51 protein-coding genes (2 of these 51 only partly in view) are annotated in these 57151 nt (G+C 71.9%); 32 read left to right on the forward strand and 19 right to left on the reverse strand.

Annotated features, from left to right (window positions below; translation table 11 throughout):
* The 3 genes in view from AC27IY_RS32400 to AC27IY_RS32410 are tightly spaced (at most 22 nt apart) and all read left to right on the forward strand, a layout consistent with a single transcriptional unit that may run on beyond the window.
* Positions 1 to 1101 carry the 3' portion of an acyl-CoA dehydrogenase family protein gene (locus tag AC27IY_RS32400; protein ID WP_487180234.1) on the forward strand. It extends 87 nt beyond the left edge of the window, so 1101 of the gene's 1188 nt are visible here — the last part of the coding sequence; its start codon lies off the left edge, out of view; it ends in the stop codon at positions 1099 to 1101.
* 22 nt (positions 1102 to 1123) lie between these two features.
* A complete protein-coding gene (locus AC27IY_RS32405; RefSeq protein WP_487180235.1) occupies positions 1124 to 2011 on the forward strand; it encodes a VOC family protein in 888 nt (295 codons plus the stop codon).
* 1 nt (position 2012) lies between these two features.
* The gene (locus tag AC27IY_RS32410; protein WP_487180236.1) at positions 2013 to 2795 is read left to right on the forward strand and encodes a 2-keto-4-pentenoate hydratase; all 783 of its coding nucleotides are present in this window, start codon (positions 2013 to 2015) and stop codon (positions 2793 to 2795) included.
* A gap of 51 nt (positions 2796 to 2846) precedes the next feature.
* Here the strand turns inward: AC27IY_RS32410 and AC27IY_RS32415 are convergent, their stop codons facing one another.
* The 6 genes from AC27IY_RS32415 to AC27IY_RS32440 all read right to left on the reverse strand — a co-directional run bounded on the left by AC27IY_RS32415 (position 2847) and on the right by AC27IY_RS32440 (position 9794).
* Positions 2847 to 3875, reverse strand: a complete 1029-nt coding sequence (locus AC27IY_RS32415) for a 2Fe-2S iron-sulfur cluster-binding protein (protein WP_487180237.1) — start codon at positions 3873 to 3875, stop codon at positions 2847 to 2849.
* A gap of 72 nt (positions 3876 to 3947) precedes the next feature.
* A complete protein-coding gene (locus AC27IY_RS32420; protein ID WP_487180238.1) occupies positions 3948 to 5408 on the reverse strand; it encodes an FAD-dependent oxidoreductase in 1461 nt (486 codons plus the stop codon).
* 102 nt (positions 5409 to 5510) lie between these two features.
* Positions 5511 to 6803, reverse strand: a complete 1293-nt coding sequence (locus AC27IY_RS32425) for a glycosyl hydrolase 53 family protein (RefSeq protein WP_487180239.1) — start codon at positions 6801 to 6803, stop codon at positions 5511 to 5513.
* Positions 6804 to 6830: 27 nt separating this feature from the next.
* Complete coding sequence (locus tag AC27IY_RS32430) at positions 6831 to 8105, reverse strand: ABC transporter substrate-binding protein (RefSeq protein WP_449956991.1); 1275 nt, start codon at positions 8103 to 8105, stop codon at positions 6831 to 6833.
* A 31-nt stretch (positions 8106 to 8136) separates the two neighbouring features.
* Entirely contained in the window at positions 8137 to 8958 is an 822-nt protein-coding gene (locus AC27IY_RS32435) for a carbohydrate ABC transporter permease (RefSeq protein ID WP_449956993.1), read from the reverse strand.
* On the reverse strand, positions 8955 to 9794 hold the full coding sequence (locus AC27IY_RS32440; RefSeq protein ID WP_487180240.1) for a carbohydrate ABC transporter permease: 840 nt from the start codon (positions 9792 to 9794) through the stop codon (positions 8955 to 8957). The genes AC27IY_RS32435 and AC27IY_RS32440 overlap by 4 nt, the downstream gene beginning before the upstream one ends.
* Positions 9795 to 10051: 257 nt before the next feature.
* Here AC27IY_RS32440 and AC27IY_RS32445 point away from each other — a divergent pair, with 257 nt between their 5' ends.
* The 5 genes from AC27IY_RS32445 (at position 10052) to AC27IY_RS32465 (ending at position 18340) form a co-directional block, all read left to right on the forward strand.
* Entirely contained in the window at positions 10052 to 10975 is a 924-nt protein-coding gene (locus AC27IY_RS32445; protein ID WP_344220312.1) for a helix-turn-helix domain-containing protein, read from the forward strand.
* Between the two features lie 147 nt (positions 10976 to 11122).
* Positions 11123 to 12397, forward strand: coding sequence for an MFS transporter (locus AC27IY_RS32450; protein WP_487180241.1), 1275 nt, complete (start codon positions 11123 to 11125; stop codon positions 12395 to 12397).
* 38 nt (positions 12398 to 12435) lie between these two features.
* Positions 12436 to 15171, forward strand: a complete 2736-nt coding sequence (locus AC27IY_RS32455) for a family 78 glycoside hydrolase catalytic domain (RefSeq protein WP_487180242.1) — start codon at positions 12436 to 12438, stop codon at positions 15169 to 15171.
* Positions 15172 to 15175: 4 nt separating this feature from the next.
* The gene (locus AC27IY_RS32460) at positions 15176 to 17551 is read left to right on the forward strand and encodes a beta-glucosidase family protein (protein WP_487180243.1); all 2376 of its coding nucleotides are present in this window, start codon (positions 15176 to 15178) and stop codon (positions 17549 to 17551) included.
* 18 nt (positions 17552 to 17569) lie between these two features.
* Positions 17570 to 18340, forward strand: a complete 771-nt coding sequence (locus tag AC27IY_RS32465) for an SDR family NAD(P)-dependent oxidoreductase (protein WP_487180244.1) — start codon at positions 17570 to 17572, stop codon at positions 18338 to 18340.
* Between the two features lie 16 nt (positions 18341 to 18356).
* Here AC27IY_RS32465 and AC27IY_RS32470 read toward each other — a convergent pair whose 3' ends face one another.
* The 5 genes from AC27IY_RS32470 to AC27IY_RS32490 are packed head-to-tail and all read right to left on the reverse strand — an operon-like array spanning position 18357 to position 25185.
* Positions 18357 to 19754, reverse strand: coding sequence for an amidohydrolase family protein (locus tag AC27IY_RS32470; RefSeq protein ID WP_487180245.1), 1398 nt, complete (start codon positions 19752 to 19754; stop codon positions 18357 to 18359).
* Between the two features lie 7 nt (positions 19755 to 19761).
* Positions 19762 to 20961, reverse strand: a complete 1200-nt coding sequence (locus tag AC27IY_RS32475) for a CoA transferase (protein WP_487180246.1) — start codon at positions 20959 to 20961, stop codon at positions 19762 to 19764.
* Positions 20958 to 22010, reverse strand: a complete 1053-nt coding sequence (locus AC27IY_RS32480) for an enoyl-CoA hydratase/isomerase family protein (protein ID WP_487180247.1) — start codon at positions 22008 to 22010, stop codon at positions 20958 to 20960. Before AC27IY_RS32480 ends, AC27IY_RS32475 begins: the two co-directional genes overlap by 4 nt.
* An 18-nt stretch (positions 22011 to 22028) precedes the next feature.
* Entirely contained in the window at positions 22029 to 22928 is a 900-nt protein-coding gene (locus tag AC27IY_RS32485) for an SDR family NAD(P)-dependent oxidoreductase (protein WP_423450148.1), read from the reverse strand.
* Positions 22929 to 22944: 16 nt separating this feature from the next.
* Complete coding sequence (locus AC27IY_RS32490) at positions 22945 to 25185, reverse strand: CaiB/BaiF CoA-transferase family protein (protein WP_487180248.1); 2241 nt, start codon at positions 25183 to 25185, stop codon at positions 22945 to 22947.
* Between the two features lie 190 nt (positions 25186 to 25375).
* On the opposite strand from AC27IY_RS32490, the gene AC27IY_RS32495 reads away from it, so the two are divergent.
* Both AC27IY_RS32495 and AC27IY_RS32500 read left to right on the forward strand, forming a co-directional pair.
* Positions 25376 to 25858 (forward strand): MarR family winged helix-turn-helix transcriptional regulator, encoded by a 483-nt coding sequence (locus AC27IY_RS32495; protein ID WP_487180249.1) that lies wholly within the window; start codon positions 25376 to 25378, stop codon positions 25856 to 25858.
* Between the two features lie 93 nt (positions 25859 to 25951).
* Positions 25952 to 27097, forward strand: a complete 1146-nt coding sequence (locus tag AC27IY_RS32500) for a CaiB/BaiF CoA transferase family protein (RefSeq protein WP_487180250.1) — start codon at positions 25952 to 25954, stop codon at positions 27095 to 27097.
* Between the two features lies 1 nt (position 27098).
* Here the strand turns inward: AC27IY_RS32500 and AC27IY_RS32505 are convergent, their stop codons facing one another.
* Complete coding sequence (locus AC27IY_RS32505) at positions 27099 to 27695, reverse strand: TetR/AcrR family transcriptional regulator (protein ID WP_487180251.1); 597 nt, start codon at positions 27693 to 27695, stop codon at positions 27099 to 27101.
* 123 nt (positions 27696 to 27818) lie between these two features.
* On the opposite strand from AC27IY_RS32505, the gene AC27IY_RS32510 reads away from it, so the two are divergent.
* The 10 genes from AC27IY_RS32510 (at position 27819) to AC27IY_RS32555 (ending at position 36762) form a co-directional block, all read left to right on the forward strand.
* Positions 27819 to 29003: an acyl-CoA dehydrogenase family protein gene (locus AC27IY_RS32510; protein WP_423450157.1), complete on the forward strand. Its 1185-nt coding sequence runs from the start codon at positions 27819 to 27821 to the stop codon at positions 29001 to 29003.
* Positions 29004 to 29027: 24 nt separating this feature from the next.
* Positions 29028 to 30164 carry an acyl-CoA dehydrogenase family protein gene (locus AC27IY_RS32515; protein WP_487180252.1) on the forward strand — a complete coding sequence of 379 codons (1137 nt, stop codon included), beginning with the start codon at positions 29028 to 29030 and terminating at the stop codon, positions 30162 to 30164.
* Between the two features lie 15 nt (positions 30165 to 30179).
* On the forward strand, positions 30180 to 31076 hold the full coding sequence (locus AC27IY_RS32520; RefSeq protein ID WP_423450160.1) for an SMP-30/gluconolactonase/LRE family protein: 897 nt from the start codon (positions 30180 to 30182) through the stop codon (positions 31074 to 31076).
* Entirely contained in the window at positions 31073 to 31297 is a 225-nt protein-coding gene (locus AC27IY_RS32525) for a ferredoxin (RefSeq protein ID WP_423450162.1), read from the forward strand. The genes AC27IY_RS32520 and AC27IY_RS32525 overlap by 4 nt, the downstream gene beginning before the upstream one ends.
* Before the next feature lie 9 nt (positions 31298 to 31306).
* A complete protein-coding gene (locus AC27IY_RS32530; RefSeq protein WP_487180253.1) occupies positions 31307 to 32518 on the forward strand; it encodes a cytochrome P450 in 1212 nt (403 codons plus the stop codon).
* 190 nt (positions 32519 to 32708) lie between these two features.
* Positions 32709 to 33239 carry an NUDIX domain-containing protein gene (locus AC27IY_RS32535; protein WP_487180254.1) on the forward strand — a complete coding sequence of 177 codons (531 nt, stop codon included), beginning with the start codon at positions 32709 to 32711 and terminating at the stop codon, positions 33237 to 33239.
* Positions 33214 to 34341, forward strand: a complete 1128-nt coding sequence (locus AC27IY_RS32540; protein WP_487180255.1) for an FAS1-like dehydratase domain-containing protein — start codon at positions 33214 to 33216, stop codon at positions 34339 to 34341. Before AC27IY_RS32535 ends, AC27IY_RS32540 begins: the two co-directional genes overlap by 26 nt.
* Positions 34342 to 34353: 12 nt before the next feature.
* Positions 34354 to 34656: a hypothetical protein gene (locus AC27IY_RS32545; RefSeq protein ID WP_487180256.1), complete on the forward strand. Its 303-nt coding sequence runs from the start codon at positions 34354 to 34356 to the stop codon at positions 34654 to 34656.
* 4 nt (positions 34657 to 34660) lie between these two features.
* Positions 34661 to 36172, forward strand: a complete 1512-nt coding sequence (locus AC27IY_RS32550) for a class I adenylate-forming enzyme family protein (protein WP_487180257.1) — start codon at positions 34661 to 34663, stop codon at positions 36170 to 36172.
* A complete protein-coding gene (locus AC27IY_RS32555; RefSeq protein WP_449957029.1) occupies positions 36169 to 36762 on the forward strand; it encodes a PaaI family thioesterase in 594 nt (197 codons plus the stop codon). The genes AC27IY_RS32550 and AC27IY_RS32555 overlap by 4 nt, the downstream gene beginning before the upstream one ends.
* Before the next feature lie 357 nt (positions 36763 to 37119).
* Here the strand turns inward: AC27IY_RS32555 and AC27IY_RS32560 are convergent, their stop codons facing one another.
* Positions 37120 to 37950, reverse strand: a complete 831-nt coding sequence (locus AC27IY_RS32560) for an alpha/beta fold hydrolase (RefSeq protein ID WP_487180258.1) — start codon at positions 37948 to 37950, stop codon at positions 37120 to 37122.
* A gap of 129 nt (positions 37951 to 38079) precedes the next feature.
* On the reverse strand, positions 38080 to 39081 hold the full coding sequence (locus AC27IY_RS32565; protein ID WP_487180259.1) for a LacI family DNA-binding transcriptional regulator: 1002 nt from the start codon (positions 39079 to 39081) through the stop codon (positions 38080 to 38082).
* 1069 nt (positions 39082 to 40150) lie between these two features.
* Here AC27IY_RS32565 and AC27IY_RS32570 point away from each other — a divergent pair.
* Complete coding sequence (locus AC27IY_RS32570; RefSeq protein WP_487180260.1) at positions 40151 to 40477, forward strand: hypothetical protein; 327 nt, start codon at positions 40151 to 40153, stop codon at positions 40475 to 40477.
* A gap of 388 nt (positions 40478 to 40865) precedes the next feature.
* On the opposite strand, the gene AC27IY_RS32575 is transcribed toward AC27IY_RS32570, so the two are convergent.
* Positions 40866 to 41408, reverse strand: a complete 543-nt coding sequence (locus AC27IY_RS32575) for a hypothetical protein (RefSeq protein ID WP_487180261.1) — start codon at positions 41406 to 41408, stop codon at positions 40866 to 40868.
* A 484-nt stretch (positions 41409 to 41892) separates the two neighbouring features.
* On the opposite strand from AC27IY_RS32575, the gene AC27IY_RS32580 reads away from it, so the two are divergent.
* Positions 41893 to 42327, forward strand: a complete 435-nt coding sequence (locus tag AC27IY_RS32580; protein WP_487180262.1) for a site-specific integrase — start codon at positions 41893 to 41895, stop codon at positions 42325 to 42327.
* Between the two features lie 84 nt (positions 42328 to 42411).
* Here the strand turns inward: AC27IY_RS32580 and AC27IY_RS32585 are convergent, their stop codons facing one another.
* Positions 42412 to 42966 carry a DinB family protein gene (locus AC27IY_RS32585; protein ID WP_344220245.1) on the reverse strand — a complete coding sequence of 185 codons (555 nt, stop codon included), beginning with the start codon at positions 42964 to 42966 and terminating at the stop codon, positions 42412 to 42414.
* Positions 42967 to 43537: 571 nt separating this feature from the next.
* Between AC27IY_RS32585 and AC27IY_RS32590 the strand changes: the two genes are divergently transcribed.
* The 5 genes from AC27IY_RS32590 to AC27IY_RS32610 all read left to right on the forward strand — a co-directional run bounded on the left by AC27IY_RS32590 (position 43538) and on the right by AC27IY_RS32610 (position 47203).
* Positions 43538 to 43960, forward strand: a complete 423-nt coding sequence (locus tag AC27IY_RS32590) for a hypothetical protein (RefSeq protein ID WP_487180263.1) — start codon at positions 43538 to 43540, stop codon at positions 43958 to 43960.
* A 142-nt stretch (positions 43961 to 44102) separates the two neighbouring features.
* On the forward strand, positions 44103 to 44816 hold the full coding sequence (locus AC27IY_RS32595) for an ABC transporter ATP-binding protein (RefSeq protein ID WP_487180264.1): 714 nt from the start codon (positions 44103 to 44105) through the stop codon (positions 44814 to 44816).
* On the forward strand, positions 44813 to 45502 hold the full coding sequence (locus AC27IY_RS32600; RefSeq protein WP_487180265.1) for an ABC transporter permease: 690 nt from the start codon (positions 44813 to 44815) through the stop codon (positions 45500 to 45502). Before AC27IY_RS32595 ends, AC27IY_RS32600 begins: the two co-directional genes overlap by 4 nt.
* 4 nt (positions 45503 to 45506) lie before the next feature.
* Positions 45507 to 46607 (forward strand): sensor histidine kinase, encoded by a 1101-nt coding sequence (locus tag AC27IY_RS32605; protein ID WP_487180266.1) that lies wholly within the window; start codon positions 45507 to 45509, stop codon positions 46605 to 46607.
* The gene (locus AC27IY_RS32610; RefSeq protein WP_091088621.1) at positions 46607 to 47203 is read left to right on the forward strand and encodes a response regulator; all 597 of its coding nucleotides are present in this window, start codon (positions 46607 to 46609) and stop codon (positions 47201 to 47203) included. The genes AC27IY_RS32605 and AC27IY_RS32610 overlap by 1 nt, the downstream gene beginning before the upstream one ends.
* 34 nt (positions 47204 to 47237) lie before the next feature.
* Here the strand turns inward: AC27IY_RS32610 and AC27IY_RS32615 are convergent, their stop codons facing one another.
* Positions 47238 to 47747: a signal peptidase II gene (locus AC27IY_RS32615; protein WP_487180267.1), complete on the reverse strand. Its 510-nt coding sequence runs from the start codon at positions 47745 to 47747 to the stop codon at positions 47238 to 47240.
* Positions 47748 to 48119: 372 nt separating this feature from the next.
* Between AC27IY_RS32615 and AC27IY_RS32620 the strand changes: the two genes are divergently transcribed.
* The 4 genes from AC27IY_RS32620 to AC27IY_RS32635 all read left to right on the forward strand — a co-directional run bounded on the left by AC27IY_RS32620 (position 48120) and on the right by AC27IY_RS32635 (position 52735).
* Positions 48120 to 49376 carry an MFS transporter gene (locus AC27IY_RS32620; protein ID WP_487180268.1) on the forward strand — a complete coding sequence of 419 codons (1257 nt, stop codon included), beginning with the start codon at positions 48120 to 48122 and terminating at the stop codon, positions 49374 to 49376.
* Positions 49377 to 49875: 499 nt separating this feature from the next.
* Positions 49876 to 50964, forward strand: coding sequence for a FecCD family ABC transporter permease (locus AC27IY_RS32625; RefSeq protein ID WP_487180269.1), 1089 nt, complete (start codon positions 49876 to 49878; stop codon positions 50962 to 50964).
* Positions 50964 to 51761 carry an ABC transporter ATP-binding protein gene (locus AC27IY_RS32630; protein ID WP_487180270.1) on the forward strand — a complete coding sequence of 266 codons (798 nt, stop codon included), beginning with the start codon at positions 50964 to 50966 and terminating at the stop codon, positions 51759 to 51761. Before AC27IY_RS32625 ends, AC27IY_RS32630 begins: the two co-directional genes overlap by 1 nt.
* A complete protein-coding gene (locus AC27IY_RS32635; protein ID WP_487180271.1) occupies positions 51758 to 52735 on the forward strand; it encodes an ABC transporter substrate-binding protein in 978 nt (325 codons plus the stop codon). Before AC27IY_RS32630 ends, AC27IY_RS32635 begins: the two co-directional genes overlap by 4 nt.
* A gap of 174 nt (positions 52736 to 52909) precedes the next feature.
* Here the strand turns inward: AC27IY_RS32635 and AC27IY_RS32640 are convergent, their stop codons facing one another.
* Positions 52910 to 54082, reverse strand: coding sequence for an MFS transporter (locus tag AC27IY_RS32640; protein ID WP_487180272.1), 1173 nt, complete (start codon positions 54080 to 54082; stop codon positions 52910 to 52912).
* Between the two features lie 73 nt (positions 54083 to 54155).
* On the opposite strand from AC27IY_RS32640, the gene AC27IY_RS32645 reads away from it, so the two are divergent.
* Positions 54156 to 55178 carry an ROK family transcriptional regulator gene (locus AC27IY_RS32645; protein WP_487180273.1) on the forward strand — a complete coding sequence of 341 codons (1023 nt, stop codon included), beginning with the start codon at positions 54156 to 54158 and terminating at the stop codon, positions 55176 to 55178.
* Positions 55179 to 55792: 614 nt separating this feature from the next.
* On the opposite strand, the gene AC27IY_RS32650 is transcribed toward AC27IY_RS32645, so the two are convergent.
* A protein-coding gene (locus AC27IY_RS32650) for a hypothetical protein (RefSeq protein ID WP_487180274.1) crosses the window boundary here: on the reverse strand, positions 55793 to 57151 show its 3' portion. It continues 33 nt past the right edge of the window; the window shows 1359 of its 1392 coding nt (coding positions 34–1392); its start codon lies beyond the right edge, outside the window; its stop codon occupies positions 55793 to 55795.

The following is a 57151-nucleotide window of genomic DNA, read 5'->3' on the forward strand; positions in this document are numbered from 1 at the left end:
TCCGACGAGAGCGTCAAGGTCGTCCGCGAAGCCGGCGTGATGCGCCTGCTCCAGCCGGTCGAGTACGGCGGATACGCGGCCCACCCGCGCGACTTCGCCGAGGCGGTCATGGAGGTGGCCCGCAACTGCGGCTCCACCGGCTGGGTGTGCGGCGTCGGCGGCGTGCACCCGTGGGAGATGGCGTTGTGCGACCGCCGCCTGCAGGAGGAGGTCTGGGGAAGCGACCAGGACACCTGGATCGCCTCGCCCTACATGCCGAGCGGCGTCGCGGTGCCCGTCGACGGCGGATATGTGCTCAACGGCCACTGGCAGTTCTCCTCCGGCACCGACCACTGCGACTGGATCTTCCTCGGCGCGATGATCGGCGACGGGACCGGCGCGGTGGCCAGGCCGCCCCGCTCGCTGCACGTCGTCCTGCCACGCCAGGACTACACGATCGTCGAGGACTCCTGGGACGTCGTCGGCCTGTGCGGCACCGGCAGCAAGGACATCGTGGTCGAGAACGCCTTCGTCCCGGGCTACCGCACCGTGGACGCGGCCGAGGTCGCCGAAGGAGAACGGGCCGCCGCCCGCGCGGGCCGTACCGAGACCGTCTACCGGTTGCCGTTCTGGACCATGTTCCCGCTCGGCATCACCTCGGCCGTCATCGGCATCGCCGAAGGCGTGCTCGCCGCCCATCTCGACTACCAGCGCGAACGCATCCTGGCCACCAGCGGCGAGCGCGTCACGAAGGACCCCCACATGCTGTACGCGATCTCCGAGGCCGCCGCCGAGATCGCCGCCTCGCGCACCCAGCTCCTGGACGGCATCAGCAGGCTGTACGACAAGGCCGAGGCGGGTGAGCCCATCAGCTTCGAGGACCGCTCCACCGTCCGCCGCAACCAGGTGCGCTGCGCCTGGCGCGCGGTGGCCGCCGCCGACGAGGTCTTCGACCGCTCCGGCGGCAACGCCCTGCGCAAGGACAACGCCATGCAGCGGCTGTGGCGTGACGCCCACGCGGGCCTGCACCACGCGATCCACGTCACCGGCGGCATCTACCAGTCCAACGCGCTCAGCGCCATGGACGCCGAGGTCCCGCCCGCACTGCGGACGCTGATCTGAACATCACACGAGGGAGGCCAGGATGGGCGACATCAGAGCCCTGGGATACGTCAGGGTCAGGGCGACCGACATGGAGGCGTGGCGCGCGTTCGCCTTCGACACCATCGGCTTCGCCGAAGGGCAGGGCCCCGAAGAAGAGGCACTTTACCTGCGGCTCGACGAGCGGCCCGCACGCATCGTCGTGCTGCCGGGCGAGGAGGACCGGGTGGAGGCCGTCGGCTGGGAGGTCCGCGACCACCTGGCCCTGCGCCGGGTTCAGACCGCCGTCGAGAGCGCGGGGCTGACGCCCAAAGCGCTGACGGCCGAGGAGGCCGACGTGCGCCGCGTGGAGGCCGGCTTCGCCTTCGAAGCCCCCGGCGGCACCCCCACCGAGGTCTTCCACGGGCCGGCACTGGATCACACCCCGCTGGCCACCCGCTATGGGGGCCGCTTCGTCGCCGGCGAACTGGGCCTCGGCCATGTCGTGGTCCCTGTGGCCGACCTCGCCGGCGCGTACGACTTCTACGCCGAGACGCTCGGGTTCCTGCCACGAGGCGGCTTCCGCCTCCCCGCCCCGCCCGAGTACGGCCCCATGCGCATCCGCTTCATGGGCGTCAACCCCCGCCACCACAGCCTGGCCATCATGCCGACCCCCGACCTCAAGGCGCCCGCGCTGGTCCACATCATGGTCGAGTTCGACACCCTGGACCAGGTCGGCCAGGCGCTCGACCGGGTCGGCAAGGCCGGCTACCACCTGTCCTCCACACTGGGGCGGCACACCAACGACAAGATGGTGTCGTTCTACGTGCGCACGCCCGGCGGCTGGGACCTGGAGGTCGGCAGCGACGGCCTGTGCGTGGACGAGGCGCACTACTCGGCGGAGGAGATCACCGCCGACAGCTACTGGGGTCACACCTGGGACTTCAGCTGACATGCCGCTGACCGACGCGGCGGTCAAGGCGCGTGCCCTGTACGCGGCGCGCCGCGACCGCGCACCCATCCCGCCGTTCACCGACGCCGAGCCCTGGCTGACGATGGCCGATGGCTACGCCATCCAGCGCGAGCTGCTGGCGATGATCCTCGCCGACGGTGACGCCGTCATCGGCCACAAGGTCGGCGCGACGTCGAAGGCGATGCAGCGGCTCATCGGCCTCGACTCGCCGGACTACGGCCCGGTGCTCGCCTCGACCGTGTACGCCGACGGCGACACGGTCCCGCTCGGCCGCTTCATCGCCCCGAAGCTGGAGGCGGAGATCGTGTTCGTCCTGGGAGAGGGGCTCAAGGGGCCGGGCGTCACGGTGGAGGAGGCGCGTCGCGCCATCGCGGGCGCGAGAGCCGCCGTGGAGATCGTCGACTCCCGCATCGCCGACTGGCGGATCCGGCTGGCCGACACGGTCGCCGACCTGGCCAGCAACGGCGCGATGGCGGCGTCCTCCGTGACGGTGCCGGTCGCCGGCTTCGATCCCCGCCTGGTCGGCATGGTCCTGTCGCGCAACGGCGAGGTCGTCGACACCGGGGCCGGGGCCGCCGCACTGGGCGATCCCGTGGCCGTCGTCGCCTGGCTGGCCAACGTGCTCGGCGCGGACGGCGTCGCGCTCGAACCCGGTCACGTGATCATGACCGGGGCGCTGCACGCCGCGGTGCCGATGGAGCCGGGCGACGTCTTCACCGCGGAGTTCGACCGGCTCGGCCCGGTCACGGTGCGCGCGGGCTGACCAGCGCCGACGGGGCCCGCCGCGACCTGCGGCGGGCCCCGTCGTCACGTGTCAGTACATGTCGTAGGTGATCTCGACGGTATCGGTCACGGGCACCGCCTGGCAGCCGAGCGCCCACCCCTCCGCCAGGTCCTCCTCTTCCAGCACGTCGTTGCGGAGCAGTTTCACCTCGCCGGTGACGATCTTGCACGAGCACGCGCTGCAGGCGCCCTCCCGGCACGAGTAGGGAGGGTCCAGCCCGCGGGACTTCAGCAGGTCCACCAGCGTCGTCTGGGACGGCCAGGGCAGGCTGGTGCGTTCGCCGTTCAGCGTGACGGTCAGCGTGGCCGTGGCTTCGTCCTCGTCCACGGAGACGGGTGCGGCCAGGAACGGATCGCCCTCCAGGGAGCGGAAACGCTCGATCGTCACCTTGAGGCCGCAGGCCAGCGCGGCGCGCTCCGCGGCGTCCATGAACGGCGCCGGGCCGCAGATGAAGGCGCCCGGGAAGGTCGCGAAGGGCCGGACGAGCTGGACGAGCTGGGCGGTGCTCGGCAGGCCCTGCACCGATTCGAGCAGGTGGATCACCAGCAGCCGCTCCGGATGGCGTTCGGTCAGTTCCCGCAGCTCTCCTGCGAAGATCACCGACTCCTCGCCGCGGTTGGCGTAGATGAGAACGACTCTGCCGGTCGGCCGGGCCAGGACGGCTTTCAGGAGGGACATGACCGGGGTGATGCCGCTGCCGCCCGCGATCAGCAGATGGTCGGCGGCGAGGTCGGAGGAGGTGAACACGCCCGCCGGCGGCAGCACTTCGACCAGGTCGCCCGCCTTCACCTGGTCGCAGAGCCAGTTGGAGCCCACTCCGCCCGCCACGCGCTTGACCGTGACCTTAGGGGCCGGATCCACCTCGGGCGCGCTGGACAGCGAGTAGCACCGGCCCACGGCGCCCTCTTGGGCAGGCACCCGCAGCGTCAGGAACTGTCCCGGCCGGTAGGTGAAACGGTCGCGCAGTTCCTCCGGAACGTCCAGGATCAGCGACCGGGCATCGGGGGTCTCGTCGATGACGGCGCTGACGCGCAGCCTGTGTCCCAGTGTCTCGGACAAGAGTTCCGCCTTTCCTCATGGCGTGCACGACGATAGGAGCGGGCCTCCGGCCCGTTCCATCGGCGATCCCGGTCAACGGGAACGCCGGGCCGCGGACCTTCCGGCGCGCCGCCCGAAGAAGGTGGCATCCCCCAGCGACGTGCCGCTGCAGTAGCCCCAGGCGGGCACGCCACTCGTGGTCCGGCCCGCCGCGAACAGCCCGGGGACCGGTTCGCCGTCGAGGTCGAGAACCTCACCCTGAGGCGTGGTGTGCAGGCCACCGAGGGTGAACACCCCGAACCTCGCCCCGCGCAGGTCCAGCACCCCGTAGGGGGCGGCGACCGGCCGCAGCCAGCGCGCCGACTTGTGCAGCAGGGGGTCCCGCCCCGCCTCGGCGCCCGCGTTGTAGGCCGCGATGGTCTCCGCCAGCACGTCCGGCGCGATCCCCATCGACTCCTCCAACTCGGCCACGTCGTCGGAGACCCAGGTCGCCTCCGGGACGTGTCCGCCGGTCTGCCGCACCTCCTCGGCCACGGCGTCGTCGTAGAGCAGGAAGACCTGGCGGTCCTGCTGGTAGAGGGCCGCCTGGCCGACGCGTCCTGGGTAGGTGTCCTCGTTGACGAAGCGGCGTCCGTGCCGGTCGAGCAGCAGGGAGCGGCACAACAGCGCCGGATCGGCGGGGAAGGACGTCTGGGCGGCCTCCATGTGCCGGACCGCGGCGCCGGCCGCCTGCGCCATGCGGATGCCGCGGCCGTCGTCGCGGTCGGTGCCGATCAGCATGTTGCCGAGCAGCCGGGGCGCGTGCTGGGCCAGCATCGGCCCGTTGGCGGCGAATCCGCCCGCCGACAGGACGACGCCCCGCCGGGCGCGCACGAAGCAGCGTTCCCCGTAGGCCGAGACCTGGGCTCCGACGACGACGCCGTCATCGACCGCCAGCCGCTCGGCCCGCGTGTCGTAGCGGCAGCGCACCCCGGCGCGCTCGGCCGTCGCCACCAGGTGCCTCATCAGCGTCCACCCGGCGGAACGCTCGCCCGGCCGCTTGCCCTCCATGTGCGGGATGTGGCCGCGCGGGGCGGGTGGCACGAGGTCGTCGAACGGATGGGCGTTCTCGCCGCCGGTGTACATCAGGCCGTACCCCGTCGGGGCCTCCCAGGACGGCTGGTCCCACAGTTTCGGCACGAACGGGACGCCGCAGGCGACGAGCCAGTCGAAGTGCTCCAGGCTGCCCTCGCAGTACGCGGCCAGCTTCGCCTCGTCCGGATCCGGCCCGGTGGCCACCTTGAGGAAGGCGTGCATCGCCTCCGGGCTGTCCTCGACGCCGCAGGCCTTCTGCAGGGGTGTGCCGCCGCCCAGGTAGAGCGAGCCGCCCGCCATGGCGGAAGCTCCGCCCCAGCCGCCGGCGGCGTCCAGGACCAGCACCTCCGCGCCCGCCCGCGCCGCCTCGATGGACGCGCTCGCACCGGCGCAGCCGTTGCCGATGACGAGCACGTCCACCTCGGCGGCCCAGGTGGGAACCTCCGAGGCTCGCACCGGCGCCGTCGCTGTCGTCTCCATGGCGGCCCCTTCCGTTCACACGCCCGCTGACGGGCCCTCGCGCACGGACGATAGGAGGGCGGCGCGCCGCGCGCAGGGCCGCATCCCGCTGGGCGGGAGGCCTCACGCCAGAAGCAGGCCCTCGGCGATCGCGTCGATGACCGGCTCGGCCACGCCGGAGGAGCTGAAGTGGCTCATGGGCTGCCAGCCGCCGATGCAGTAGTCGGGCGCCCAAGGGCGGACGCCGGACAGAGGCCCGTCGCCGGCGCCCCAGGCGACCACGTCCCGGACGAAGTCGTGCTCCCCTTGCGGGGAGATCGGGTAGCCGGGCAGCGCGCTGTTCCACGGGTAGGGCGCGGACATGGCGGCCGAGGGATATCCGAGCTCGGCCACGAACACCGGTTTGCCGAACGTGCTGCTCAGGGTGGTGGTGACGTCCTTGAACAGCGCCAGGCGGTCGCCGTAGTCGTTGCTGGTCGGGTAGAACGAGGTGCCGAGCTCGCTCGCCTGGTAGCCCGCCGCCCGCATCGCCTGCCAGAACGCCACCGACAGGTTGGGGCTGGCCGCGCCGATCGTGCTGGTGTGGCTGCTGAAGCGGGCGCCGGGCTGGACCGTGCGGATGCCGGCGGCGGTGGCGGCGAGCATGCGTCCCACGTGCGGCCACAGGTGGGCGCGCAGCCAGGCGATGCGGTCGGCCTCGCTCATGGTGAACAGGGTGGCGAAGTCCATCTGGCCGATCGCCGGATCGACGGCGTCCGGCGGGCTGTAGGTCCAGTCGGCGGTCTGGGTGACCAGGCTGCGGATGGCGACGCCGGCCATGCCGAACTCGATCTCGTTGCCCAGGTCCCAGACCCGCACCGTCGCACCTGTGGCGAGGATCTTCGCGGCGACGGTGACGCCGTAGCGGTAGAGGATCGGCAGCATCTGCTCGATGGTGAGCGAGGTCCACGGCCCGGGCAGGGTGATGCCGGGATAGTCGGAGAAGTCGGGTTCGGGCTGGTAGGCGATGTCTCCGTAGACGGCCCACAGACCGAGCTCGGGATTGAAGGGCAGGCCGAGCCGGCGGGCCAGCCGCGCGCGTTCGAGCCCGCGGTCGAGGCCGTGCTGGGCGTCGTTGTCGGCCGCGACGCGGCGGGTGGCGATGCGGGCGTACACCTCGGTGGCCCCGTGGGCGACGAACAGGCGCTGCACGGCCTCCGCGGTGCGCGCGGTGCGAAGGCCGTCCGTCAGGGACACCTTGGCGAGCACCGCTTCGGTGAAGGGGCTGACCGAGAGCGCGGCGCGGAAGGGCCGGGCCCGGGCCGGCGTCTGCCCGGCGGCGGGCAGGGCGGGTGCGGCCAGAGCGAGGCCCGCGGCGGTGGCGGTGGTGAGGAAGGCTCGGCGGGTGACACGGGCATGGGGGGTGTGGTGCGTCATGTCGATCCTTTTCGGTGGGGGAGTGACTCAGTTGCTCTTGTAGGCCTTGTCCATCTCGGTCAGCACGTCCTGCGGGGTGGCGGCGCCGGAGAAGAGCTCCTGCACGCCGCTCAGGTGAGCCTGCTGGACCTTCGGGTTGGGCCAGAACTGGTCCATGAACGGCACGGTCCTGCCCGACTTCTGGTAGTCCAGGAGCGCGCTGAACGCGGGGTCGGGGGTGAAGGCGTCGTTGGGGATCGCGGGGGCGGCGTTGCTCTTGGCGGCGTAGTCGTTCATGGCCCGCGGCTGGGCGAGGAAGTCGATGAACTTCTCGGCGGCGGCCTGGTTGCGGGCCTTGGCGTTGATCGCGTAGGAGGTGCCGACGGCGCCCGGCATCCGGGTGGCCTCGGCGTCGTCGGTCGCCGGCAGCGGGAACATGCCCAGCTCGGTGCCCTGCGCCGCGGCGTCCCTGATCTGCCCGGCGGTGGCCAGAACCTGGACGGCCGCGACGGCCTCGCCCTTGCCGACCTGCTGGAGCGCGGTCTCGACCGGGGTGCCGAGCGGGTCCTTGGAGAAGCAGCCGCGCTTGTTCAGCTCCAGATACTTGTCCATGGCGCCCTTCCATCCGGCGGAGGCGGCGAAGCTCGTCCTGCCGCCGGCCAGGTCGGCGTCGAAGGTGGAGCCGGGGGTGTGGACGAGGGTGGAGACGAGCGCGTAGTCGATGAGCTGGGTCACCCAGGGCGTCTGGTTGCCCAGGGCGAACGCGCTCTTGCCCGCGGCCCTGGCCTTGTCGCACAGGCCGAGCACGTCCGCCCAGGTGGCGGGTTCGGAGCCGCCGACCTCCCGCATGGCCTTCTTGTTGTAGATCGCGCCGATGCCGGTGAAGGTGACCGGCAGGAGGTACTGCTTCCCGTCGGCCTGGGTGACGGCCTTGACGTCCTGCGGGACCTGCCCGGCCCAGGAACGGGCGGACAGGTCCTGGAGGTAGCCGGACGGCGCCAGCACCTGGACCGCGCCGGCGTTGCCCTTCGCGGGGAAGGCGAAGAAGACGTCAGGAGCGGTGCCCGAGGAGAGCTGCGTGCGCAAGGTGGTCAGGTACGGGTCGGTGTCGGCGTACGTCACCTGCACGTCGATGCCGGGATTGGCCTGCTTGAACGCGGCGATCGCGGCGTCCAGCGCGATCTTCTCGCTGGAGTTGGACGCGATGCGCAGGGCGGCCGAGGCCGTGCCGCTCCCGGGTGGGGTGGCGGTGTTGCTGCAGGCGGCCAGCAGGGCGCCGGTCGCCAGGACGCACAGCGCCGCGGGCAGCCGTCGGTTCGTCATGGTGGTTCTCCTGGGATGTGTTGATCGGTGATCAGCCCTTGAGGCCGCCGGCGAAGCCCCTGATGATCCGCTTCTGCATCAGGAAGTAGATGAGCAGGATCGGGACGACGCTGATCACCAGGCCGGCGAAGACGAGGTGCCAGTCGGCGACGTACTGGCCGACGAACTGGAAGACCGCCACCGGGACCGTCTGCTGCGCACTGCCCGACAGGTACAGCAGAGGTGTGAGGAAGTCGTTCCAGATGAAGATCGCGTTGAGGATGGCCACGGTGCCGGTGACGGGCCGCAGCAGCGGCAGGACGACGGAGAAGAACACGCGCACCGGTGTGCAGCCGTCGATGGCGGCCGCCTCCTCGTACTCGGCGGGCACGGCCCGCAGGAAGCCCGCGTACAGGAAGACGCTGAAGGGGACCTGCAGGCCGCAGTAGAACAGGACCAGCGACCACACCGAGCCGAGCAGGCCGAGGTCGCGCATGCTCTGGTACAGAGGGATCAGCGCGAGCTGGGCGGGCAGCAGCAGGCCGAGGGCGAACAGCAGGAACGTCCATCGCGACCAGCGGCTCGTCACGCGTGCCAGCGGGTAGGCCGCCATCGCCGAGACGACGATGATCACCACCAGGCTCGCCAGCGTGACGATCGCGCTGTTGGCCAGGGCCGCGCCCAGCCCGGCCGCCTGCCAGGCGTCGGCGTAGTTGGCCAGGGTGGGTGACATCGTCAGCGCCACCGGCGAGGCCGGATCGGCCGGGCGGCGTACCGACAGGTTGACCAGGACGTAGAGAGGGAAGGCGAAGACGGCGCCGGCGGCGATCATCACCGTCTCCAGCAGCGCCGTGCGCGCCGTGTAACGCTTCACGAGGAGCCCTTCTGCTGCCGCAGGCCGCGGTACTGGACGGCCGAGACGGCGGCCACCACGGCGGCCAGGAGCACCGCGATCGCGGTGCTGTAGGCGAAGTCGCCGAACTGGAAGGCGTTCTTGTAGATGAGGGTGGACAGGGTCTCGGTGGCGTGGCCGGGGCCGCCGCCGGTGGTGACGTACACCTGGTCGAAGAGCTTGAATCCGCCGATCAGCGCGAGCATCACGTTGATGGTGATGGCGGGGGCCAGCAGCGGGCGGGTGATGTGCCAGAAGCGCTGCACGGCGCCCGCGCCGTCCACGCCGGCGGCCTCGTGCAGCTCGCGTGGCACGCTCTGCAGCCCGGCCAGGAAGATGACCATGGAGTAACCGGAGAACTGCCAGATGACGATCGCCGCCATCGACCACAGCGCGAGGCCGGGGTCGCCCAGCCAGTTCTGCCGCAGGGCGCCGAGGCCCACGGCGTCCAGCGCCGTGTTGAGCGCGCCCTCCGGGGCGTACAGGTAGCGCCACAGGTAGGCCGTGACCACGGGCGTCATCACCGCGGGCGCGAAGAACAGCACGCGCAGCGCGTTGCGGCTCCTGATGCGTGAGTGCACGCCGAGCGCCAGCAGCAGACCGACCACGTTCTGCACGATCGTGATCACGGCCGTGATGGCGACGGTCTGCCAGAGCGCGTCCTGGGCCGCGGAGTCGTCGAAGATCTTGGCGAAGTTCTCCAGCCCGACGAAGGACATCCGCTCGCCCAGGCCACTCCAGTCCGTGAAGGCGTATCCGGCTCCTCTTATGGACGGGACGAGCACGACGTAGAGGTACAGCGCGAGAGCGGGGAGCACGAACCACCCGGGGATCGACCGTCCGCGCCGGCGCCGTCGGGACCTGCGGCCATGATGGGGGATTTTCGGCATCGGCCCTCTTGATAAAACGTTTTAATCGGGGATGTGCGACGCGACGGGGCGCAGGAAGGGGGAAGGGGATGCGCGCGTCGCGTAGTGAGAAGGATGCGCTCGCGGCTCACCGGGCCGGTAGGCCAGCGTTAACCGGAAGTAGCACGAAATTAACGACTCGCCCCCGCGAGAGCTATCGTGCCTGCATGCACGCACCTCCCGTTGAGGACGCCAGCGGGCTCGTCTACTTCACCGACGGGTCGCTCGCCTATGCGGGCAGACATGTCCACGAGAAGTCCTATCCGGCCCACACCCACAGCTTCATGGAGGTGGCGGTCGTCGTCGCGGGCACCGGCACGCACCACTCGCTCGCCGGCCGGCACGCGCTCGCCCGGGGCGATGTCGTCCTGTTGCGGCCCGGCGTCTGGCACGAGTACGAGCGCTGCGCGGACCTGGTGCTGTACAACTGCTGTTTCCGGCCCGGCCTGCTCCGGCGTGAACTCGCCTGGGCCAGGGAGGACCCGCTGCTCGGACACCTGCTCTGGACGGCCCCCTACTCGCTCGGCCGCCGCGGCATGCTGATGGCGCGGCTCGACGAGGCGGCTCTTCAGGAGTGCGTGACGCCGTTGCGGGCGCTCGACGGGCTGGGCTCGGCGGCCGGTCCGCTGCACCGCGGCGATGTCATCGGGCACCTGACGTTGTTCCTCAGCGCTCTGGCCAGGGTCGTCGCCAAGGAGAGGAACAGCAGGCTGAGCCCGCCGGCGCCGCCGCACCCGGCGGTGGCCAAGGCCATGCGCCTGCTGGAGGGCAGCCTGGCTCATCCCTGGACGCTGCGCGAGCTGGCCGAGGAGCTCCCCATGGTGCCCGGCTCGCTCGTGCGGCTGTTCAAGTCGGCCGTGGGGCTGCCGCCCATGGCCTACCTCGCCCAGCAGCGAGCCGAGGCCGCCGCCGCGCTGCTGCTGCAGGACGACCGGCCGATCTCGCAGATCGGCGCGTCGGTGGGCTGGCCGGATCCCAACTATTTCGCGCGTCGTTTCAAGGCTCACTTCGGGCTGAGCGCGCGGGCGTACCGCAGCCGCTTCAGCGACGACTCGGCCTTTCTCAGGACCTGGCTGCACGCGGAGCCCTGAGACCGGGAGCCGTCGTTCTCCCCTTTCGTGACCCCTGCTGCTCTTGCCGCCACGTGGCGGTGATGTTACGTTCCTCGCACCTACTGGCACGTGTTAGTTGCGGCCTTTGGCGGAGGACCCCTTAAAACGATCAAATGGGAGAGTGTGATGTCCGAGCCCGCATCCCCACCTCCGGCGGCAGCCGCGACAGCCGCGCAGCCGGCCAGGGCGAGCAGCGGTTTCATCACCGTCTACGTGCTGGCCTACCTGGGGCTCTACGTGGCGGTCATGACGCCGTTGCTGGCTTCGCTGGCCATCCGGCTGCAGCAGATCGACCCCGAGGGCAAGGAAGCGGCACTCGGCCTGGTCATCGGGATCGGCACGCTGCTCAACATCATCGCCGCCCCGGTCGTGGGCCTCCTGAGCGACAACACCACCTCCCGCCTCGGCCGGCGCAGACCGTGGATGCTGGCGGGCATGCCGGTGCTGGCCGCCGGAGCCGTGCTCGCCGCCGTGATCGAGACGGTCCCGGGCGTGCTGCTGGGTTACGTCGTCGCGCAGGTCGGCATCACGTTCATCATGACCCCGCTGCTGGCGGTCATGCCGGACCAGGTGCCCGAGGAGCAGCGCGGCAAGGTCGGCGGCCTGCTCGGGTTCACCGCCCAGATCGCGGGAGTGGCCGGATTCCAGGTGTCGGGCGCGCTGGCCGGCTCGCCGCTGCTGCTGTTCCTCGTGCCGGCCCTCGTGGCCTGCGCCGCCGTGCTGCTGCTGGTGGTGAGGATGTCCGACCGGCCCCTGCCCCGCGAGCAGCGGAAGGTGCTCGATCTTGCGGGCCTGGCGCGCGACCTCACCTTCGATCCCCGCCGCCATCCCGACTTCGGCTGGACCTGGCTGGGGCGTTTCCTCATCCAGTTCAGCCTCATGTTCCTGTCCACCTACCAGCTGTACTTCCTGACCGATCATCTCGGTTACCGGCTCGAGGAGGTCACGGGCCTGCTGGCGATCACGGGCGGCGTCGGGTTGGTGATGACGTCCGTGGGCGCGGTGGTGAGCGGCTATCTGTCGGACCGGCTGCGGCGGCGCAAGCTGTTCATCTACCTGGCCGCCGCCTGCTTCGTGGTCGGCTTCGTGATCGTCGCGTCCGCGGCCTCGTTCACCTCGGTGCTGGTCGGCTCGCAGTTCATTCTGTTCGGCGCGGGCGTCTTCGGGGCGGTGGACCTGGCCCTGGTCAACGACGTGCTGCCCGACCGCGAGGGGGCGGCGGCCAAGTACATGAGCCTGGCGGGGATCGCCAGCGCCCTGCCGCAGTCCGTCGCGCCGATCGTCGCCCCGGTCATCCTGGGCGTCGGCGAGGGAGGCAACTATCCGCTGCTGTTCCTGGTGGCCGCCGGCGTCGCGGTCCTCGGCGGGTTGACGGTCCGGCTCGTCAAGGGTGTACGTTGACATCAGCTAACACGTGTAAGCAAGGAGAGTCCGTCCGCGTGATCACCATCCGATTCGAGCACCTGCGTGAACCGCTGGGCGTCGGCACGCGCACGCCGCGCCTGTCGTGGTCCGTCGAGACCGGCACGCCGGACTGGCGGCAGAGCGCCTACGAGGTCGAGGCCAGGGGCGAGCGGGTCCGGGTCGGGTCCGCCGAATCCGTGCTGGTGCCCTGGCCGTTCGCGCCGCTGGCGGCGCGCGAGCGAGTGGCGGTGCGGGTGCGCGTCGAAGGCCCCGGCGGATGGTCGGCGTGGAGCGAGCCCGCGCACGTGGAGGCGGGCCTGCTGGAGCGGGAGGACTGGTCGGCCGCGTTCGTCAGCCCGGGGGAGGGCTCGCTGCTGCGCGGCGAGTTCGAGGTCCGCCGGGGCGTGCGCGCAGCCCGGCTCTACACCACCGCGCTGGGCGTGTACGAGGCGGAGCTGAACGGCGAGGTCGTCGGTGACCACGTGCTGGCGCCCGGCTGGACCGCCTATCAGCACCGCCTGCGCTACCAGACCTTCGACGTGACGGATCTGCTGCGCGAGGGGACCAACTGCCTGGGCGCGACGCTGGGCGACGGCTGGTACCGGGGACGGCTGGGTTTCGAGGGCAAGCGGGCCCTGTACGGCGACCGGCTCGCCTGGCTGGCCCAGCTGGAGATCGTCCACGACGACGGCACGATGGAACGGTTCGTGACCGACGGGTCGTGGCGGGCCGCGTCCGGGCCGTTGCTCTCCTCCGACCTCTACGACGGAGAGACCTACGACGCCCGGCTGGAACGCCGGGGCTGGTCGTCGCCCGGCTATGACGACTCCGGCTGGTCGCCCGTCGAGATCGTGGACCGCGACCTGAGCACGCTGGTGGCGCCGGAAGGGCCGCCGGTGCGCCGCACCGAGACCCTTGTCCCGGTCGAGAGGCGCCTCACCCCGAGCGGCGCCACCGTCTACGACTTCGGCCAGAACCTGGTCGGTCGCCTCAGGATCACCGCCACCGGTTCCACGGGCGACCAGGTGACGCTGCGGCACGCCGAGGTCCTGCAGGACGGCGAGCTGTGCGTCACCCCGCTGCGCACCGCCAAGGCCACCGACACCTACATCCTGCGCGGCGACGCGCAAGGGGAGACGTGGGAGCCGCGCTTCACCTTCCACGGCTTCCGCTATGCCGAGACATCAGGACCGGTGGACGACGTGGTCGCCGTCGTGTGCCATTCCGACCTGGAGCGCACCGGCTGGTTCGACTGCTCGGACCCGCTCGTCAACCGGCTGCACGAGAACGTCGTGTGGGGCATGCGCGGCAACTTCCTCGACGTGCCCACCGACTGCCCCCAGCGTGACGAACGCCTGGGCTGGACGGGCGACCTCCAGGTCTTCGCTCCCACGGCCTCCTTCCTGTTCGACAGCGCCGGCCTCCTGTCCTCCTGGCTCGCCGACCTGGCCGTCGAGCAGGGCGAGGACGGCCTGGTGCCGCACATCGTGCCGAACGTCACCAGCGCCTCCAACGCGGCCGCGGCCTGGGGCGACGCCGCTGTGATCGTCCCGTGGGTGCTGTACTGCCGTTACGGCGACACCGGCATCCTGGAACGGCAGTTCGCGAGCATGCGCGCCTGGGTCGAGCACGTCGCCGCTCTGGCCGGGCCGGGCAGGATCTGGGACAGCGGCTTCCAGTTCGGCGACTGGCTCGACCCCACCGCGCCCGCCAACCGACCCGAGCAGGCCCGCACCTACCCCGAGATCGTGGCCACCGCCTACTTCGCCCGCTCGGCCGACCTGCTCGCCCGGGCGGCCGAGGTCATCGGGCAGGACGCCGCTCCCCATCGGGAGCTCGCCGACCAGGTGCGCCGCGCCTTCGCCGCCGAGTACGTCACGGCCTCGGGGCGGCTGCTGAGCGACTCGCCCACCGCCTACGCCCTGGCCCTGGAATTCGCCCTGCTCCCCGAGCCCGGGCAACGCGCCCGAGCCGCCTCCCGCCTGGTGGAGCTGGTCCGCGCGGGCGGCTACAAGATCGCTACCGGTTTCGTCGGCACCCCGCTCATCTGCGACGCCCTCGCCGAGGCGGGGGAGACGGAGGCCGCGTACCGGCTGCTGCTGCAGCGCGAGTGCCCGTCCTGGCTGTATCCGGTCACCCAGGGCGCCACCACGATCTGGGAGCGCTGGGACAGCCTGCTGCCCGACGGCACCGTCAACCCCAGCGGCATGACCTCCTTCAACCACTACGCCTTCGGAGCCGTCGCCGACTGGCTGCACCGCACGGTCGCGGGGCTGAGCCCGGCCGCGCCGGGCTACCGGGAGATCTCCGTACGTCCCCGGCCCGGCGGCGGGCTCACCCGTGCCGCCGCCCGGCTGCGCACCCCCTACGGCCTGGCCGCCGCCTCGTGGCGCCTCGACGACGGCACGCTCGCCGTCGAGGCCGTGGTCCCGCCGAACACCACGGCGCACGTCACGCTGCCCGGCGGTGACCGGCACACGGTCGGCTCCGGCACCCACCGCTGGACCTCTCCCTACGCCGGGGACCAGGCCGCGTCCGCGCCGCTCACCCTTGACAGCACTCTCGCCGAGGTGGCCGACCGACCCGGCGCGTTGCGCGTCGTCACCGACGCCATCGTCCGGCACCTGCCGGAGCTCGCCGGGTACGTGGAGACCGGCCTCGACGCCGTCGCCCAGAACATGACCGTTCGCGACGCCATCGCCATGATCCCGAACGCCGAGCACCTCCCCACCGAGATCGAGGCCGGTTTCGCCGGCCTCCAGAAGGACTGACGCCGTGCCGTTGATCGATGAGCCGGACCTGCTGCGCCGCCTCGCCGCGATGACACTGAAGGAGAAGGTCGCCCTCCTCACCGGGGCCGACGCCTGGACGATGACCCCGGTGACGTCGGCCGGGCTGGCCCCGCTGGCCCTGTCGGACGGCCCCGTCGGGCCGCGCGGCACCTCCTTCGGAGGGGACACCCCGCCCTCGTTGCTGTTCCCCAGCCCGACCTCTCTGGCCGCGGCCTGGGACGAGGAGACGGCGCGCGAGGCCGGGCGGCTGATGGGCGCCCGGGCACGCGAGATGGGCATCCACGTCCTGCTCGCCCCCACGGTCAACCTGCACCGCTCGCCTCTCGGCGGCCGCCACTTCGAGTGCTGCTCCGAGGACCCGCTGCTCACCGCCCGCGTCGCCGTCGGGTTCATCCAGGGCGTGCAGTCGGCGGGGGTCGCGGCGACCGTCAAGCACTTCGTGGGCAACGACTCCGAGACCGACCGGATGACCTACGACGCCCACATCGACGAGCGGACGTTGCGCGAGGTGTACCTGGCGCCGTTCGAGGCGGCGGTGCGCGAGGCCGGCGTGTGGGCGGTGATGGCCGCCTACAACCGGGTCAACGGCGAGACCATGACCGAGCACCGCGACCTGCTGACCGGCGTGCTCAAGGAGGAATGGGGCTTCGACGGCGTCGTGGTCTCCGACTGGACCGCCGCCCGATCGTGCGAGGCCACCGCCCTGGCCGGGCTGGACGTCGTCATGCCGGGCCCGGACGGGCCGTGGGGTGACGCGCTGGTGGCGGCGGTCGAGGACGGGCGCGTCCCCGCCGAGGTGGTGGACGACAAGGTGCTGCGCGTCCTGCGGCTGGCCGCGCGCACCGGCGCTCTCGAAGGCGTCCCCGCGCCCCCTGCCCCGCCCGTTCCCGGCGACGTCCGCGACCGCCTGCGCGAGCTGGCGATCCGCGGCTCGGTACTGCTGCGCAACGACGGCCTGCTGCCCCTGCGGCCGGGCCTGCGCAAGGTCGCGCTCATCGGCCCGAACGCGGTGCGTTTCACCGCCCAGGGCGGCGGCAGCGCCCACGTCACCCCCGAGCACGTGGTCACGCCGCTCGAAGGGCTGCGCCGGGTGCTCGGCGAGGACACCGAGATCACCGTCCACGGCGGCGTCTTCCCCCACGTCAAGCTGGAGCCTCTGCCCCCCGGCCTGGCCGTCGACCCTGAGACCGGCGAGCAGGGCGTACGGCTGGAGCACCGCTCGGCCGACGGCACCGTGCTGACGGCCGAGCATCGCGACCCCGCTCCCTGGTGGTTCCCGATCATCCTCGCCGACGAGGTCGATGAGCTGGCCGTGCGCGCCCGCCTCAGCCTGCCCGCCGCCGGCGTGCACCGGCTGTCGGTCCTGGGCACCGGCCGCCACACCCTGCGCGTCCCCGGCAACGCCGACCAGTCCCGCGAACAGCTCCAGGACGGTGACGACATCGCCGCCCTGCTGCTGAACCCGCCCTCGCACACCTTCACCTTCACCGCCGACGCCGGTCCGATCGACGTCGAACTGCTGATCAGCCCGCAACGCAACCTGCCCTATCCGGTCACTCTGACCGGGCTGGGCTACGAGGCGCCGCGCGGCACCGACGAGGAGGAGCTGCAGGCCGCCCTCTCGGCGGCACGCGCCGCCGACGTGGCGATCGTGGTGGTCGGCAGCGATGCCGACACCGAGACGGAAAGCCTCGACCGGACCGGCCTGACACTGCCCGGACGGCAGGACGAGCTGGTACGCCAGGTCTGCGCGGCCAATCCCCGCACCGTGGTCGTGGTGAACGCCGGAGCGCCGTGGCTGATGCCCTGGGCGTACGAACCGGCGGCGCTGCTGTGGTCCTGGTTCCCCGGACAGGAGGGCGGCGACGCCATCGCCGACATCCTGACCGGCGCCGAACCCGGCGGCCGGCTGCCGACCACCTTTCCCGCCACCGAGGCCGACGTCCCGATCCTGTCCACGCGACCCGTCGAAGGCGTGCTCGACTATGCCGAGGGCGACCGCATCGGCTACCGCGCCTACCGGCCCGAGGGCGTGCTGTTCCCGTTCGGTCACGGCCTGTCCTACACCACCTGGGAGTACCTGCACGCCGCTGTGGCGGACGACGACGCCGTGGAGGTGACGCTCCGCAACGCCGGCGACCGCCCGGGCCGGGAGGTCGTGCAGGCGTATCTGGAGCAGGACGAAGCTCCGCGCCTGGCCGGCTTCGCCGCTGTCGAGGCCGCACCGGGTCAGACGGTCACGGTGCGGATCGACATTGCTCCAAAGGCGCTGTCCCGCCGGCCGCACAGCGGCGGCCCGCACCGGCTGCGCGTCGGCCGCTCCGCCTCCGACCTCCCCCTGACCTGCACCATCAACTGAAACGGAGTGAACCTTCTCATGCAGCGACTCACCGACCGGCGCATCCTCATCACCGGCGCGGCCTCCGGCATCGGCCGGGCCACCGCGCTGCGGCTGCTGACCGAAGGCGCCCGCGTGGTGGCCGCGGACATCGCCGAGGACGGCCTGAAGGAGACGCTCGCCCTGGCGGCCGAGCAGGGCACCGCCGACCGGCTCACCGTCACCCCTGTCGACATCGCCGACGCCGGTTCGGTCGATGAGGTGGTCTCCTCGGCGGTGAGCGGCCTCGGCGGTCTGGACGCCCTGGTCAACACCGCCGCCATCCTGCGCGGCGCGCACACCCATGACTGCTCCTTGGAGCTGTGGAACCGCATCATCACCGTCAACCTGACCGGAACCTTCCTCATGACCAGGGCCGCGCTGCCGGCCCTGCTGGAGTCCGGCCGGGGCGTCGTGGTGAACTTCAGCTCCACCGCCGCCTTCTACGCCCACCCGTTCATGGCCGCCTACTCGGCCAGCAAGGGCGGCATCGCCTCCTTCACCCACAGCCTCGCCCTGGAGTACTCCAAGCAGGGGCTGCGCGCGGTCAACGTCGTGCCCGGCGGCATCAGCAGCGGCATCACCAACAACATCGGCTCCCTCGTGCCCGCCGACACCGACTGGAGCCTCTTCGGCAAGCTGACGTCCGCGATCAGCGACGGCCTGCCCGGCCCCGAGAACGTCGCCGGTGTCGTCGCCATGCTCGTCTCCGACGACGGCGCGTTCATCACCGGCACCGAGATCCGCATCGACGGCGGCGCTCACATGTGACCTGAAACGCTCGCCGTCAGGGTGCCTGATGGACCACGCGTCCGTCGATCATGGTCAGCCGGACCCGCTCGGCGTCCGGCTCGGCCAGCACCTCGCGGAGCCCGCCACGCAACAGGACCAGGTCGGCCGCGATCCCCGGACGCAGGACGGCCGGGCCGGAGAGCGGCAGCTCGCCAGGGGTCAGATAGCCGTTCAAGGTGACGGCCACGCCGACGCGCTCGGCCCGTGCGATCACCCGGCCCGACTCCGTCGTCCGATCACGGGCCGCCGCCATCACGCGCCAGGGGTCGGCCGGGCCGTAAGGGGCATCGCTGGAGGGGAACACCCTCACCCCGGCATCGCGCAGGCCGGCGTACCGGTAGAGGAAGTCCTCCTCGCCGGCGGGGGTGCCGGCCACCATGTCCTCGCCGCGATCGGCCAGGAACGCGGGCTGGGTGACGACCCGCAGGCCATGCCTCCGCAGCGGGCCCAGACACCAGTCCGGCACCACCCCGGCGTGTTCGATGCGGTCGCCGGGGATCGAGCCGGTCTCGTCGAAGGCCGCCAGCGACAGAGCCAGAGCGTCCACCGTGAGGCAGTGGAGCGCGACCGGCCGCGCCCGCGCGTGCGCGGACCCGATCGTGGCCACGAGTTCCGCGAGGCCCGGCAGGGCGTCGTCACGTACGACGATCTTCCACGGCCCCGGGGTGAGCCGAGGGCTTCGCAGGACGGCCCCGCGAGGAGCGCCCAGCAGGCGCACGCGCTGGGGCAGCGTCCGGTGCTCCATCTGCGCGGTGAGGGCGGAGACCGCGGCTTCGCCGAGGTCGGGGCTGGCGTCGGTGACCGCCGTGACGCCCCAGCGGGCCAGCATGCCGGCCACGGCGGTCAGGTCGGGGTACGGCACCGCGGACGATGCCGAAGGGGGACGCAGCAGGTGGTCGGCCCGCCAGACGCGGCCGGTCGGCCGCCCGTCGGCCGCGCGTTCGATCCCCGGGTCGTCGCTTCTCTCCAGGCGTAGCAGGCGGATCGCGGCGGTGTTCAGCATCCACAGCGAGCCGCCCCGATGCTGCAGCCGCACGGGTCGTTCGGCGTGCAGGCGATCCAGCGCGGCGGCGTCGAGCTCGCCCGCGACGGACTCGGTGTAACCCACGCCCCGTACCCATCCCGCGGCGTCCGGTGACGCCGCCGCCAGCGCACGACGCAACGCGTGCGCGTCGCGTACGGCGGGTGGCCCGCAGGCGGCCGAGCGCAGGGCGGCCGCCCAGGCGAACAGGTGCACATGATGGTCGGTCAGCCCGGGAAGCAGGACGCCCCCGGAGCCGTCGACCACCTCCTCACCCGGCTGCCGGGTCAGGTCGCCGAGTTCCTGGACGCGCCCCGCCGCCACCCGCACGTCGGTCCGCCGGCCGGAGATCTCGGCGTCGCGGATCAGCATCCCGTGCTCACCGGATGCCCAGCTCGGCCAGGACGGCCTCGGTGTCGAGGCCGGACTCCGGGGCGGCGGCTCCCGCCGGGCCTGCGGCGACAGAGCGTGCGGCGGGCGGCGGCGCGGCGTCGACGGGGCGGGCCGGGGTGCGCCAGGGGGAGGTGACGGTCGCGGCGGCGACGGCGGCCATCGCCACGTCCAGCAGCGCGCCCTCGCCCCGGCCCAGGCGTTCCAGGACGCGGCAGGCCGCGTACAGACCCGTCAGCGGATCGGCGATGGCGTCACCGCAGAAGACCGGCGCGCCGCTGTCCGCCTCCCAGGCCACCAGCCCGGCGGCGGCGGCCACGTCGTCGCCGAAACCCACGCGGTCGTGCGCGCGGCCGTAGGCGGTGATGGACAGCCAGACCGTGCCGGCCGCCGCTGCCCGGCGCGCGTCCAGCCCCCAGCGGGCCAGCGCGCGCGGCCGGGACGCCTCGATGACCACGTCGGCACGGGCGGCCAGCGCGTGCAACGCGCGCCGGTCGACCGGATCGTCCGGATCCAGCACGACGGAGCGGTGGCCGGCGTGGAGCAGGTCGTAGAACCCCCCATGGCCGAAGCGGGCGCCGTCGGGCCGCTGCGGCGTCTCCACCTTGACGACGCCGGCGCCGGCCAGGCCCAGGAGATGGGCGCAGAGCGGCCCGGCCCACAGCGCGCTGAAGTCCACGACCAGCGTGCCGCGCGCGACGATCGGCAGGCCGATCGGGCGCGGGGCCGGTGCCGGACGGCGCCACTCGCCCACGGCGGCGGCGGCGAGCCCCAGCAGCCGGGCCCGCCCGGCGATCTCCCCGGCGGTGCGGCCACGGCACCAGCGGGCCAGATCGGGCCATGGGGAACCGCTCGGCGTCCGCCCGACGAGTGCTCCGGCGAGGTCGTCGTCGCCGGGCCGGGCGCACGACAGGGCCACCCAGCCGTCGGCTGCCGCGAGCAGCCGGCACGAGCCGCCTGCCGATGTCGCGCCCGCGCGACCGCGGCCGGTCATGGCGGCGCGCTCGGTCAGCAGGGCGGCGCCGTCGAGGTCGACGCGCCCGCCGGTCAGCGAGCTCAGGAGCTCGCCCCAAGCGCGGGCGGCCAGGGCGGTCCGGTGCCGGGGCACCAGCGCGGGCCCATCCGGCCGGCCGGTCAGCGAGGCCAGCCCGGACGACATCCAGGCCGCCTCGCCTGGCGGGGAAGTCATGGCACGACCTCGTCCACCAGCCCCCACGACAGCGCCGTCCTGACGGTGAGGGGAGCCCCGGTGAGGGCGAGCCAGGCCGTACGCCAGCGGCCGATCCGCCGGGTGACGCTGACGGTGCCGCCGGCTCCGGGGACGAGTCCCATGGCCAGTTCCGGCAGGCGGATCAGGGTGTCGTCACGGGCCAGGACCCGGTCCGCGAACGCCGGCAGCTCGATACCCGCGCCGATGCAGTTCCCCTGCAGATATGCCGTGGTGCGAGCGCTGAGGCGGTGCAGGGCGAGCCCCGCGGACCGCGCGGTACGCAGGACGTGGGCACGGGCAGGATCGAGTGCGGTGCCGAACTCGTCGAGATCGCCGCCCGCGCAGAAGTCCGGACCACGTCCGCGCAGCTCCACCCGCAAGGACGGGTCGGCAGCCGCCACTGACAGAGCATCGGTCAGCGCCTCACGCATGGCCGCGCTGTAGGCGTTGCGCCGTGCCGGGCGCGACAGGGTGATCCGCAGGACGCCCGCCTCGGCCGTCACGTCGAGGGGCTCGCCGGTGCCGGCGGGGCGGCGGGGCGGGCGTCCGGCGAGCCAGCGCGCGAACTCCGGGCCCGCGAGCAGGGTGGAGTACACGGCCGACTCGGCGACCAGCCCGTCCGGCACCGTGCTCCGAGCTTGGAGGCGCAGGAGCCGGTGCAGGCTCACCGCCGCAACGGGCGCGTGCTGGATCGACCGCTCCACCGCCGCGAGCTCCGCGTCGACGTCGTCCACCACGACGCAGGCGCGCCGGCCGCGGGCGCCGGGTGCGGACCACTGCCCCGCAGCTTGCCGCAGCGTGAAGGTGCACGCCTGGGCCAGGAGCAGCGCTTGAGGGGACGGGTCGGACGGCAGGACTCCGACCGTCACCTGGGGGAGCATGCCGAGCCCGGCGTCCAACGTCTCGGCCCGCACGCGGTCGTCGGCGGTGGCCAGGTCGACGACCAGCAGCGGATCGACGGGCAGACCCTCGGCGGTGAGCGGCTGGGGTGCGTCCAGAAGGCGGAGCAGACCGGCGACGGTGAGCATGATGCGGTCAGCGGCGCGTCACGAACCCGCCGGATCCGGGACGGTCAGCGCCGCGACCTGGGCGCCGCTGGTGTCGAGGATCTCGTCCAGGCGGTCGGCGACCGTCTCGGGGGTCAGCGCCGGGTCGTGGATGCCCGTCGTGTTCAGCATGACCATGCGGTTGACCAGCCCGCCGGCCGCCGTCAGCACCTCGCCGGTGATGCCGCAGCTCTCGTGGGCGAGGTACGCCGCCACCGGAGCCACCAGCTCCGGCGGCATGTGCTCGCGCATGTACTCGATCGTGCCGGGCGGCAGGCTGTCGCCGGTGAGCTCGACCATACGGGTGGCGGCGCCGGGGGCGACGGCGTTGACCTTGATGCCGTGCGCGGCTCCCGCGACGGCCAGGTTGCGCGTGAGCCCGTACACCGCGCCCTTGGCCGAGCCGTAGTGCACCATGTCGGGGACGCCGAGCAGCGCCGCGGAGACGGTGTTGACGATCCGCCCCCGGCCGCTCGCGGCCAGGTGCGGCCAGGCGGCCCTGGCCAGCATGAGGCTGCCGAAGAAGTGCGTGTCGAGGAACGCCTGGTAGGTGCCCAGCGGCAGCTCGTCGAACGGCGCGATCCGGAAGTTGCCGGCGTTGTTGATCACGGCGTCGACGCGCCCGAACGCCTCGATCGCGGTGGCGACGATCGAGGCGGCGCCGTCCTCGGTGGCCACGGAGGCCGTGCTGACGACCGCGCTGCCGCCCGCCTTCTCGATGTCCGCCACGGTCTGTTCGGCCGGCCCGGCCGAGGGGGAGGAGCCGTCGGTGTCGCCGCCGAGGTCGTTCACCACGACCGACGCGCCCCGCTCGGCCAGCAGCAGGGCGTGGGCGCGGCCGATGCCGCGACCCGCTCCGGTGACGATCGCGACGCGGCCGGTGAAGTCCAGTGTGTTCATGAGGCTCTCCTTCTGGTCAGGGGTGGGTGCCGCAGATGCCGCGGGCGATCAGATCGTCGATCTCGGCCGGGGACAGCCCCGCGACCTCGCTCAGAACCTCGCGGTTGTCGCGGCCGAGCGTGGGCGGGGGCAGGACCGACCAGGACGCCACGCCGTCGTAGGCGAACGGCACGACGGGCAGGCGGATCTTGCCCGCCACGGGGTGACCGACCTCCTCGAACATCCAGCCCAGCTGCGGATGGTCGTGGATGAAGCGGGGGTCGGCCGCCACCGCGGCCGGGACGCCGGCCCGGAGCAGCTCCTCGGCCGCCTGCCCGGCGCGCCGCGTGCTCGCCCAGTCCTGCAGTTCCCGGTCGAGGAGGTCTTCCTGCGCCTTGCGCCCGTCGTAGGTGGCGAGCGAGGCGTCCTCGTGCCAGCGCGGCAGGCCCGTGATCGCGCGCAGGGCCGCCCACTGGGCGTCGGTGGCGACCGAGATCGCCAGCCAGCTCTCGGCGCCCTCGCAGCGGTAGACGCCCTGCGGGGCGAAGCCGGGCGCGTGGTTGCCCGCGCGGCCGGGGACGACGCCCGTGGCGGTGGCCTCAATGACCTGCTCGGCGGCCATCGTGAGGGCCGCCTCGGCGAGCGGCGCCTCCACGAGCATGCCCTGCCCGGTCGCGGCCCGCCGGTGCAGGGCCGCGAGCAACGCTGCGGCGGCGTTCGCGCCGCCCATGGGGTCGGCGGGACCGCTCGGGTTGACCGGCGGGCCGTCCGGGTAGCCGGTGACCCAGCACAGGCCGGAGTACTGCTCCACGGTCTGGGCGTAGCCGACGCGGTCGCGCAGCGGCCCGGTCAGCCCGAAGGCGGGCATGCGCAGCATGACGATGGACGGGTTGAGCGCGCGCACGCCGTCCCAGTCGAGCCCCAGGTTCTCCATGACGCGGGGCGCGAAGTTCTCCAGCAGCACGTCGGCTCCGGCGATCATCGTCTTGAGCACGTCCAGGCCCTCGGGCTGGGTGAGGTCGAGGGTGATGGCCCGCTTGTTGTGGTTGATGCCGAGGAAGAAGTAGCCGCGTTCCCACCACTGTTCGGCCGACGGGTCACCGCCGAGCACGCGGGCGCCGTCGATGCGGCGAGTGGACTCGATCTTGATGACGTCGGCGCCGAGCGAGGCCAGCAGCGTGGCCGTGAACGATCCGGCCCACCAGGTGCCCAGGTCGAGCACGCGCAGCCCGGCCAGAGGCAGCCCCCCGGCCTTACCGGGACGAGGCCGCGGTTCGCTGCCGCCGGGCTCGGCAGGCGCCGTCCTGGGCCTTCGCCCGTCGAACAGGAACGGCACCGCGGGATGCTTGAACGTCCCGGTGGCGTCGTCCACGTAGAAGCCGCGCGCCACGACGTGCGGATCTCGCAGGATGGTCGCGCCGCTGTGCACCGGCGAGGCCGGGATGCGGAACAGCGCCGCCCGCTCCAGGATCTCCGCGGTGGTGTGCCTCGTGGTCCAGGCGTGCACGGCCGCCGTCCACTCCTTCTCCCGGGCGTAGCGGCCCGCGTGCGTGGACAGCTCCTGATCCTCCAGCAGGTCCGGCCGCTCGATGAGGATCATGAAGTCCTGGAGCTGCTGGGCGGAGGCCAGGTTGAAGCCCACCCAGCCGTCCGCGGTCGGCTCCACCGAGGGTGACAGCCGCCTGCGCATCACGACGGGTTCCCTGGAGGCGCCGGTGAGGGTGGAGAGCGCGTCCACGAAGAGGTTCGTGACGTAGGCGTTCACCCCCAGCAACGGGATGTCCGCGCGTGCCGTCCCGCCTCCGCGCACCCCGGCCAGCGCCGCGGTGGCCGCCAGGGCGCCGGCGACCCACTCCGCGGGACGGCCCCCCGCCATGAGCGGGTAGGAGTCCGGCACGCCGCGCAGCCGCAACGACCCGCACTCGGCCTGCAACGTGAAATCGGTCCACGGCCGCCCCTGTCCGGGCCACGGGCCGGCGCTGCCCCAGGGGGAGATGTCCACGGTGACCGGCCCCGCAGGAGCGGGGCCCGGGACGTCGTCCCATTCGCGGATCAGCACGTCCGCGTCCACGTCCACAGGACTCGGGCGTTTGCCCGCGCTGAGGAAGGCGAACAACGGGCCGCGGGCGCGCAGGGGGTGCCCTCCCTCAGGCTCGCGCAGGATCACCTCGGCGCCGCAGTCGGCGAGGATCCTGCCCGCGTAAGCACCCGCGACGCTGCGGGAGGTCTCCACCACCCGCAAGCCCGCGAGCAGGGGTTCTGCGGATTCATCGGCCATTTCGGCTCCTCTTCGCTCATGAAGGAGGGCGACGACACCGGACGCCGCGATCAACGGCGTGAGTATGCTCAGGAAAGAGACTCGCCAGGTTGGACGGCATGGGCGACGGATATACTGTCGCCCGGAAACAATGTCGGAACGACAGCGTAATGCGCGCCGACCGGACAGGGAAGAGCCGAAGCGTATGAGCATGCAGTCCGACGATCCCGGTACGTCGGGTGGCGAAGTGGGGTCTCCGCTGATTCTCAACTCGTTCGGGTTCATCCTGGGCCGCTGGACCGCGGTGGGCATGGTGGATCAGGTGCTGGCCAGAGCCGGCGTCGATCTGGACGCGGCTTCCGCGACCGTGCTGTTCGCGCTCGGGCGCCTCGGGGGAGAGGCCCGTCCCTCCGCGCTCGCCCAGCAGACCGGCACGAGCCCGTCCAACATCAGCAAGGTGCTGTCCCGGCTGCAGGCCGCCGGCATGGTGGAGCGCACCGCCGAGGCGGGCGACCTGCGCGCCGTTCTCATCTCCATGACGGCCGACGGCCGCAAGGCGATGCGCGCGTTCGACGCCGCCTCCGTTGCGATGCTCAACGAGTTGCTCGAGGGCTGGTCCGCCGCCGACGTGGATCAGTTCGGGACGCTGCTCGACCGCTTCGCCCGCGCGCTCAAGGACGCCTTCACCGCCTGAGGCTTTCCCGCTCCCGCTCCTTCCCGGCGGCCCCCTCATGAGTTAATGTGTCGTTACGACATTATTTCCAAGCGACATTAACTTGGAGGGTGCATGGCCGGACCGCTCAGCGGACGCACGGTCGTCGAGCTGGCCGGACAGGGGCCGGTGCCGTTCGCCGGGATGATGCTCGCCGACATGGGCGCGGAGGTGATCCGGGTCGAGCGCATGCCGGGCCGGCGGGCCACCTGGAAGGACCACCAGCGCACCGACACTCTCGCCCGCGGGCGCCGGTCGATCCAGGTGGATCTCAAGCATCCGCGCGGAGCCGAGGTCGTGCTGCGGCTCGTGGACGGGGCGGACGCCCTCGTCGAGGGGTTCCGCCCCGGCGCCGCCGAGCGTCTGGGCGTCGGCCCCGAGCCGTGCCTGTCCCGCCGTCCCGCACTGGTCTACGGCAGGATGACCGGCTGGGGCCAGCACGGCCCGAACGCCCACCGGGCCGGGCACGACCTCAACTACCTGGCGCTGACCGGCGCCTTGCACTCCATCGGCCTGGCGGGCGGCCCGCCCGTGCCACCGCTCAACCTGATCGCCGACTACGGCGGAGGCGGCATGCTGCTCGCCTTCGGCGTGGTCTGCGGCCTGCTGGAGGCGGACCGCTCCGGCCAGGGGCAGGTGATCGACGCCGCGATGATCGACGGGGTGGCCGCGATGATGGCGCCCTTCTACGCGATGTCCGCCGCGGGCCACTGGAGCGAACGGCGCGGCACCAACATCCTCGACTCCGGCGCCCCCTTCTACGCCGTCTACGAGACCTCGGACGGCCGCCACCTGTCCGTGGCCGCCATCGAGCCCAAGTTCTACCGGGCACTGCTCGGGGCGCTCGGCACGGACCCGGCGGACCTGCCGCCGCAGCTGGACAGGGCGTCCTGGCCGGGCACCAAGGAGCGGCTGGCCGCGATCTTCCGCACCCGCACGCTCAAGGAGTGGTGCGCGGTCTTCGAGGAGGTGGACGCCTGCGTCGCGCCCGTGCTCACCCCGCTGGAGGCCGTCACCCATCCCCATGCGGCGGCGCGCGGGGCGTTCACCCAGGTGGCCGGCATCCCGCAGCCCGCCCCCGCCCCGCGCTTCGGCCGCACACCGGGCACGACGCCGACGCCGCCGCCGCTTCCCGGCGCACACACGAGGGACGTGCTGCTGGAGGCGGGATTCGCCGCCGGCGACGTCGAGGAACTGCGCGCGCAGGGGATCGTGGCATGAGTCAGCGCGGCAGCCAGCCGTCGAGCAGGAAATCCAGGAACGTGCCCGCGATCTCCGCCGTCTCGGGGTCGGCCTCGCCGCGCTGCCAGCCCTGCGTGGAGTTGAGCATGCCGACGAAGGCCAGGCCCGCCATCCGCACGTCCATCGCCCTGAACGTGCCCTCATCGACACCTGCCTGCAGGATCTCCCGCAACCCGCGCGTCCAGCGGGCACGGGCCTGCTTGACCCGCTCCAGCCGCTCGTCCTTGAGGTGGCGCCACTCGTGGAAGTAGACCGTGGCCGCGTCCGGATTCTGCGCCACCCAGCGCAGATGCTCCTCGGCGAGCGTGCGCAGCTTCTCCAGGGGAGCGGCCTCGGCCGCGAGCACCGCTTCCATGCGCCGCTCCGTGGACTGCGCGATCTCCCACACGATGGCGTCGAGCAGGTCCTCCTTGGTGCGGATGTGCACGTAGAGGCTGCCGGCGTGCATCCCCGTCTCGGCGCCGATGTCCCGCATCGTGGTGCCGTGGTAGCCGGTGCGGGCGAAGCATCGGGTCGCGGCCTCCAGGATCGCGGGCAGGTAGCGCTTGCCCGCGCCGGAGTTGGTCGTGGTGCTCACGGTCGGACCTTACACCGCGACCTCGTGCAACAAATGTTTGTTGACCCATTGACGCGGCCGGAAGCACGCTCGTACCGTGCGGGCAACCGAGCCGTGCCCACCCTCGACGCGAAGGAACGACTCGTGCGTCTGTCCTACACCCGCGAGCAACTGCAACTCAGGGACGAACTGCGGGCCTACTTCGGCGAGATCATGACCCCGGAGGTCCGCCACGCCCTGCGCGACGGCTACTCCGTCCCCGAAGCCACCGACACCTACCGCGCCATCGTGCGGCGCCTGGGCGAAGACGGCTGGCTGGGCATCGGCTGGCCCGAAGAGATGGGCGGCCAGGGACGATCCATGGTCGAGCAGGCGATCTTCAACGAGGAGGTCGCCTACGCCGACGTACCCACCCCGCTCCTGACCATCAACAGCGTCGGCCCGGCCATCGCCGCCTACGGCAGCGAGGAGCAGAAGAGCACCCTGCTGACCGGCATCCTGGCCGGCCGCGTGCACTTCGCCATCGGCTACTCCGAGCCTGAATCCGGCACCGACCTGGCCTCGCTGCGCTGCCGGGCCGTGCGCGACGGCGACGAGTACGTCATCAACGGCCAGAAGCTGTGGACCGGCATGATGGAGGCCGCCGACTACATCTGGCTCGCCGTGCGCACCGACCCCGACGCGCCCAAGCACAAGGGCATCTCGGTGCTGCTGGTCCCCAGGCACGCGCCCGGCATCTCCTCCACCCGCCTGCGCACCATGGGCAACCACTCGGTCGCCGCGGTCGGCTTCGACGACGTCCGCGTCCCGGTCGCGAACCGGATCGGCCCGGAGAACGGCGGCTGGGCCCTGATGACCGGCCAGCTCAACACCGAGCGCGTCGCCCTGGTCCCCTCCGCCGGCCTGGAACGCACCCTCGCCCGCGTCGTGGAGTGGGCCGCCGCCCAGCGCACCCCGGACGGCGGCCGGCACCTGGATCTGCCATGGGTGCGCGCCAACCTGGCCAGGGTGCGGGCCGAGGTCGAATACCTCAAGCTGCTCAATCGCAAGCTCGCCGCCGCCGTCGACCGAGGAGACCTGCGGCCCGCCGACGCCTCGGCGGCCAAGGTGTACGGCAGCGAGCTGATGGTCCGCGCCAACCGCCTGCTGTCCCAGGTCGCCGGGCAGCACGCCTACCTGCGCCGCGGCGCGCCGGGCGTGGTCCTGGACGGCGGACTCGGCAAGAACGCCGCCTCCTCGCACGTCATGACCTTCATCGGCGGCGCCAACGAGATCCAGCGCGACCTCATCGCCCAGCTCGGCCTCGGCCTGCCCCGCGCCAAGCGCTGACCCGCACACCCTGGAGCGTTCCCCGTGGACTTCACCTTCGACGAACAGCAGCTCGCCGTCCTCGAACTGGCCGAGCAGATCCTCGCCGACCGGGCCACCCCCGACCGGCTGAACGCCCTGGACGCCTCCGGCGACGGGTTCGACGACAAGCTCTGGGCCGACCTGGCCGAAGCCGGGCTCGTCGGCGTGGCCCTGCCCGAGGACCACGGCGGTGGCGGGGCCGGATTCGCCGAGCTGTGCGTGGCCATCGAGGCCGCCGCGGAGCACGCGGCACACGCCCCCCTGTACGAGGCCATCCTGCTCGGCGCCCTGCCCGTCGCCCGCTTCGGCACCGCCGAGCAGCGCGCCCGGCTGCTGCCCGGGGTGGTCACCGGCGAGATCCTGCTGTCGGCGGCACTCGCCGAACCGGGCGGCAACACGCCGTACGCCCCTGCCACCACCGCCGTTCCCTGCGAGGACGGATCGTGGCGGCTGCACGGCGTCAAGACCCTGGTCCCGCTGGCCGACCGGGCCCGGCGCGTCCTCGTCCCGGCGGCCGACGAGCACGGCCGCACCGGCGTCTTCCTGGTGGACCCCGGCGCGCACGGCGTGCGGGCCGGCCGTCAGGACACTCTCACCCGCCGGCCGGTCCATGAGCTGGAGCTGGACGGCGCGTGCGTGACCGCGGACGATGTGCTGCGTCCTCCCGGCGACGGCGGCGAACTGCTCGACTGGTTGTTGCCGCGCGCCACCGCGGGCCTGTGCGTCCAGCAGGTCGGCGTCTGCACCGAGGCCCTGCGCCTGACGGCCGGGCACACCACCTCCCGCGAGCAGTTCGGCCGGCCCATCGGCACCTTCCAGGCCGTCACCCAGCGCATCGCGGACGCCTACATCGACACCGAGGCCATCCGGCTCACCGCATGGCAGGCGATCTGGCTCCTGGACCAGGACGTGCCCGCCGACGAGGAGGTGGCGATCGCCGCCTGGTGGGCCGCCGAGGCCGCGCCCCGCGTCCTGGACGCCACCCAGCACCTGCACGGCGGCATCGGCGCCGACCTCGACTACCCCTTGCACCGCTACTTCCTGCTGGGCCGCTGGAACGAGCTCGCGCTCGGCGGCCCGGCGCGGCACCTGCACCGCCTCGGCACGCTCATGGCCGGGACGGCCACCCCCCAACCCTGACAGGAGAGCACGCCCATGGAGATCTTCCCCGCCGAGCGCCTGACGACCGGCTACAGCTGGACCGAGTGCCCCCGCTGGCACGACGGCGCCTTCTACTTCTCCGACATGTACAACCGCCGCGTCGTCAAGGTCGCCGAGAACGGTACAGCCGAGGTCTTCCTCGACCTGTCACAGCGCGAGCCGCTGGACGGCCAGGACGTCGTCCTCATCGGCACCGGCTTCCTGCCCGACGGCCGGATGCTGGTCAACTCCATGCACGAACGCGTCGTCCTCGTCTATGACGGCGCCGACGTCGGCCTGTACGCGGACCTGCGCGGCCTGGCCACCGGCCCGATCAACGACATGGTGGTGGACGCGAACGGCCGGGCCTACGTCACCCAGCTCGGCTTCGAGCTGTGGCAGGGCGAGGCGCCGAAGGAGTCGTACATCATGATCGTCGAGCCGGACGGCACGGCGCGGGACTTCGTCGAGGCCGGGCCGATGATGGGGGCCAACGGCATCGCGCTGTCGGCCGACGGCCGCACGCTCGTCACCGCGGAGGCGTTCGCCAACCGCATCGCCGCCGTGGACCTGGACGCGGACGGCGGCGTCACCGGCAGGCGGCTGTTCGCCGAAGTGGCTGAGCTGCCCGACGGCATGTGCCTGGACGCCGAGGGCGCGGCCTGGGTGGCCCAGCCCACCGGCGCGGGAGCGATCCGCATCCTCGACGGCGGCGAGGTCGTCGCCAAGGTCACCGTACCCGCCGAGGAGGCGGGCAACTCGGTGGCGTGCGTGCTCGGCGGTCCCGACCGCAGCTCGCTCTACCTGTGCTGCGGCTTCGAGGTGTTCGACGCCGACAAGTCGCGCCGCGAGGGCCAGGGCTCCATCTGGCGCGCGGACGTCCCGGTCGGCGCCGGCGAGGCGCGGCCGTGACCGACACGTGGGCCTTGGAGGTGGACCGGCGGCGCTGCGTCGGCAACGGGATGTGCGTGGCCGTGGCCCCCGAGCACTTCACCCTTGCCGACGGCCGGTCCGCGCCCGTCACCGCGCAGGTCAGCCCTTCTGAGGAGGTGCTGGAGGCGTTCGAGATGTGCCCGATGTCGGCCATCACCGTCCGCGACTCCGGCGGCAACGAGATCGACCCGACCCTCTAGGAGAACCTTGTGACGACAGCCGAATTCCCCTTCCCGCCGACCTCGCCGGACAAGGCGATCGAGCAGATGCGTCGCATCCGTGACGACCGTCCCATGACGCAGGTCCAGTACGCCCACGGCGGCAAGGTGTGGGCCATCCACCGCCACGGCGCCATCCGGCAGATGCTCGAGGACCGCCGCTTCGTCCGCAAGCCCTTCGCCACGGGCGAGATGGAGGTGCCCTACCCCGTCCAGTTCCCGGACTTCCTCAAGACCACCATGCAGTTCGCCGACCCGCCGGAGCACACCCGGCTGCGGCGGCTGGTGGCCAAGGCGTTCACCCTGCGCCGCGTCGAGCTGCTGCGCGGCAGGACGCGCGCCTTCGCCGATGACCTGCTGGACACGATGGAACGCAAGGGCCCGCCGGCCGACCTGGTGCAGGACTACACGCTGCAGGTGCCGATCCAGGTGCTCAGCGAACTGCTCGGCGTGCCCGCGGCCGACCGGGCCAAGTTCACCACCTGGAGCCAGGTCATGCTCTCCACCAACGGCCTGTCGGAGCAGGAGCTGGCCGAGCACGGAGCCGCGCTCTACACCTACCTGGTCGAGCTGATCGCGGCGCGGCGCGCAGAACCGGCCGACGACCTGCTCAGCGCCTTGGCGGCGGCCCAGGAGGCGGACGACTCGCTGACCGACGACGAGATCCTGCCCATCGCGATGCTGCTCCTGGTGGCCGGGTTCGACAACACCGCCAATTTCGCCACCCAAGGCGTGCTGGCGCTGCTGCGCAATCCCGACCAGCTCCAGGTGCTGCTGGCCGACATCGACGGCGCGGCGGCCAAGCTTCCCGACGAGATCCTGCGCCACGGCGGCTTCGCCGTGGGCAGGGACGTGGAGGGCAGCGCCGGGCTGGTGCCCTTCGTCGCCACCGAGGACGTCGAGATCGACGGCCAGCTCGTCCGGGCGGGCGAGTGCGTGATGGCCGACATCAGCACGGCCAACCACGACGAGCACGTCTTCGAGCAGCCCGAACGTTTCGACATCACGCGCTCGCCCAACCCCCATCTGACCCTCAGCCACGGCCTGCACCATTGTCTCGGCGCGCCGCTGGCCCGCATGGAGATGCAGGTCATCATCAGCACCCTGTTCCGCCGCCTGCCCACGCTGAAACTCGCGGGAGAGGAAGGCTACGCCACGGACTTTCTCACCGGCGGTCTGAACAGGCTGCCGGTGACCTGGTAGACCGATGCCGCCCGTCGATCCCGGAACCCGCGTGCAGGGCGGAGGCCGCTCCCGCGTCGCCTTCCGTGCGGGAGCAGCCCATGCCTGACCTCGCCGAGGCCGCCACCTGCGTGCTCGTCCGGGACGGATCGCCCGGACCGGAGGTTCTGCTGCTGCGCCGGTCGCGCCACCAGGACGCCTTCCCCGGCGCGTGGGTGTTCCCGGCGGTCAGATCGATCCGGCCGACCGCGCGGGTCCCGGTGACGCCGCGCGGCGGGCCGCGGTCCGCGAGACCTGCGAGGAGACCGGGATCGTCCTGGAGGAGCGGGATCTCGCGCCGTGGTCGTGCTGGCACCCGCCCGCCGAGGCGCCGCGCCGCTTTCGCACCTGGTTCTTCGCCGCCGTGGCGCCGCCGTCGCAGCACGTGCGCGTCGACGGCCGGGAGAGCGTCGAGCACGCCTGGCTGACTCCTCGGGACGCGTTGGCCCGGTACGCCCGCCGGAGCCTGCTCCTCCTGCCGCCGACACTGATCACCCTTCGCGACGTGGGCCGGTTTCCCACCGCCGGCCACGTTCTGCGGGCCGCCCGCGCCCGCCGCCCCGAGACCTTCCACAGCCGGATCGAGCGCTCTGAACGAGGCCCGTTCCTGCTGGTCACCGCCGAGTCCGGGACCATCCACCGGGTCCCCATCGGACCGGCCCGACACGAGGACGTGCATGCCACCCACGATCACCACCCTTGACGAGTTCGAGGCCGCCTACCGCGAGGGGCTCGGCCGCCCGCTGCACCCCCGTCCCTGGCGGACCGTCACCGAGGAGTGGATCCGCCGCTTCGGTGACGGCGCAGGGGATTACAACCCGCTCTATCGCGACCGCGACCACGTCTCCGGTCGTTACCTCGACCTCGTCGCCTCGCCCGCGTTCGTCTTCTCCGTCGACTTCGGCGCCAACGCCTCCATCTGGGGCCACATCCCGCAGGACCAGGTCTCCACCAAAGACCTCACCATGCTCTACCTGGGCGCGAACCTGGAGTGGTACCGCCCCATCTGGCTCGGCGACCGCATCCGCGCCGTCGAGACCCCCGCCGACATCCGCCGCACCACCACCCGCCAGATCGGCGAGGCCTGCGTGTGCACCGGCGTCACCGAGTACTGGAACGCGCGCGGCGAACTCGTCGCCCGGCTGAGCAACCAGATGCTGCGCTTCCCCAACCCCGGCGCCGGCGTGGAGTCCTCCTCGTCAGCGGCGGCCCGCGCCGGAGGCGTCGCGCCCGACCCGCTCGTGTGGGAGCGCACGAGGCGCGGTGCGCAACCGCGGTACTGGGAGAGCGTCAGGCCAGGGGAGAAGCTGCCCGACCTGCCCAAAGGCACCTTCACCCTGACCGAGCTGTACCTGTTCGCCCACGCCGCGCTCAGCACCGGCCGCTCCCGCCACGTGGACGAGGGCACCATCGACATGGGGGCGGGCGGCCGGGCCGACCCCGACTACGCCCGCAGCAACCGCGCCCAGGCAGCCACGTTCGACTACGGCCCGCAGCGCGTCTGCTGGCTCGTCCAGGCCGTCACCGACTGGATGGGCGACCACGCCGACCTGCTGCGCATGCAGACCAGGCTGCGCCGCCCCAACCTGGTCGGCGACGTCAACACCGTCCAGGGCGCCGTCACCCGCACCTACCGCGACGGCGACGACCTCCTCGCCGACATCGACCTCGTCAACGTCAACCAGGAGGACGTGGTGACCGCGAGCGGCACGGCCACCGTCCGCCTGCCCGCCGAAGGCACGTCACCCGTGCCCGCCGCGCTGTTCGCCGAGGAACGGCCCCGCACCCCCGGCATCTACGGATAGGAAGCCCTCACCATGCAGCTCACCCCCGGCCAGCGCCTGCGGAGCGCCGTCTCCGAGGCCGAGGTCATCGTGATCCGCGCTCCCGCCGGCGACATCGACCTGACCTGTGCCGGAGCATCCATGATCCCCTTCGATCAGGAGCCCGGAGACGCGAGGGCGTCCGCCGACGCGCCGGCGCTGCTCATCGGCAAGCGCTACAGCGACGACGAAGGCACTCTCGAACTCCTGTGCACCCGTGCCGGAGCGGGCCCGCTGGCCACCGGTTCCGGCGAACTGACCGTCAAGGCCGCCAAGCCCCTGCCCGCTTCGGACTGAGCACATGAACATCCTCACGCTCCTGGAAATCGTCGCGGGCGCCGCCGGTGACCGCGTCGCCCTCGGCGACCGCGACACCGGCCTGACCTACGCCGGCCTGCTCGACCTGGCCGCCGGCACCGCCGCGCACCTCGGCGCCGATCCGGGCGAGGCCGTCCTGTACGCCACGACGGCCTCGCCCGCCTTCCCGGTCGCGCTGTTCGCCGCCGCCTGGACCGGCCGGCCGTTCGCGCCGCTCAGCTACCGGCTGGCCGATGAGCCGCTGCACCGCCTCATCGCCGCACAGGCGCCGGCTCTGCTCATCGCCGACCGGTCCGTCCTCGACCTGGCCACCACGACGCCGGGCGTGACCGGTACGACCGCGCCGGACCTGCTGCGCGCGGGCCGTGCGACCCCGGCCACCGGACGAGCCGCGCCGCAGGACCCGGACGCGCCCGCCGTCCTGCTCCACACCAGCGGCACCACCGGCACCCCCAAGGTCGCGGTGCTGCGCCACCGCCACCTCACCTCCTACGTCCTGGAGACCACCGAACTGCTCAGCGCGGGCCCCGACGAGGCGGCGCTGGTCAGCGTTCCGCCGTACCACATCGCCGGGATCGCGGGGCTGCTGACCGGCCTCTACAGCGGACGCCGGATCGTGCAGCTGCCCAACTTCGAGGCCGCGGAGTGGGTGCGGCTGGCTCGTGAGCAACACGTCACGCACGCCATGGTGGTCCCGACCATGCTGGCCCGCATCGTCGAGACGTTGCGGGCCGACGGCGGCGGACTGCCGTCCCTGCGTCACCTGTCCTACGGCGGCGGCCGTATGCCCCGGCCCGTCATCGAGCAGGCTCTCGGCCTCCTGCCGCACGTCGACTTCGTCAACGGCTACGGCCTGACCGAGACGACCTCGTCCATCGCCGTGCTCACCCCGTCCGAACACCGCGAGGCCGTCGCCTCCGGCGATCCGCGGGTCCGCCGCCGCCTCGACTCGGTGGGCCGGCCGCTGCCGGCCGTGGAGATCGTCGTGCACGACGCCGACGGAGCACCGGTCCCCGCCGGGACGCGCGGCGAGCTGTGGGTCCGCGGCCCGCAGGTCTCGGGAGAGTACGCCCATGCCTCCCGCCTGGAGGACGGCGGCTGGTTCCGTACCCGTGACGGCGGCTGGATCGACCAGGACGGCTACATCTACGTGGAGGGCCGGCTCGACGACGTCATCGTGCGCGGCGGCGAGAACCTGTCTCCCGGCGAGATCGAGAACGTCCTGCTCGCCCACCCGGCCGTCGCCGAGGCCGCCGTCTTCGGCGTGCCGGACGAGCAGTGGGGCGAGGTCGTGGCCGCGGCCGTGGTGCTGCACCCGGAGGGCCACGTCGCCGAGCAGGATCTGCGCGACTGGGTCGGGGCGCGCCTCCGCTCCAGCCGGGTCCCCGCTCTGGTCGCCTTCCACGAGGCCCTGCCGCGCAACGACATGGGCAAGCTGCTGCGCCGCGTCCTGCGCGCCGACCTGGAGGCGAGCCGGCCGGGCGCGGGAACATGAAGGCCGACGGCGTCGACGCTCGTGCCCCGATCGCCGACTCCCCGGTCCGGCAGGCCTTCGTCGAAGAGCTGCGCCACATCCTCGACGCCACCGTCCTGACCTCGGTGGACGACGCCCGCCTCACGGCCCTGCTGCGACAACTTGCGCCGATCCGCCAGGCCCTGGAGGACGATCGCCAGGACAGCCCCTGGTTCTGGCGGGTGAGGCCGGACGGCGGCGGCTCCGCCTGGGGCCGCTACAACCCGGCCGCCCCGCCCGTCGCCCTCGGCGTCGCCGGCGACGGCGTACGGGGCACGGTCACGGTGGGCACCGCGTTCGGCGGCCCGCCCGGCCTGGTTCACGGGGGTGTCGTGGCCACCATCCTGGACCAGGCCATGGGCGCCTGCCTGGCGGCGTTCGAGCGTCCCAGCCTCACCGCCACCATCACCGTCGACTACCGCAGGGGCACGCCGTTGCACCAGGAGCTCACGGTCGAGGCCGGGTTCCGCCCCGGCCAGGGCCGGAAGACGACGGCCTGGGCCACCGTCGGGACCGCGGACGGCGTGGTCACAGCCGAGGCCACCGGGGTGTTCATCGCGATCCGCCGCTGAGCGGCGCCTCCCACCCTGACGGGAGCCACACCTCGACGCTCGTCCCCTCTCGGGGACGGGCGTCGATCCGTCCACGATGACGGCCACGATGGACAAGCCCGGCCCGCTTCCGCCCTTGGCCCTGCTGCGGCTCCTGTCCCGCCCGGTAGAAGCGGTCGAACACACGGCCCATGGGCTGTGACCCACAGGAGCACTCCCTCCTCGCCGGTCTCCAGCGTCAGGCGGCAGGGCACGTCCGGCGCGGTGTGCATGCGAACGTTGCCGAGCAGGTTCCCGACCAGCCTGCTGAGCTTCTCCGCGTCTGGGCCGAACACGTGTCCCACCGGGCCTCGCGATGAGCGCGTGCCGCCGGCGCCCCTATCGGGACAGCCACGTGCTGAAGGCGCTGATGGTGCGGCCGAAGGGCGGTCGCCGTGGCCGGTTCAGATGACCGTGGGAGGTGCCCGGCTCTGTGGTCACCTCCACGGGCCGCCCGTGGGCGAGCAGTTCGCCCGCGAAGGCCTCGCCGGACGCGCGCAGGCTGTCCCGCTCGGAGTTCACGATCATCGCCGGCGGGAAGCCCGTGAGGTCACGGCCGCCGGGGAACGCCTCCGGCAGCCGATCCAGGTTCGCGCGTCCGACGTAGTTGCGCGCCATCCACGACACCGCGGTGGGGGAGAAGGTCCCCAGCCGCCGCAGGCCGCGCAGACTGCGGCGCAGTTCCGGGCCCAGCGGTGGGAGGGCCGCGTGCAGGAGCGGGTAGGCCAGGACGACGCCCGCCGGCGGCGGGGCGCAGTTGTCATATAGCCGCAGGGCGAGACTCGCCGCCAGAGCTCCGCCCGCGCTGGCGCCGCCGACGTGCAGACGGCGTGGGTCGACGGCCAGGCCGTCGAGATGGTGCCGCGCCCAGGCCCAGGCGCGTTCGCAGTCGTCGAGAGGGAGCGGGAACCGGACGGCGTCGGGAGCGCGCTGGGCACGACGGTCACCGAAGCCGGGAGCCAGGCGGTAGCCGACGCTCACACAGGTGATCCCGTTCGCGGCCAGCGCGCGGCAGACCGCATCGCTTTCGGGCATGTCCAGCGAGCCGCCGATGAAGGCGCCGCCGTGCATCCAGACGAGGCCGGGGCCGCCGCGGCCCTCGGTCGCCGGATAGACCCGTACGGGGACAGGCGGATGATCGCCCGTCACGGTCACGTCATGCGGGGACACGGGTCCTCAGCCTCCGGTCGGTGTCGGGTCTGCCGGCGCGGGCCGTGCAGTTGTACTTACACGTGATAGTACTGTCGCTCCGCGAGGGCCATCGTCAGCCGCGACGAGCGGGTCGCCCGCCGGAGGACTTCAGGCGGACTCGCGCTCGACCACCCGGATGATCGCCTCCGGCAGCACGTCGAGCTCGGAAGGCTCGCCGTTCAGGGTCTTGAGCAGGGCCGCGGCGATGCGCGCGCCGAGTTCGCCGCTGTCCTGAGCGACCGTGGTGAGCGGGGGGACCGCGAAGCGGGCCGCCGGGATGTCGTCGGCGCCGATCACGGGCAGGCTCGTGCCCAGCTTCCGCATGCCGGCCAGCAACGCCAGGGCCACCTCGTCGTTGTAGGCGCACACGGCGGTCGGCGGCCGGCGCCAGCCCGCCACCGTCTCGGCCGCCGCGGCGGCGTCCAGCGGGATGATCGAAATGATCGGTTCCGGCAGCCCGGCCTCCGCGCACACCTGGGCCGCCCCCTCCGCACGCCCCCGGCCCAGTGCTCTCAGCCGGGGGTCGTCGGGCAGGACGTAGGCGAGTCGGGTATGCCCCTTCCCTATCAGGTACTGAGCTTGCAGCCGGCCCACGCCGTTGAGCCACAGTGTCGCGCCGACGTCGCCGCCGCTCTGTTCCGGGGGCGGCAGCACGGCCGCGATGTTCGCGCGCTTCATGCCGGCCGTCTCCTCGGGGGTGAACGGCCGCATGCCGAACACGGCCGCAGGGGCGAGCGCGGTCCACAGCCGCGCGAGATCGTCGTCCTGGCCGGTGTGGACGTGGGTGATGAGAGTCAGCCCGGCGTCGGCCAGCACCTGGGCGGCCCGGTCGACGAACTCCGCCATGGTGGGCCCCTGCGGCCAGTCAGGCAGGACGAACAGCACCACGTCGCTACGGCCGCTCCGCAGAGCGCGGGCGGGCGCGTAGGGCGTGTAACCCAGGCGGGCCGCCGCCTCCAGCACCCGCTGCCGGGTGGCCTCGGGGATGGTTTGACCCGGCGTGTCGTTCAGGACGAAGCTGACCGTGGCACGCGACAACCCCGCCTCCCGCGCCACATCCACGCTGGTGATGCGCTTGGTCTTCTTCTGGTCCGCCACCCTGTCCCTCATCCCCGTCTGCCCGCCCTGACGATGCTAACGTCCGTACGCTCACCCGGTAACACGTGACAGTTGCGGAGCCCTGGCCGACGGCAGCGGACGGAACCGCGCTGCGCCGTTCAACAACGGCCAACGGAGTCAGGTCCGCACTGGCCGCGGGATCGGCGAAGTGGGGCGGCGGCGACCACATCACCTACGTCTTCGCCCCGCCCGGCGACGCTCGTTCCTCATGGATCTGAGAAGCCTGGAAACGGTATGTCAGCCGCTCCTCCCCATGCGCTTGAGCCCTTCGATCGGCAGGTGGCCGAGGACAGCGTTGCCTACCTCTGCCCTCATGGGCCTGGATTCGACCGATGGCGGCCACACCCGCGTCACCGTCGCGTGTCCCGATCGCCGCGGCCAACTCGTCCATCGCCGCACGGACCGCGGCCCGAGCCGCCGGACCCAGGTTGGCCACTTCGTCCTTGATCGCATCGATCAGGCTCTCTCTCTCCTTCCATGTGCATGTGACCAGCGCGAGGAGACGGCGAGCAGCCCTGCGGCCAGGGCTCGGCCACGGGCGGGGGCGTGCTCGGAGTTACCCGGCCGGATCTGCCGGTCCTGGTGATGCAGCACCACAGCGCCACCGCCTGGTGGCATGCCGCGGGGTGAGCCTCGGCATCGATCGCGCGCGTACCTCTGATTTCTCCGTGAGATCGCGGGCCCCTCCCGCTCCCGCTGGCGTGCGCCTGGCGGCCACCCCGGCGATGCCTTGAAAGGCTGAGACGACGGCGCCGGGCGCGGGGGACTCTTGGCGGGCTGAGGCGTGGCGGCTCAACAGCCGCAGCATGACGGGGCCAAGCCGCAGACCGGCTGCCAGCGCCCACACGAGGTCAGCGTGAGCAGCGTATTCGGGTGAGGTTCGTCCCTCACTGCCCGCTGGCTGCGTGCCAGCCCGGCCTGCCGGCGGACCGGGGCCGGGGGCCAGGATGAGGTCGGCGGCGCCGGCGAGGGGGATGCGTTCCTGCTCGATCCTGCCGACCTGCTGCTCTGCGATGAACGTGGTCTTGCGCGCTTCTTCGAGGTCTGCTTCTAGGAACTGGTGACGGGCCGTGAGCTCGGTCAGGACGTCGTTGCCCAGCAGGATCCGCTGATGCTCAGCTTCCTTCGCCGTGATCTGATCGTTGAGGCCGGCCACGTCGATGGCGGCCCAATCGACATCCAGGATGTGCCGGTGGGCGTCCGTGCGCCGCAGGAGCTCTCTGCGGCGCTCGCCGATGGCCTCGGCCTGCAGCGGCTCACCACGGCCTACCTGCGCAGCGCCCTGACCTCCGGCGACCTCGCATGGCCCGACGCCCGCGCCGCCCTGGGATCGGCCCCCCACTCCCTGGGCCGGATCGACGGCAAGCAGGCCGATCAATCGGCCTGACGGGTGCCGACCGGCTCGACATGACCGACGTCGTCGATCGGCACGCCCGGGGCCCGCAGGTCGCGTACGAGGTTGTGGAGGCCGGCCCGCTTGGGGGTGCTTTAGAGCTTGGCAGAGGAGTCGGCGGCCCTGGTCCACCGGAAGGCGGCACGGCGAAGGCATTCGCGGCGCGACTTCACCGTGCCGGCTGCCACCCGCGGGGGGTCCGGTACCCCTTCGAGATCGCGGAGCACCAGGATCGCGCGGCGCTCGGGGGAGTGGCGCTCCGGCACATCCGCGCGCTCCACGTCCTGGCGCGACGGCAGTTCGTGCTGATCACCACTGCCGCCACGGCCGTTCTCGCACCTGCTCTGTTTCGCCGTGGTCGTGCGCATCGTGATCGGCGGGCTCAGCTCCAGGTCGCCCGCTTGAGAATCGCACCGAGCCGGCTGTCGCTCCACTGGTCGACGATGAGGATCTTCGACTTGGGCAGGTGCCAGATCCGCTCCTGATAGGAGACGCCGGTCCGCTTGCCCGACTGCGTCGAGCAGCCGACGCGCCAGACGCGGTAGGTGGCCTTGTGTCCCGCGCCGACCGGGCGGAGACCACGCTCTACGAGCTTGCCGGGGAAGTCCTCCACGTAGCGCTTGTCGGGTGTGCAGGCCGCGAGCCCGTTGCCCGGGTGGTACGGCTCCTCGGGGTCGTAGGGGTTGCCGTGGCGGGCCAGAGAGATGCCCTTCGGTCCGACGAGGTAGAACCCACGGCACTGGACGGCGAGCCGGTCGCAGCCGCCGGTCTTGACGTGGATGCCCCACATGTCCGCTTTCCCGACCTTCCAGGTCTTGGGGATCTGGAGCGTCATGCCGCGGAAAGTCAGCGGCTTGGTCGCCACGCTCTGCGCGGGTGCGCCGGTGAACAGGAGGGAGGCGGTCACAACCAGGGTCGTCAACATGATCACGAGGCTAGGGAAGCCCGCTTGTGGTTCGGCTGCAACGCTCTTGTAGCGCGCTGGAACGGCCACGCTGGGCTCCCAGCACCGTTCCTTCCGGGCCCTCCGGCCATTCGCCGGGGGTGAGCGCGTTTCGAGGAGCCTTGAGAAGCCTGCGCATCGAGCTGACCGGCCCTGACCTGTTCGCCGTCCTCAGCTCGCTGCCCGACTGGCTGGTGCCGCCCGGGCCGCCGAGCGAGCTCTCGGTGGACGACCAGCCTGGCGAGATGCGTGAGCGGTGGCCGGCGGACATGCGCCGCTGCGACCTGTCGCGCCGGGCTCCAGGCGGACGCGCCGGAGTCCCAGGCTTCGGCCAGCGGCACGACATGTTATCTGGTGCTCTTTCTCGTACCGCTGACAGATGTGACAGAGCCTTCCTGGTCAGGTTGATGATCGTCAGCGGTGTGATATCCGGCAGAATCTGCCGTGCCGCTGACGTCGTGACACGATGCAGGGGGAGTACGTGGCGTTCGAACAACAAGTAGCCACACTGGATGGACCTACCTGGACGGTGCTCGATGCCGTGCAGCCGATCGAGCGCTACCTGGAGCACTTGCGGTCGACCGATCACTCTCCGAACACCGTCGAGAGCTACGCGAAAGGTCTTGAGCTGTGGTGGACGTTCCTCGAAGCGCGTGGCCAGCCTTGGGACAGGGTGGGTATCGCTGACGTCGGCACTTTCCTCGGGCAGCTTCGGCGCGGCGCTGTCGGCGTGCCGCCCGGGAGCTCCCGGTTACTCACAGCTACTTTGCGTCTGGTGACACGGACCCGAGTGGAGGGCCAAACACTCAACCCTCAAGATCACCCGTACGAATCATCTCGGCCCACGGACGATCCGTACGGGCCCCGGGACAACCCGTACGGCGCCCTCGACAACCCATGACGCGGCGCCCCCGAGCCTTCCCGCCCCCGCCGGCGGCAGACCTCACGTGGCCCTCGAAACGCCAACGGGCGCCCACCGCCGAAATCAGACGCCTTCGCGCAGGTACAGGTCGCGCAGCAGGCCGATCTCGCCGCCGTGATGTGTGGCCTCTTTCAGCGCGTGCAGCGCGAGCTTCAGATAGGTCTCATCGGCCCAACCGCCGGGGCCCATGCCTATTGGCGCCAACAGGCGCTTGTCGCCGAGGGCTGCGATACGGGAGATGAAGTGCTCCCAGTCCTCGGCGAGCGCCTGGATGCCCTCTTTGGCGGTGCCCGGCCACACATCGCGGTCGCCGTAGTCGGGAACGTCGTCGAAGAGGTAGATCACGTAGCCTCGCAGGCAGAGGTTGCCGATGTGCCAGATGCGCCAGGCGATCGTCGTGACGGGGTCCGGCGCGTCCGGACTCGATTCCGGAAAGAGCGTGGCGACGCGGAAGAGGCCGTCGTCGCCGGGGCGGATGCCGATGCAGTCGCCGACCGGCTCCCAGTGGTACTCGGCGTCGGTCAGGCCCTCCAAGCGCCCGAACAGCTGGTAGCGCACCTCTTCGAAGATCGCGAGAATGTCCCGCGTGACGGGGTCGGGCACGATCATGTCAGCCATGTCAACTCCAGGGCTCGGTGGTTTCGGGTCGGTCGCGATGCTGCCGCTGGCGGGGACCTGCGGAAACGACCGAATGATCATTTTCACGCCGGACTTATCCTGCCATGTTCGAGCCGTAACCCTGCGAGAGCGCAAACAAGTGAGGCGTGGAGCCGGCCCCACCACACCCCGTGCCTGTGGTTACTCAGCGCTACTTTGGGGCTCATCGCACCGACCCGAGCGGAGAGCCAGGTAACGCCGGCCAGGACCGGGCCGGCCAGCGGAGCCGCCATCCGCACCGCGGTCAGCAGCCCTCGCAGGAACGGGAGGTAGCGGGGCAGCTCGCCGCGGTGGCCCAGCAGGTCCCGGACGTGTTCCAGCAGCAGGATCTGGCTGCGTTCGAGGGCGGTGGTGGTGCGGGCGGGCTCGCTCGCCCTCGTGTTGGGTGCCCCGCGGGGACCTGGCTGGGGCAGCAGAGTCACTGGCAGGTGCCCATCGCCCTGCTCGCGGCTCTGGGGTTCTGCCGACGTCGCGCCCGGAGGAGGAGCCCGCCGCCTACGCGACCGGCCCCGACGTACGGTGGTTCTGGACGGTGCTGGTGGTCGGAGCCCTGTCCGCGGCCGGGGCGTTCACGGGATACACCTACATCGTGACGTTCCTGGGTGAGGTGGGCGGGTTCTCCCCCGGCACGGTCAGCGTCCTGTTCGTGGGTTTCGGGGTCGCGTGTCTGGCCGGGGTGGGCGTCACGGGGGCGTTCCTGGACCGTTTTCCGCAGTCCGCGCTGGCCATCGCCGTGGCCACGCAGGCGGCGGGCATGCTCGGCCTGTACGCGCTCGGCGCTCACCAGGCGGCGGCGGTGGCGTGCCTGATGCTGATGGGCGGCGCGCTCGGGCCGGTGTTCATGACCACGCAGAACGCGATGCTGCACTGCGCGCCCGGCCGTACGGACATCGCCCTGGCGGCGAACTCCGGCGCCTACACCGGCTATGACCGAGGGCGCCCGCAGCCCGCCTGAGCATGCTCGGGCGGTGGCGCGGAGTGCGTTGTGGTCCGGGCCCGGTCGCGTTGCCACATCCGCCCGGCATCACCCGGATGGAGGATGCCGGGCGACGCGATGGGTGATGTCGCGTGGGCCGCCGCGACGGGAGCCTTGAGGCATGGAAGCCATAGAGGTGACGGACCTGCGCAAGAGCTACGGGGACACCAACGCCGTGGACGGTGTGACGTTCACGGTCCACGCCGGGCAGACCTTCGGCATCGTCGGCCACAACGGCGCCGGCAAGACCACGACAGTGGAGTGCCTGCTCGGGCTGAAGCGACCCGACGGCGGCACGGTTCGGGTGCTGGGCCGAGACCCGGCCCGCGAGCGGCGGGCCCTGGCTCAGCGGATCGGGGCGCAACTGCAGGAGAGCGCGCTGCCGGATCGCATCAAAGTGGTCGAGGCGCTTCGGCTGTTCGCCTCCTTCTACCACCGTCCGGCCGACTGGCGGCAGGTGATGGAGCGCTGGAGTCTGAGCCCGCTGGCCCGCAGGGCGTACGGCGACCTGTCCGGCGGGCAGAAACAGCGGCTCATGCTCGCCTTGGCCCTGGTCGGGGACCCCGAGGTGGTCGTGCTGGACGAGCTGACCACGGGCTTGGACCCGGTGGCTCGCCGGGAAACCTGGCGGCTGGTCGGCGACCTGAAGCGCTCCGGCACCACCGTGGTGCTGGTCAGCCACTACTTCGACGAGACCGAGGCCTTGTGCGACAAGGTGGCCGTCTTCGCCCGCGGCCGGGTCAAGGCCATGGGCACGCCGGACGAGATCATCGCCCGAACCGGGACCGCCTCCCTGGAAGAGGCGTACTTCGCGCTGGAAGGAGCCACCCGATGAAGGCGTTCACGGCCTTGACGGTCACCGAGCTGAGGCTGCTGTCGCGCGACCCCGCCTCGCTGTTCTTCACGATGGCCTTCCCCCTCATGCTGCTGGTGCTCAAGCGCGGCGAGAGCGCCTCGGTCCCCGGCTACATCGCGATGATCGCGGCCATCGGTGGCATGGGAGCGCTGCCCGGCATCGTGGCCGCCTACCGGGAGCGCAAGGTGCTCAAACGGCTGGCGACCACGCCGGTCTCCCCCTTGCTGCTGCTGGGCGCCCAGCTGGTGGCGCAGGTCACCGCCGCCTTGGCCGGCTCGACGCTTCTGGTGGCCGCCGCGATCGTGTTCTTCGACGCGAAAGCGCCTGCGAACGTGCCGGCGCTGGCCGTCGCGTTCGTGCTGTGTTCCGTGATGGTCTGCGCGCTCGGCTTCGTGATCGCCGCGATCATGCGCAACACCAGGGGCGCCGGCCTGATCGGCATGCTGGTCATGTTCCCGATGATCTTCCTGGCCGGTGCGGCCGTCCCTCGCAAGGCGCTGCCCGACTCGCTGCGCCAGATCGGCGACTTCCTGCCTCTGACCCCGGGGGTGGACGCGCTGACCAGTGCGTGGGCCGGGACCGCCGCGTTCTTCCCGATGCTGATCCTGTCGGGGATAATCGTCGCGGGCACGGCCCTGGCCGCGACGTTGTTCCGATGGGAGTGACGAGGTGAACGTCTGGGAGGCGCGCTGGTTGCACGCCTTCCACCTGCTCTTCTACGCCTGCCTGGCGCTGGGGCTGATCTTGTCGATCGGCGAGCGCGCCGGCCCGGCCCCGGTGACTTTGGTGGTGGCGGCGCTGATGGCCGGCTGGCACGGGTTCTTCGTCGTCCGCCGGCCGCACCTGCTCGGCCGGCTCCACCCCATGGCGCTCCACTTTGCCGTGCTGTGCGCTCTCTACGTCGCGCTGGTGCTCACCGACCGCTCCTTCGACGTGGTCATCTTCGGACTGATGCCCCAGGCGTACGTGATGCTGCGCACTCCCTGCTCCTACGCCGGCGCGGTAGCGACGATCTTGTGCACCTTCGCGGCCAGGGGCTACCTGGACGACCCCGGCGCCCTGTGGCGGCTTGCAGGCAGCTGCGGCCTGGTGGTGGCGATCGGCCTGTTCGTGACCTACGTCATGCGACAGAGCGCGCACAACAAGACGGTCGGGGTGCTGGAGGAACGGGCGAGGCTGGCCAGGGAGATCCACGACACCCTCGCCCAAGGGCTGAGCGGGATCATCACCCAACTGGAGGCGGCCGAGCAGGCCATGCCCGGACAAGGCGATCCTGACCTGACCTCCGTGCGCAGGAGAATCACGCTGGCCAAGGAACTGGCCCGCGACAACCTCCGCGAAGCCCGGCGCTCGGTGGACGCGCTGCGGCCCGGCCCCTTGGAGGAGGCTCGCCTGGAGGAGGCGCTGGCGCAGGTCGCCCAGCGGTGGGCGCAAGCCTGCGAGGTGAGCGCGACCGTGACGGTGGACGGCACCCCTCGGCCGCTGGCCGGGGAGGTGAGCGGCACGCTGCTGCGTGCGGCGCAGGAAGGGCTGTCCAACGTGGCCAAGCACGCCCAGGCGGGCCGGGTGGCCATCACGCTGACGTACATGGACGATGAGGTGACGCTGGACGTGTTCGACGACGGCACAGGCTTCGATCCGAGGGCACGCGGTTCCGGCTACGGGCTGGCGGCCATGGGGGAACGTGCACGCGGCGTGGGCGGCACGCTGACGGTGGAGTCGGCGCCGGGAGAGGGGACCGCACTGTGCCTGCGCATCCCCTCAGGTTGATGATCGTCGATGACCACCCGGTGGTCCGCGACGGGCTGCGCGGCATGTTCGACCATGTCGGCGACATCGAGGTGGTCGCCGAAGCAGCCGACGGGTTCCAGGCTCTGGCCATGGCCCGGCGAGCGCGACCGCACGTCGCCCTCATGGACCTGCGCATGCCCGGTTTGGACGGCATCGGCACGATCGAACGGCTGCGTACGGACCACCCGCAGATCAAGGTGATCGTGCTGACCACCTATGACACCGACGCCGATGTGACCCGGGCCATGGCGGCCGGGGTGGCGGGCTACCTGCTGAAGGACGCGCCCCGCGAGGAGTTGCACCGGGCGGTCCGTACGGCCGCGGCGGGCGGCGCCGTCCTGGCGCCGTCGGTCGCCTCCGCGCTCATCAGCAGGCCCGCGGCGCAGGAGCCGAGCCCACGCGAACTGGAGGTGTTACGGCTGGTGGCGCGGGGTGCGGCCAACAAGGAGATCGCCCGGGCTCTGCTGATCAGCGAGACCACCGTCAAAACCCATCTCAAGCACGTCTTCGCCAAGCTCGGCGTCGAAACCAGGGCCGCGGCCGTCGTCGTGGCGATGGAACGCGGGCTCCTGTAGCGCCGTCGGCCGTCGGATGGCCCCGGGCCAGAAGCTAGACGGACTTTTCGCTCGGCACCCTGGCGAGCGGCACACCACGCAGGCTGAGCAGTAGCATCGCAACGCACCCGCAGGTGAGTGCGATGTCGGCGACGTTGCCCACGAACAGGCCGTAGTCGATGAAGTCCACGACGTGCCCGCGGGCGAAGCCGGGCTCGCGGAAGAGCCGATCGCCCAGGTGAGACGCCGCCCCGCCGAGCAGCACGCCCAGCACAAGCGCCCAGGCGGGGGAGGCCAGCCGACGCGCGGTGTAGAGAATGCCGGCCACCGCGGCTGTCGCCGCCAGGGCGAACACCCATGTCGCGCCGGTGCCTATGGAGAACGCGGCGCCGGGGTTGTACAGCAGCCGGAAGTGAATCAGAGGGGGGATCACGGCGACGCGCTCACTGCCGGACAGCGTGGAGACCGCCCAGAGCTTGGTGAGCTGGTCCACGACAAGGACCACCGCGGCCAGCATGAGCATCATGCCGTACAGCCGGCTCGAACCCCGCTCTAACCGCATCATTCATGGCCTCCGTGCTGTCCAGCCCATATTTCCCTGAGACTACTAGCTGTGCTGACCACGGACGTTGGTGGCAGCGACACGGCCAGACGAGCTCGAAAGGGGTAAGGCCGCCATGGGCGGTACTTATTCGCTTGTACCCCTACCTATTGGTAGGTAGATTGCGTCGCCATCCCGGAAAGCCTCATCGGGCCCGGAACGAGACACCGCAGGAACGCCCGGCGCCCACCCCCTGCCGGCAACCGGCTCAGGACGTCGTCGATCTCTTCCTGTACGGTGCCGCACCTGACCGGCCCGACATGTGACCGCCAGACCCGACCCAGCCCACGCCTGTCCGGCGACCGACCACGTCCAGCGCGAGCGGAGAAAGACCAGATGACCACGACCACCCGCTGGCGGCGTAACGTCGCCCTGTTCCTGACCGGGCAGACCGTGTCGTTGTTCGGCTCGATGATCGCGCAGTACGCGGTGATGTGGTGGGTGACCCTGCAGACCCGCTCCGGGCTGGCGGTGGCACTCTACGCGGTTGCCGCCTTCCTGCCCCAGGGCGTGGTGTCGATCTTCGGTGGGGTGCTCGCCGACCGGATGAACCGCCGGGTGCTGGTCATGGTCGCCGACGGCGCCATCGCCCTGGCGACGCTGGTGCTCGGCCTGCTCATGGCCAACGGCGTGACCGACCTGTGGATCGTTCTGCTGGCCGTGGCGGTCCGGTCGCTGGGAGCCGGGGTGCAGACTCCCGCCGTACAGGCGATGATTCCGCAGATCGTGCCGGGTGAGCATCTGATGCGCGTCAACGGGATCTTCCAGACCATCCACTCGGCGATGGCGCTGCTCGCCCCTGCCGTCGCTGCGGCGATCTTCGCCTCCTTCGGTCTCGTCTCCGTCTTCTTCCTGGACGTGGTCACGGCGGTGATCGGGATCGGGCTGCTCGCCCTGGTCGCCGTACCGAGCCTGGAGCGCGCGGCCGAGGACCGCGTCTCCTACCGGCAGGATCTGGTCGACGGGATGCGATACGTCCGCACCCACCCCATCGTGCGCTGGCTGCTCATCGTGTACGCCGTCATCTTCCTGCTCACCGTGGCGCCCTCGTTCGTCACGCCATTGATGGTCGCGCGCAGTTTCGGCACCGAGGAGTGGATGCTGGCGGCACTGGAGATCGCCTTCAGCCTGGGCATGTTGCTCGGCGGCGTCCTGATGTCCACGATGCTGGCCAACCGCAGCCGGATAGGGCTGATCCTCGTCGCCGTCTACGGCTTCGGGCTCGCGACCGTGGCGCTCGGGCTGAGCGGCAACCTGTGGGTCTTCTACGGCTTCATGTTCGTGTTCGGACTGCTGGTGCCGCCGTTCTCGACCCCGTTCATGACGCTGATCCAGGAGACCGTCGAACCGGCCATGCACGGGCGTGTGTTCAGTTACGTCGGCATCGTGATGGCGCTGGCCACTCCGGTCGGCATGGCCGTGTTCGGCCCGCTGGCCGACGTGGTCAGCGTGCAGGTCCTGCTGATCGCCGCGGGGCTGACCGCCATCGCCGTGATCGCGATCGCGTCCCGCGTGCCCTCGGGCCGGGCCACCATCGCCGCCGCCCGCGCCACGCACGCTTCCGACGCCGAGGCCACCTCCGTGGACGCCTGACTACGCTGAGCCGGCGACTGCCTGGGAACAGCTCCGCCACCTGCACGACCACCCCGACACCCGGTTCGCGCCGCTGTACGTCGGCGGGGTTCTTGCGCGGGGTACGGCGGGGCTTCATGCGCACACCGCCACGAACACCGTCGCCCAGGTCTGCAGCGCCGGGTGCGCCAGGTGGGGCCTGAGCAGGAACCGTCCCGCCACCAGCAGGGCCACCAGGGCCATGAACGCCCAGGGTAGCCGGAACCCGGCCAGGGCCCGTCGCGACCCGGACTCCGCCGGTCGGACACACTCCGGGACCGGCCGATCCGCCGTACTCGGCTGCGACATCACCCTCCCCATCGCCCACAGGTACGCGGCAGCGGACCAAGGCGGCTGTCTCCAGCGCCTACGCCCCGATCGTGCCTAGGCCATGCATGGTGATACGGTCCATCGAAAATGATTCTCATTTTCTGGAGCGTCCTTGAGCTCGTTGCGTGAGTCAGGTCCATCGGACGTCGGCATGGCATCGTCGCCGGCGGCCCCAGGAGCTGAAGATCCACCCACCGGTAGAGCGGCGGGGCCCGCCATGCCGCTGATCGCCGTCCTGCTGGCGGGGGCCCTCACGGTGTCTGTGCTGCTGGCCATCGCCCTGGGCGCCGCCGCCGTGCCGCCGGGGGAGACGCTGCGTTTCCTGTGGGCGGCCGTGACCGGCGGCTCGATCACCGCTGACGACGTTGCGGCGTACCAGATCATCTGGCAGGTACGCACGCCCCGCGTGCTGCTGGCGGTCCTGGTCGGGGCCGGGCTCAGCGTGGTCGGGGTGGCGATCCAGGCCATGGTGCGCAACGCGCTGGCCGACCCGTTCGTGCTCGGCGTGTCGTCGGGAGCATCTGCCGGGGCGGTGCTGGTCAGCGCCACCGGCGCGCTCACCGCGCTGGGAATCTACGCGGTCTCGGCCGGCGCCTTCCTCGGCGCGCTGCTCGTCTCCGCCCTGGTCTACCTGGCCTCGCGCGGCGCCGGTGGTCTGACGCCGCTGCGGCTGGTGCTCACTGGCGTGGCGATGGCGTTCGGCTTCCAGGCCGTGATGAGCCTGATCGTGTACTTCGTCCCGGACGGCGAGTCGACGAGCACGGTGCTGTTCTGGTCGATGGGCGGCTTCGGCGCGGCCACGTGGGGCGCGCTGCCCGTCGTGGCGGTCGTCACCGCCGTCACCGTCGTGGCGCTGCGCCGCTTCGCGCGCAGCCTGGACGTGCTCGCCCTGGGCGACGAGACGTCGGTCAGCCTGGGCGTGGACACCGCCAGTCTCCGCAAGGGCCTGTTCGTGCTGACCTCGCTGGCCACCGGCGCGATGGTCGCCGTCAGCGGCGCGATCGGCTTCGTCGGGCTGGTCATGCCGCACCTGGTGCGGCTGTGGGTCGGGGCGGCACACGTCCGTGTGCTCACCATCGCCCCGCTGACCGGGGCCATCTTCATGGTGTGGGCCGACCTGGTGGCCAGAACCCTGGTGGCACCGCGCGAGCTGCCCCTCGGCGTGATCACCGCGCTGGTCGGCGTGCCGGTCTTCGTCGTCCTGCTGCGCCGTCGCAGCTACCTGTTCGGAGGCCGCTGATGACCCGCCTGCTGCTGGACGATCTCACGGTGTCCATCGACGGCGCCGCCATCGTCAAAGATCTGGCGCTCGCCGTCGGCGACGGGGAAGTGGTGGGACTGGTCGGGCCCAACGGATCGGGCAAGACCACTGCCCTGCGCTGTGTGTATCGGGCGTTACGGCCGGCGGGCGGCGCGGTCCTGATCGACGGCAAGGAACTGTCGCGGATGCCGCTGCGCGGCAGCGCCCGCCTCATCGCCGCCCTCACCCAGGAGGGACGGGCGGACCTCGACTTCACCGTCGAGGAGGTCGTCGCCCTCGGCCGCGCCCCGCACCTGCGCGGCAACCAGGCGCTCAGCTCCCGCGAGCGGGAGCTGAGCCGCCGGGCCATGGCGCAGATGGAGGTGCTGCACCTGGCTGGCCGCGGCGTGCTGTCACTGTCGGGCGGGGAGCGCCAGCGCGTCCTGGTCGCCCGGGCGCTCGTCCAGGAACCGCGGGTGCTGGTGCTCGACGAGCCGACCAACCACCTGGACCTGCACCACCAGATCCGGCTGCTGTCGATGCTCAGGGGCGCCGGGCTGAGCGTGCTGGTCACCCTGCACGACCTCAACCTCGCCGCCTCCGCCTGCGACCGGCTGGCGGTGCTGTCGAACGGCGCCCTCGTCGCGTACGGGCCCCCCGCCGACGTCCTCACCGAGGAACTCCTCCGCGAGGCGTTCGGCGTCGAGGCGAACGTCGTCCCCCACCCGCTCACCGGGGTCCCCCAGGTGCTCTTCGACCTGGGCACGGCCACGACCACGAAAGGAAATCCGAAGTGAAGAGACGCACCCCCGCCGCGCTCCTGGCGGGCGCACTCCTGCTCGCCGGATGCGGCGCGCAGGTGGAGGGCGGCGCCGCCGCTCGCACGGTGACGGTCAAGAGGTGCGGGCAGGAGGTCGAGTACACCACGCCCCGCCGGGCCGTCGTCTACGAGGGCGGCAGCGCGGACAAGATGTTCGCGCTCGGCCTGACCCAGCATGTGCACGGCTACGTGATGCCGCCGGCCAACCCGCCGGTCACCGAGTCGCCCTGGGCGGCCGAGTACGCCAAGGTGAAGTTCCTCAGCGACGACCTGCTCAACCGCGAGCTGGTCGTGGACGCCAAAGCCGACTTCGTCGTCGCCGGCTGGCGCTCCGGCTTCAGCGACCAGCGCGGCATCACCCCCGAGATCCTCGATGGGTTGAAGATCCAGAGCTTCATGCACACCGAGTCGTGCTTCAACTACCCCGGATACCCCGAGCGGGTGACGCCGTTCGAGGCCCTCTACACCGACCTCGAACGCCTCGGCAAGATCTTCGGCGTCGAGGCCAAGGCCCAGGAATTGATCGCCGGCTACCGCAAGCGCGTCGAAGCGGTCCAGGCTCAGGCGCCCGAGGGCGAGCCGGTCCCCGTCTTCCTGTACGACTCGGGCACCGACAAGCCGTTCACGGCGGGCAGCCAGGTGCCGCCCACGGACATCATCCGATTCGCCGGCGGCCGTAACGTCTTCGGTGACCTGGACGCGCGCTGGGGTGAGGTCACCTGGGAGGCCGTGGTCGAGGCCAAGCCGGAGGTCATCGTCATCCTGGACTACGGGGACAAGCCCGCCGCGGACAAGATCCGGTTCCTGAAGGAGTTCCCCACCACCAGCAAGCTGCCCGCCGTGGTGAACAACCGCTTCCACGTTCTCGACTACAACGAGGGCATCAGCGGGCCGCGCAACATCGACGGCCTGGAGGGGTTCGCGAAATACCTGCGCGAACTCCGGACGTGACCGGATGAGCAGCACCCCGGGGGCGGCTCCCAGGGCGCGTATGTCAGGCCCGGTGAGGCGGGGAATTCCCTGCCTCACCGGCGCGGGCGTAGGCGACCGTCAGGTTGCCCAGCGGGTCTGTGGCGATATGGGCGGCGGCGTACGAGGGCCTCGTCGATCAGCGGGTCGCCGGGGTCAGGCGTCGGCACGAACGGCCCCTTGTGAGGGTGAGGTTCGGGAGGGACGCAGGACCGGGGCGAGCAGCGTCAGCAGCACGACCACGCACGTGATCAGCGCGAACGCGGCGGGGTAGCTGAGCGCGCCCGCCACCCAGCCCGTCACGGCCGGTGCGATCAGGCCCGACAGGTACGTGATCGTCGCCACGCCCGCCACGCCCTCGCCCGGAGTCGTGCCCGCGTTGCCCGCCGCCGCGATCACGAGCGGCACGATCACCGCGATCCCCAGTCCGATCAGGGCGAACCCGGCGATGCCGAGCGCGGGTGTGCGGGCCGCGACCACGAGGACGCCGCCGGCCGCCGCCACGGCACCGCCCGCCCTGACGGTCGCCGCCGGACCGATCCGGCGGATGACGTGGTCGCCCAGCAGCCGCGTGCTCGCCATGCAGAGCATGAAGACGGTGTATCCGGCGGCGGCCAAGCCGGGGCCGGCGTCGGTGACGGCGGTGAGGTAGACGGCGGACCAGTTGGAGCTGGCGCCCTCCGCGAACGTCGCGCAGAACCCCACCAGCCCGATCGCCAGGATCCCTCGCGTGGGGAGCGCGAAGCGCCGCGGCGCGGGCGCGTCGCGTACCGAACCCGTCATCCCGTTGTCGGGGAGGAGACCGCGCCCGGCCACCGCCCCGAGGCCGAGTAACGCGAGCGACATGGCTCCGAGGTGGATCCGGGCGTCGATGCCCGCGTGGGCGGCCAGGGCGCCGAGTCCGCCGGAGGCCAGGCTGCCGACGGACCACATGCCGTGCAGTCCCGACATGATCGAGCGGCCGAGATGCCGTTCGAGGAGGACGGCGTGCGCGTTCATCGCGACGTCGCACATGCCCGCCGATGCCCCGAACAGCAGGAACGCCCCGAACAGCCACACGGGCGACGGCGAGAGCGCGGGGAGGGCCAGGCCCGCGCACCACAGCGCGAGGAGGACGCGTGTGGCCGCGCGGTTGCCGAAGCGGTAGGCGAGGCGGCCGGCCATCGGCATGCCCACGAAGGCGCCGATCGACGGGCACAGCAGCGCGAGGCCGAGGGCGCCCGGGCTGAGGTGCAGGTGCTCCTGGATCCAGGGGATGCGCGTGGACAGGCTGCCGGCAACGGCGCCGTGCGTGACGAAGACGGCCGCGATGGCGCGGTGATGACTCATGGCTCGGAAATTATCAGGCAGGCTTCCTGATGAAAAGAGGTTTTAGGAAGGGTCCCTGATTATTATGAGGACCGTGAAGACCGCCACCCCTGCCCTGGCCCGAGCGATCAACGACCGGCTGGCCCTCGACCTGCTGCTGGAACACGGGCCGCTGACCGCGCCCCAGCTCCGCACGCTGACCGGGTTGTCCAGGCCCACCGTGTCCGACCTGATCGAACGGCTCATGACGGGCGGCCTCGTCGAGGTCACGGGCGAGAGCGGCGAGGACCGGCGAGGCCCGAACGCGCGCCTGTACGGGCTGGTGGCGGACCGAGCCCACGTGGCCGGGGTGGACGTACGGCGCGACGCCGTCAACGTCACGGTCGCCGACATCACCGGACGAGTGGTCAGCGAGGCGAGTACGACGATCGGCGCGAGAGCCGACCTGGCGACCCTCATCGCGAAGGTGGTAGGGGGCGCGGTGGGGCGGCGCGCGCTGGACACGGTCGTGGTCGGGGCGCCGGGGCTGGTTGATCCGCGTGACGGGGAACTGGTGTCGCCCAACGACGTGCCCGGGTGGCGGCGCGGCACGATGGGATCCGTACGCGAGCGCCTGGGCGTGCCCGTGATCCTGGAGAACGAGGTCAACCTGGCCGCCATCGCCGAGCTCCGCACGGGAGCCGCCGCCGGGAGCGAGGACTTCGTGCTCCTCTGGCTGGACGACGGGGTGGGAGCGGCGGTCGTGCTCGAGGGCCGGCTGCGCCGGGGGGCGTCGGGCGGGGCGGGGGAGATCGGGTTCCTGGAGGTCGGGGGTGTGGCGTTCTGCGAGCTGTTGAACGCCGAGTCCATACGGAGATTCGACCGGGACGAGCTGGCTCGGCGGATCGCCCAGGGCGCCTTCGCCTTCGCCACCCTCCTTGACCCCGGGCTCGTCGTCCTCGGCGGGACGACGGGGCATGAGGGTGGGGACGAACTGGCCGAGCTGGTGGCCGACCACCTGCGCGCCCTGGCCCCGGCGCCCACGGAGGTCCGGGCCAGCACGGTCACGGGCAACGCGGTGCTGCAGGGCGCCGTGCTGACCGCCCTGGACCTGGCCCGCGACCGCGTCTTCGGCTGACGTCTCTGGCACGTCCTGCCCGGCGGTCGACCGCCGGCTGGTCTCCGCGCGCAACTCCTGGACCTCGGGCGGGGCGACCGTCGGCGCGGCCAGGAGCTCCTTGACGACGGCGGCGACCGGCGAACGCACCCGGGCTCGTCCGGGCAACAACCACCACGCGCGAGGTGCTCCTCGTGTCCGAGCGAGGAACGGTGCCGGGCGTCCCGACAGAACTCATCCCAGCCCGGAACGAGAGCCGGCCAGGCACAGGACAGCACGACAGAGACTTTGCTGTGCATGGCCGCGAGGCGAAGGAGGGCCTACGGCAGCCCCGGTCGGCCGGGCGGAGAACCTACGGCAGCGGGACGATGTCGACGGGCACGCATCACGGTGACGGGGCCTGCCCTTGTGTTGCGAGCGCGGCGTCGGCGAGGACGGCACGTTCGGCCAGTCGCCGTGCACCGTCTGGCTGCGGTGGCCTTCCGGTGGCCTTCCGGTGGGCTGTCGCCGTCGGATGTGTCGGGTCGCTTGTCGGTGCTCACCTGGGGATGCCCTTTCGTTTCACGAAGTGGCGCGGTGGCCAGGCGATCGGGGGAGCGGCGGTTGCATCTTGAAGGCACGGCCTTGCCGCGCCTTCAATCGGATGACGGGGCGGTGACGGCCAGGAGGGCAGCGCTCAGTGCTCGGGCCTGTGCCGGCGACTGGAGTACGTCGGCGAGGGGAGTGACGCTGTCGTCGTGGTGCAGCATCACGACGCCGTCCTGGAGGGTGACGGCGTGAAAGCCTCCGGCAGGCAGGCGTACGCCGGGCCGGCCATCGACGTCGGCGAGGGGCGGCACCACCAGGCCGGTGGCCGCCTGCGCAGCGGCGAGCTGGCGGCGTAGGGTCTGCAGCTCGCGGTCGGCCATCTCCAGCCGGGTTTCTGCCGTGGCCTGGGCCAGCCGGGCCTGGTCGCGTTGGGCCTGGAGCCGGTCGCGGTCCTCGTCGAAGCGGCGTTGCCGTTCGGCCAGGTCGTCGCGGACCGCGCGGGTTTCGGCGCGGGCCTGCTCGGCGTTCGCGGTGGCCTGGTCGAGCTGCTGCCGGGTGGCGGTCAGGTGCGCGGTGGCCTGTTCGAGGTGCTCGGTCAGGCGGCGGGTCTCGGCGTGGGCCTGGGAGAGCTGACGGTCGCGCTCGGCCAGGGCGGCGGCGCGTTGTTCGGCCAGGTCCGTGACGCGGGACACCTCGCCCTCCAGCGTGCGAAGCTGCTCGGCTTGGCGTCCGGTCAGGGCCTGCTCGTCGTGCAGTTGGGCGGTGAGTCGGCCGATCTGCACGCCGAGGCGTTCGGCGTTGGCACGGGCCTCGCCGTGGATGCGGTCGCGGTGCTGCTCGGCCTCGCGCTGGGCGTGCAGGGCCTCCTGCTGGGCGCGCAGGGCGGCGTCGCGTTCCTGTTCGGCTGTGCGCTGCGCTGCCAGGGCGGCACGCATGGAGGTCCGGGCCTGTTCGGCGTCCTGCTCGGCCTGCTGCACGCTCGTCTCGGCCTGGCCGAGCTGGGTGGCGACAGCGTCCCAGACCTGCGTGAGGCGCTCGTCCAGCCGGTGCAGGTCCTCGCGTTCTGCGGCCAGCCGGGCGTCGCGCTGGTGCAGAGCGGCGCGGATCTGGCCGGCCTCGGCGGCGAAGGCGCTGACGGCGGTGTGCGTGGCCACCGCGGCGGGAGCACTGTCGGCGGCGCGGCTGGCCTCGTTGGCGCACAGCTTGCAGCAGTACTTGCTGGGGCGGCCGCCCTTGCCGGGCTCGCGCTCGGGCTTGGCGCGGCCGCAGCCGGGCCGGGCGCACTGGCGCAGGACATCGTCGGTGACCCGGGCCAGACACTCGCGGGTGTGACCCCGGCCGCCGCGGGGCGGCTCCTCCCCGCTCGGGCTTGCCGAGGGTGGCGGGACCTCGTCCAGTCCGCCCGGCGATGTGGGCGGCAGAGCGGGCAATGCGTCGGCTTGGTCCTGACCCAGGGGAGTGCCACT

It is taken from the genome of Nonomuraea sp. B208 (assembly GCF_057536035.1).

What these genes read in the sequence shown, in the direction of transcription:
- AC27IY_RS32405 (WP_487180235.1), top strand. Translation starts at nt 1,124, where the DNA reads ATGGGCGACATCAGAGCCCTGGGATACGTCAGGGTCAGGGCGACCGAC.
- AC27IY_RS32410 (WP_487180236.1), top strand. Translation starts at nt 2,013, where the DNA reads ATGCCGCTGACCGACGCGGCGGTCAAGGCGCGTGCCCTGTACGCGGCG.
- AC27IY_RS32420 (WP_487180238.1), bottom strand. Translation starts at nt 5,408, where the DNA reads ATGGAGACGACAGCGACGGCGCCGGTGCGAGCCTCGGAGGTTCCCACC.
- AC27IY_RS32425 (WP_487180239.1), bottom strand. Translation starts at nt 6,803, where the DNA reads ATGACGCACCACACCCCCCATGCCCGTGTCACCCGCCGAGCCTTCCTC.
- AC27IY_RS32430 (WP_449956991.1), bottom strand. Translation starts at nt 8,105, where the DNA reads ATGACGAACCGACGGCTGCCCGCGGCGCTGTGCGTCCTGGCGACCGGC.
- AC27IY_RS32445 (WP_344220312.1), top strand. Translation starts at nt 10,052, where the DNA reads ATGCACGCACCTCCCGTTGAGGACGCCAGCGGGCTCGTCTACTTCACC.
- AC27IY_RS32450 (WP_487180241.1), top strand. Translation starts at nt 11,123, where the DNA reads ATGTCCGAGCCCGCATCCCCACCTCCGGCGGCAGCCGCGACAGCCGCG.
- AC27IY_RS32465 (WP_487180244.1), top strand. Translation starts at nt 17,570, where the DNA reads ATGCAGCGACTCACCGACCGGCGCATCCTCATCACCGGCGCGGCCTCC.
- AC27IY_RS32470 (WP_487180245.1), bottom strand. Translation starts at nt 19,754, where the DNA reads ATGCTGATCCGCGACGCCGAGATCTCCGGCCGGCGGACCGACGTGCGG.
- AC27IY_RS32475 (WP_487180246.1), bottom strand. Translation starts at nt 20,961, where the DNA reads ATGACTTCCCCGCCAGGCGAGGCGGCCTGGATGTCGTCCGGGCTGGCC.
- AC27IY_RS32480 (WP_487180247.1), bottom strand. Translation starts at nt 22,010, where the DNA reads ATGCTCACCGTCGCCGGTCTGCTCCGCCTTCTGGACGCACCCCAGCCG.
- AC27IY_RS32485 (WP_423450148.1), bottom strand. Translation starts at nt 22,928, where the DNA reads ATGAACACACTGGACTTCACCGGCCGCGTCGCGATCGTCACCGGAGCG.
- AC27IY_RS32490 (WP_487180248.1), bottom strand. Translation starts at nt 25,185, where the DNA reads ATGGCCGATGAATCCGCAGAACCCCTGCTCGCGGGCTTGCGGGTGGTG.
- AC27IY_RS32495 (WP_487180249.1), top strand. Translation starts at nt 25,376, where the DNA reads ATGCAGTCCGACGATCCCGGTACGTCGGGTGGCGAAGTGGGGTCTCCG.
- AC27IY_RS32500 (WP_487180250.1), top strand. Translation starts at nt 25,952, where the DNA reads ATGGCCGGACCGCTCAGCGGACGCACGGTCGTCGAGCTGGCCGGACAG.
- AC27IY_RS32520 (WP_423450160.1), top strand. Translation starts at nt 30,180, where the DNA reads ATGGAGATCTTCCCCGCCGAGCGCCTGACGACCGGCTACAGCTGGACC.
- AC27IY_RS32540 (WP_487180255.1), top strand. Translation starts at nt 33,214, where the DNA reads ATGCCACCCACGATCACCACCCTTGACGAGTTCGAGGCCGCCTACCGC.
- AC27IY_RS32545 (WP_487180256.1), top strand. Translation starts at nt 34,354, where the DNA reads ATGCAGCTCACCCCCGGCCAGCGCCTGCGGAGCGCCGTCTCCGAGGCC.
- AC27IY_RS32550 (WP_487180257.1), top strand. Translation starts at nt 34,661, where the DNA reads ATGAACATCCTCACGCTCCTGGAAATCGTCGCGGGCGCCGCCGGTGAC.
- AC27IY_RS32555 (WP_449957029.1), top strand. Translation starts at nt 36,169, where the DNA reads ATGAAGGCCGACGGCGTCGACGCTCGTGCCCCGATCGCCGACTCCCCG.
- AC27IY_RS32565 (WP_487180259.1), bottom strand. Translation starts at nt 39,081, where the DNA reads ATGAGGGACAGGGTGGCGGACCAGAAGAAGACCAAGCGCATCACCAGC.
- AC27IY_RS32575 (WP_487180261.1), bottom strand. Translation starts at nt 41,408, where the DNA reads ATGTTGACGACCCTGGTTGTGACCGCCTCCCTCCTGTTCACCGGCGCA.
- AC27IY_RS32580 (WP_487180262.1), top strand. Translation starts at nt 41,893, where the DNA reads ATGCAGGGGGAGTACGTGGCGTTCGAACAACAAGTAGCCACACTGGAT.
- AC27IY_RS32585 (WP_344220245.1), bottom strand. Translation starts at nt 42,966, where the DNA reads ATGGCTGACATGATCGTGCCCGACCCCGTCACGCGGGACATTCTCGCG.
- AC27IY_RS32595 (WP_487180264.1), top strand. Translation starts at nt 44,103, where the DNA reads ATGGAAGCCATAGAGGTGACGGACCTGCGCAAGAGCTACGGGGACACC.
- AC27IY_RS32600 (WP_487180265.1), top strand. Translation starts at nt 44,813, where the DNA reads ATGAAGGCGTTCACGGCCTTGACGGTCACCGAGCTGAGGCTGCTGTCG.
- AC27IY_RS32610 (WP_091088621.1), top strand. Translation starts at nt 46,607, where the DNA reads ATGATCGTCGATGACCACCCGGTGGTCCGCGACGGGCTGCGCGGCATG.
- AC27IY_RS32615 (WP_487180267.1), bottom strand. Translation starts at nt 47,747, where the DNA reads ATGATGCGGTTAGAGCGGGGTTCGAGCCGGCTGTACGGCATGATGCTC.
- AC27IY_RS32620 (WP_487180268.1), top strand. Translation starts at nt 48,120, where the DNA reads ATGACCACGACCACCCGCTGGCGGCGTAACGTCGCCCTGTTCCTGACC.
- AC27IY_RS32625 (WP_487180269.1), top strand. Translation starts at nt 49,876, where the DNA reads ATGGCATCGTCGCCGGCGGCCCCAGGAGCTGAAGATCCACCCACCGGT.
- AC27IY_RS32630 (WP_487180270.1), top strand. Translation starts at nt 50,964, where the DNA reads ATGACCCGCCTGCTGCTGGACGATCTCACGGTGTCCATCGACGGCGCC.
- AC27IY_RS32640 (WP_487180272.1), bottom strand. Translation starts at nt 54,082, where the DNA reads ATGAGTCATCACCGCGCCATCGCGGCCGTCTTCGTCACGCACGGCGCC.